The sequence below is a fragment of the Mycobacterium sp. G7A2 genome (assembly GCF_041902445.1).
Classification (GTDB): Bacteria; Actinomycetota; Actinomycetes; order Mycobacteriales; family Mycobacteriaceae; genus Mycobacterium.
The window spans coordinates 5,237,098-5,292,622 of sequence record NZ_CP169251.1 but is presented as its reverse complement, the minus strand read 5'-3'; the positions used below and the strand labels follow the sequence as shown (position 1 = coordinate 5,292,622).

The 55,525-nt window shown below is 70.1% G+C and carries 62 protein-coding genes and 1 pseudogene (1 of these 63 cut by a window edge); 43 read left to right on the top strand and 20 right to left on the bottom strand.

Annotated elements, in window-relative coordinates; all coding sequences use genetic code 11:
* Together ACEWX3_RS25155 and ACEWX3_RS25150 are read right to left on the bottom strand one after the other, a co-directional pair.
* On the bottom strand, positions 1 to 395 hold the 5' end (the start) of the coding sequence (locus ACEWX3_RS25155) for a class I SAM-dependent methyltransferase (RefSeq protein WP_374158023.1). Its footprint begins 406 nt before the window's first position; 395 of the gene's 801 nt are visible here — the first part of the coding sequence; it begins with the start codon at positions 393 to 395; its stop codon lies beyond the left edge, outside the window.
* A 22-nt stretch (positions 396 to 417) separates the two neighbouring features.
* Positions 418 to 927: a DUF2505 domain-containing protein gene (locus ACEWX3_RS25150; protein WP_207066817.1), complete on the bottom strand. Its 510-nt coding sequence runs from the start codon at positions 925 to 927 to the stop codon at positions 418 to 420.
* 26 nt (positions 928 to 953) lie between these two features.
* Between ACEWX3_RS25150 and ACEWX3_RS25145 the strand changes: the two genes are divergently transcribed.
* Complete coding sequence (locus ACEWX3_RS25145) at positions 954 to 2,003, top strand: UDP-N-acetylmuramate dehydrogenase (protein WP_374158022.1); 1,050 nt, start codon at positions 954 to 956, stop codon at positions 2,001 to 2,003.
* Positions 2,004 to 2,018: 15 nt separating this feature from the next.
* Positions 2,019 to 3,311, top strand: a complete 1,293-nt coding sequence (locus ACEWX3_RS25140; protein ID WP_374158021.1) for an Ig-like domain-containing protein — start codon at positions 2,019 to 2,021, stop codon at positions 3,309 to 3,311.
* Positions 3,312 to 3,389: 78 nt separating this feature from the next.
* Here the strand turns inward: ACEWX3_RS25140 and ACEWX3_RS25135 are convergent, their stop codons facing one another.
* Both ACEWX3_RS25135 and ACEWX3_RS25130 read right to left on the bottom strand, forming a co-directional pair.
* Positions 3,390 to 4,403 (bottom strand): glycerophosphodiester phosphodiesterase family protein, encoded by a 1,014-nt coding sequence (locus tag ACEWX3_RS25135; protein WP_374158020.1) that lies wholly within the window; start codon positions 4,401 to 4,403, stop codon positions 3,390 to 3,392.
* A 147-nt stretch (positions 4,404 to 4,550) separates the two neighbouring features.
* Entirely contained in the window at positions 4,551 to 5,306 is a 756-nt protein-coding gene (locus tag ACEWX3_RS25130; protein WP_207066813.1) for an SDR family oxidoreductase, read from the bottom strand.
* Positions 5,307 to 5,414: 108 nt separating this feature from the next.
* Here ACEWX3_RS25130 and mshA point away from each other — a divergent pair, with 108 nt between their 5' ends.
* The 5 genes from mshA (at position 5,415) to regX (ending at position 10,100) form a co-directional block, all read left to right on the top strand.
* Complete coding sequence (gene mshA / locus ACEWX3_RS25125) at positions 5,415 to 6,743, top strand: D-inositol-3-phosphate glycosyltransferase (protein WP_374158019.1); 1,329 nt, start codon at positions 5,415 to 5,417, stop codon at positions 6,741 to 6,743.
* Entirely contained in the window at positions 6,740 to 7,270 is a 531-nt protein-coding gene (locus ACEWX3_RS25120) for a YbjN domain-containing protein (RefSeq protein WP_207066811.1), read from the top strand. The genes mshA and ACEWX3_RS25120 overlap by 4 nt, the downstream gene beginning before the upstream one ends.
* 25 nt (positions 7,271 to 7,295) lie before the next feature.
* Positions 7,296 to 8,045, top strand: a complete 750-nt coding sequence (locus tag ACEWX3_RS25115) for a phosphoglyceromutase (protein WP_374158018.1) — start codon at positions 7,296 to 7,298, stop codon at positions 8,043 to 8,045.
* A gap of 137 nt (positions 8,046 to 8,182) precedes the next feature.
* Complete coding sequence (locus ACEWX3_RS25110; RefSeq protein WP_374158017.1) at positions 8,183 to 9,406, top strand: sensor histidine kinase; 1,224 nt, start codon at positions 8,183 to 8,185, stop codon at positions 9,404 to 9,406.
* A 7-nt stretch (positions 9,407 to 9,413) separates the two neighbouring features.
* A complete protein-coding gene (gene regX, locus ACEWX3_RS25105; RefSeq protein WP_152515372.1) occupies positions 9,414 to 10,100 on the top strand; it encodes a two-component sensory transduction protein RegX in 687 nt (228 codons plus the stop codon).
* Positions 10,101 to 10,127: 27 nt separating this feature from the next.
* Here regX and ACEWX3_RS25100 read toward each other — a convergent pair whose 3' ends face one another.
* Complete coding sequence (locus ACEWX3_RS25100; RefSeq protein WP_374158016.1) at positions 10,128 to 10,421, bottom strand: YciI family protein; 294 nt, start codon at positions 10,419 to 10,421, stop codon at positions 10,128 to 10,130.
* Complete coding sequence (locus ACEWX3_RS25095; RefSeq protein ID WP_221350923.1) at positions 10,418 to 11,185, bottom strand: hypothetical protein; 768 nt, start codon at positions 11,183 to 11,185, stop codon at positions 10,418 to 10,420. The genes ACEWX3_RS25100 and ACEWX3_RS25095 overlap by 4 nt, the downstream gene beginning before the upstream one ends.
* 106 nt (positions 11,186 to 11,291) lie before the next feature.
* Between ACEWX3_RS25095 and ACEWX3_RS25090 the strand changes: the two genes are divergently transcribed.
* The 9 genes from ACEWX3_RS25090 to ACEWX3_RS25050 all read left to right on the top strand — a co-directional run bounded on the left by ACEWX3_RS25090 (position 11,292) and on the right by ACEWX3_RS25050 (position 19,155).
* Positions 11,292 to 12,317, top strand: a complete 1,026-nt coding sequence (locus ACEWX3_RS25090; protein ID WP_207066806.1) for a Ppx/GppA phosphatase family protein — start codon at positions 11,292 to 11,294, stop codon at positions 12,315 to 12,317.
* A gap of 27 nt (positions 12,318 to 12,344) precedes the next feature.
* Positions 12,345 to 13,628: a hypothetical protein gene (locus tag ACEWX3_RS25085; protein ID WP_374158015.1), complete on the top strand. Its 1,284-nt coding sequence runs from the start codon at positions 12,345 to 12,347 to the stop codon at positions 13,626 to 13,628.
* Positions 13,629 to 13,642: 14 nt separating this feature from the next.
* Positions 13,643 to 14,488 carry a sugar phosphate isomerase/epimerase family protein gene (locus ACEWX3_RS25080; protein WP_374158014.1) on the top strand — a complete coding sequence of 282 codons (846 nt, stop codon included), beginning with the start codon at positions 13,643 to 13,645 and terminating at the stop codon, positions 14,486 to 14,488.
* Between the two features lie 16 nt (positions 14,489 to 14,504).
* On the top strand, positions 14,505 to 15,329 hold the full coding sequence (locus ACEWX3_RS25075) for a thioesterase family protein (protein ID WP_207066803.1): 825 nt from the start codon (positions 14,505 to 14,507) through the stop codon (positions 15,327 to 15,329).
* A gap of 25 nt (positions 15,330 to 15,354) precedes the next feature.
* On the top strand, positions 15,355 to 16,227 hold the full coding sequence (gene proC, locus ACEWX3_RS25070; RefSeq protein ID WP_207066802.1) for a pyrroline-5-carboxylate reductase: 873 nt from the start codon (positions 15,355 to 15,357) through the stop codon (positions 16,225 to 16,227).
* A 139-nt stretch (positions 16,228 to 16,366) separates the two neighbouring features.
* Positions 16,367 to 16,627, top strand: coding sequence for a helix-turn-helix domain-containing protein (locus ACEWX3_RS25065; protein ID WP_207066801.1), 261 nt, complete (start codon positions 16,367 to 16,369; stop codon positions 16,625 to 16,627).
* 166 nt (positions 16,628 to 16,793) lie between these two features.
* Positions 16,794 to 16,895: a 30S ribosomal protein bS22 gene (locus ACEWX3_RS25060; RefSeq protein ID WP_003402602.1), complete on the top strand. Its 102-nt coding sequence runs from the start codon at positions 16,794 to 16,796 to the stop codon at positions 16,893 to 16,895.
* Between the two features lie 29 nt (positions 16,896 to 16,924).
* Positions 16,925 to 18,034 (top strand): SDR family oxidoreductase, encoded by a 1,110-nt coding sequence (locus ACEWX3_RS25055; RefSeq protein ID WP_207066800.1) that lies wholly within the window; start codon positions 16,925 to 16,927, stop codon positions 18,032 to 18,034.
* A 50-nt stretch (positions 18,035 to 18,084) separates the two neighbouring features.
* Entirely contained in the window at positions 18,085 to 19,155 is a 1,071-nt protein-coding gene (locus tag ACEWX3_RS25050; protein ID WP_221349941.1) for a lysophospholipid acyltransferase family protein, read from the top strand.
* 6 nt (positions 19,156 to 19,161) lie between these two features.
* Here the strand turns inward: ACEWX3_RS25050 and ACEWX3_RS25045 are convergent, their stop codons facing one another.
* Positions 19,162 to 19,692 (bottom strand): MaoC family dehydratase N-terminal domain-containing protein, encoded by a 531-nt coding sequence (locus ACEWX3_RS25045; RefSeq protein WP_152515383.1) that lies wholly within the window; start codon positions 19,690 to 19,692, stop codon positions 19,162 to 19,164.
* Positions 19,693 to 19,822: 130 nt separating this feature from the next.
* Positions 19,823 to 20,713 carry an HAD family phosphatase gene (locus ACEWX3_RS25040; RefSeq protein WP_152515384.1) on the bottom strand — a complete coding sequence of 297 codons (891 nt, stop codon included), beginning with the start codon at positions 20,711 to 20,713 and terminating at the stop codon, positions 19,823 to 19,825.
* A gap of 39 nt (positions 20,714 to 20,752) precedes the next feature.
* Between ACEWX3_RS25040 and ACEWX3_RS25035 the strand changes: the two genes are divergently transcribed.
* The 14 genes from ACEWX3_RS25035 (at position 20,753) to ACEWX3_RS24970 (ending at position 31,503) form a co-directional block, all read left to right on the top strand.
* On the top strand, positions 20,753 to 21,007 hold the full coding sequence (locus ACEWX3_RS25035) for a glutaredoxin family protein (protein ID WP_152515385.1): 255 nt from the start codon (positions 20,753 to 20,755) through the stop codon (positions 21,005 to 21,007).
* Positions 21,008 to 21,093: 86 nt separating this feature from the next.
* Positions 21,094 to 22,437: a glutamyl-tRNA reductase gene (locus tag ACEWX3_RS25030; protein ID WP_221349939.1), complete on the top strand. Its 1,344-nt coding sequence runs from the start codon at positions 21,094 to 21,096 to the stop codon at positions 22,435 to 22,437.
* A gap of 37 nt (positions 22,438 to 22,474) precedes the next feature.
* The gene (gene hemC, locus ACEWX3_RS25025; RefSeq protein ID WP_374158013.1) at positions 22,475 to 23,410 is read left to right on the top strand and encodes a hydroxymethylbilane synthase; all 936 of its coding nucleotides are present in this window, start codon (positions 22,475 to 22,477) and stop codon (positions 23,408 to 23,410) included.
* A gap of 8 nt (positions 23,411 to 23,418) precedes the next feature.
* Entirely contained in the window at positions 23,419 to 25,098 is a 1,680-nt protein-coding gene (locus ACEWX3_RS25020; RefSeq protein WP_207066822.1) for a bifunctional uroporphyrinogen-III C-methyltransferase/uroporphyrinogen-III synthase, read from the top strand.
* Between the two features lie 17 nt (positions 25,099 to 25,115).
* Positions 25,116 to 26,096, top strand: a complete 981-nt coding sequence (hemB, locus tag ACEWX3_RS25015; RefSeq protein ID WP_207066795.1) for a porphobilinogen synthase — start codon at positions 25,116 to 25,118, stop codon at positions 26,094 to 26,096.
* Entirely contained in the window at positions 26,084 to 26,506 is a 423-nt protein-coding gene (locus ACEWX3_RS25010; RefSeq protein ID WP_207066794.1) for a hypothetical protein, read from the top strand. The genes hemB and ACEWX3_RS25010 overlap by 13 nt, the downstream gene beginning before the upstream one ends.
* Before the next feature lie 20 nt (positions 26,507 to 26,526).
* Positions 26,527 to 26,976 (top strand): hypothetical protein, encoded by a 450-nt coding sequence (locus ACEWX3_RS25005; RefSeq protein WP_374158012.1) that lies wholly within the window; start codon positions 26,527 to 26,529, stop codon positions 26,974 to 26,976.
* Positions 26,973 to 27,461, top strand: coding sequence for a DUF3093 domain-containing protein (locus tag ACEWX3_RS25000; protein ID WP_207066792.1), 489 nt, complete (start codon positions 26,973 to 26,975; stop codon positions 27,459 to 27,461). Before ACEWX3_RS25005 ends, ACEWX3_RS25000 begins: the two co-directional genes overlap by 4 nt.
* Positions 27,458 to 27,688, top strand: a complete 231-nt coding sequence (locus ACEWX3_RS24995) for a hypothetical protein (protein ID WP_374158011.1) — start codon at positions 27,458 to 27,460, stop codon at positions 27,686 to 27,688. Before ACEWX3_RS25000 ends, ACEWX3_RS24995 begins: the two co-directional genes overlap by 4 nt.
* 158 nt (positions 27,689 to 27,846) lie before the next feature.
* On the top strand, positions 27,847 to 28,728 hold the full coding sequence (locus ACEWX3_RS24990) for an oxygenase MpaB family protein (protein ID WP_374158010.1): 882 nt from the start codon (positions 27,847 to 27,849) through the stop codon (positions 28,726 to 28,728).
* Entirely contained in the window at positions 28,715 to 29,308 is a 594-nt protein-coding gene (locus tag ACEWX3_RS24985) for a TetR/AcrR family transcriptional regulator (protein ID WP_221349927.1), read from the top strand. Before ACEWX3_RS24990 ends, ACEWX3_RS24985 begins: the two co-directional genes overlap by 14 nt.
* A 41-nt stretch (positions 29,309 to 29,349) precedes the next feature.
* Entirely contained in the window at positions 29,350 to 29,616 is a 267-nt protein-coding gene (locus ACEWX3_RS24980; protein WP_283613314.1) for a hypothetical protein, read from the top strand.
* 44 nt (positions 29,617 to 29,660) lie between these two features.
* A complete protein-coding gene (locus ACEWX3_RS24975) occupies positions 29,661 to 30,161 on the top strand; it encodes a pyridoxamine 5'-phosphate oxidase family protein (RefSeq protein ID WP_221349923.1) in 501 nt (166 codons plus the stop codon).
* Positions 30,145 to 31,503 carry a cytochrome P450 gene (locus tag ACEWX3_RS24970; RefSeq protein WP_374158009.1) on the top strand — a complete coding sequence of 453 codons (1,359 nt, stop codon included), beginning with the start codon at positions 30,145 to 30,147 and terminating at the stop codon, positions 31,501 to 31,503. The genes ACEWX3_RS24975 and ACEWX3_RS24970 overlap by 17 nt, the downstream gene beginning before the upstream one ends.
* Before the next feature lie 37 nt (positions 31,504 to 31,540).
* On the opposite strand, the gene ACEWX3_RS24965 is transcribed toward ACEWX3_RS24970, so the two are convergent.
* Entirely contained in the window at positions 31,541 to 34,159 is a 2,619-nt protein-coding gene (locus tag ACEWX3_RS24965; RefSeq protein ID WP_374158008.1) for a DUF1254 domain-containing protein, read from the bottom strand.
* Between the two features lie 171 nt (positions 34,160 to 34,330).
* Between ACEWX3_RS24965 and ACEWX3_RS24960 the strand changes: the two genes are divergently transcribed.
* Positions 34,331 to 34,999, top strand: coding sequence for a TetR/AcrR family transcriptional regulator (locus ACEWX3_RS24960; protein WP_374158007.1), 669 nt, complete (start codon positions 34,331 to 34,333; stop codon positions 34,997 to 34,999).
* A gap of 8 nt (positions 35,000 to 35,007) precedes the next feature.
* Here ACEWX3_RS24960 and ACEWX3_RS24955 read toward each other — a convergent pair whose 3' ends face one another.
* Positions 35,008 to 35,142, bottom strand: coding sequence for a hypothetical protein (locus ACEWX3_RS24955; RefSeq protein ID WP_348727937.1), 135 nt, complete (start codon positions 35,140 to 35,142; stop codon positions 35,008 to 35,010).
* Positions 35,139 to 35,522: a nitroreductase family deazaflavin-dependent oxidoreductase gene (locus ACEWX3_RS24950; protein WP_374159951.1), complete on the bottom strand. Its 384-nt coding sequence runs from the start codon at positions 35,520 to 35,522 to the stop codon at positions 35,139 to 35,141. The genes ACEWX3_RS24955 and ACEWX3_RS24950 overlap by 4 nt, the downstream gene beginning before the upstream one ends.
* Before the next feature lie 22 nt (positions 35,523 to 35,544).
* Between ACEWX3_RS24950 and ACEWX3_RS24945 the strand changes: the two genes are divergently transcribed.
* From ACEWX3_RS24945 to ACEWX3_RS24910, 8 genes are all read left to right on the top strand, one after another.
* Positions 35,545 to 35,928 carry a nitroreductase/quinone reductase family protein gene (locus ACEWX3_RS24945; protein ID WP_374159950.1) on the top strand — a complete coding sequence of 128 codons (384 nt, stop codon included), beginning with the start codon at positions 35,545 to 35,547 and terminating at the stop codon, positions 35,926 to 35,928.
* A 58-nt stretch (positions 35,929 to 35,986) separates the two neighbouring features.
* Positions 35,987 to 37,291 (top strand): glutamate-1-semialdehyde 2,1-aminomutase, encoded by a 1,305-nt coding sequence (gene hemL, locus ACEWX3_RS24940; protein ID WP_207066071.1) that lies wholly within the window; start codon positions 35,987 to 35,989, stop codon positions 37,289 to 37,291.
* Positions 37,288 to 37,896, top strand: coding sequence for a histidine phosphatase family protein (locus ACEWX3_RS24935; RefSeq protein ID WP_221349911.1), 609 nt, complete (start codon positions 37,288 to 37,290; stop codon positions 37,894 to 37,896). The genes hemL and ACEWX3_RS24935 overlap by 4 nt, the downstream gene beginning before the upstream one ends.
* A gap of 53 nt (positions 37,897 to 37,949) precedes the next feature.
* The gene (locus ACEWX3_RS24930) at positions 37,950 to 38,507 is read left to right on the top strand and encodes a TlpA disulfide reductase family protein (RefSeq protein ID WP_207066089.1); all 558 of its coding nucleotides are present in this window, start codon (positions 37,950 to 37,952) and stop codon (positions 38,505 to 38,507) included.
* Positions 38,504 to 39,295 (top strand): cytochrome c biogenesis CcdA family protein, encoded by a 792-nt coding sequence (locus tag ACEWX3_RS24925; protein ID WP_374158006.1) that lies wholly within the window; start codon positions 38,504 to 38,506, stop codon positions 39,293 to 39,295. Before ACEWX3_RS24930 ends, ACEWX3_RS24925 begins: the two co-directional genes overlap by 4 nt.
* On the top strand, positions 39,295 to 41,019 hold the full coding sequence (locus tag ACEWX3_RS24920) for a cytochrome c biogenesis protein ResB (RefSeq protein ID WP_374158005.1): 1,725 nt from the start codon (positions 39,295 to 39,297) through the stop codon (positions 41,017 to 41,019). The genes ACEWX3_RS24925 and ACEWX3_RS24920 overlap by 1 nt, the downstream gene beginning before the upstream one ends.
* A complete protein-coding gene (ccsB, locus tag ACEWX3_RS24915; protein ID WP_374158004.1) occupies positions 41,016 to 41,996 on the top strand; it encodes a c-type cytochrome biogenesis protein CcsB in 981 nt (326 codons plus the stop codon). Before ACEWX3_RS24920 ends, ccsB begins: the two co-directional genes overlap by 4 nt.
* Positions 41,997 to 42,100: 104 nt before the next feature.
* Positions 42,101 to 43,174 carry a MinD/ParA family protein gene (locus tag ACEWX3_RS24910; protein ID WP_374159949.1) on the top strand — a complete coding sequence of 358 codons (1,074 nt, stop codon included), beginning with the start codon at positions 42,101 to 42,103 and terminating at the stop codon, positions 43,172 to 43,174.
* 33 nt (positions 43,175 to 43,207) lie between these two features.
* Here ACEWX3_RS24910 and ACEWX3_RS24905 read toward each other — a convergent pair whose 3' ends face one another.
* A complete protein-coding gene (locus tag ACEWX3_RS24905) occupies positions 43,208 to 43,372 on the bottom strand; it encodes a hypothetical protein (protein ID WP_207066066.1) in 165 nt (54 codons plus the stop codon).
* 48 nt (positions 43,373 to 43,420) lie between these two features.
* Here ACEWX3_RS24905 and ACEWX3_RS24900 point away from each other — a divergent pair.
* Together ACEWX3_RS24900 and ACEWX3_RS24895 are read left to right on the top strand one after the other, a co-directional pair.
* Positions 43,421 to 43,723: pseudogene (locus tag ACEWX3_RS24900) on the top strand (DUF4229 domain-containing protein); the annotation flags it as partial.
* A gap of 252 nt (positions 43,724 to 43,975) precedes the next feature.
* Complete coding sequence (locus ACEWX3_RS24895; RefSeq protein ID WP_374158003.1) at positions 43,976 to 44,353, top strand: ester cyclase; 378 nt, start codon at positions 43,976 to 43,978, stop codon at positions 44,351 to 44,353.
* Here the strand turns inward: ACEWX3_RS24895 and ACEWX3_RS24890 are convergent.
* From ACEWX3_RS24890 to ACEWX3_RS24855, 8 genes are all read right to left on the bottom strand, one after another.
* A complete protein-coding gene (locus ACEWX3_RS24890) occupies positions 44,350 to 45,072 on the bottom strand; it encodes a hypothetical protein (protein ID WP_374158002.1) in 723 nt (240 codons plus the stop codon). The two genes, ACEWX3_RS24895 and ACEWX3_RS24890, sit on opposite strands and share 4 nt — an antisense overlap.
* 7 nt (positions 45,073 to 45,079) lie before the next feature.
* Positions 45,080 to 45,988, bottom strand: coding sequence for a VWA domain-containing protein (locus ACEWX3_RS24885; RefSeq protein WP_374158001.1), 909 nt, complete (start codon positions 45,986 to 45,988; stop codon positions 45,080 to 45,082).
* Positions 45,985 to 46,950: a hypothetical protein gene (locus ACEWX3_RS24880; RefSeq protein WP_374158000.1), complete on the bottom strand. Its 966-nt coding sequence runs from the start codon at positions 46,948 to 46,950 to the stop codon at positions 45,985 to 45,987. The genes ACEWX3_RS24885 and ACEWX3_RS24880 overlap by 4 nt, the downstream gene beginning before the upstream one ends.
* Positions 46,941 to 47,414: a hypothetical protein gene (locus ACEWX3_RS24875; protein WP_374157999.1), complete on the bottom strand. Its 474-nt coding sequence runs from the start codon at positions 47,412 to 47,414 to the stop codon at positions 46,941 to 46,943. The genes ACEWX3_RS24880 and ACEWX3_RS24875 overlap by 10 nt, the downstream gene beginning before the upstream one ends.
* On the bottom strand, positions 47,404 to 48,270 hold the full coding sequence (locus ACEWX3_RS24870) for a DUF58 domain-containing protein (RefSeq protein ID WP_374157998.1): 867 nt from the start codon (positions 48,268 to 48,270) through the stop codon (positions 47,404 to 47,406). The genes ACEWX3_RS24875 and ACEWX3_RS24870 overlap by 11 nt, the downstream gene beginning before the upstream one ends.
* A gap of 12 nt (positions 48,271 to 48,282) precedes the next feature.
* Positions 48,283 to 49,296, bottom strand: coding sequence for an AAA family ATPase (locus tag ACEWX3_RS24865; protein ID WP_374157997.1), 1,014 nt, complete (start codon positions 49,294 to 49,296; stop codon positions 48,283 to 48,285).
* Positions 49,297 to 49,363: 67 nt separating this feature from the next.
* Positions 49,364 to 50,233, bottom strand: a complete 870-nt coding sequence (locus tag ACEWX3_RS24860; RefSeq protein WP_374157996.1) for a 1,4-dihydroxy-2-naphthoate polyprenyltransferase — start codon at positions 50,231 to 50,233, stop codon at positions 49,364 to 49,366.
* Between the two features lie 13 nt (positions 50,234 to 50,246).
* Positions 50,247 to 53,015, bottom strand: coding sequence for an arabinosyltransferase domain-containing protein (locus ACEWX3_RS24855; RefSeq protein WP_374157995.1), 2,769 nt, complete (start codon positions 53,013 to 53,015; stop codon positions 50,247 to 50,249).
* Between the two features lie 229 nt (positions 53,016 to 53,244).
* Here ACEWX3_RS24855 and ACEWX3_RS24850 point away from each other — a divergent pair, with 229 nt between their 5' ends.
* Both ACEWX3_RS24850 and ACEWX3_RS24845 read left to right on the top strand, forming a co-directional pair.
* Positions 53,245 to 54,021 carry an S-methyl-5'-thioadenosine phosphorylase gene (locus ACEWX3_RS24850; RefSeq protein WP_374157994.1) on the top strand — a complete coding sequence of 259 codons (777 nt, stop codon included), beginning with the start codon at positions 53,245 to 53,247 and terminating at the stop codon, positions 54,019 to 54,021.
* Positions 54,018 to 55,058, top strand: a complete 1,041-nt coding sequence (locus ACEWX3_RS24845) for an NAD-dependent epimerase/dehydratase family protein (protein ID WP_374157993.1) — start codon at positions 54,018 to 54,020, stop codon at positions 55,056 to 55,058. The genes ACEWX3_RS24850 and ACEWX3_RS24845 overlap by 4 nt, the downstream gene beginning before the upstream one ends.
* The last annotated feature ends 467 nt before the right edge of the window (positions 55,059 to 55,525 follow it).

The following is a 55,525-nucleotide window of genomic DNA, read 5'->3' as shown; positions in this document are numbered from 1 at the left end:
GCCCACGCGTCGGGCACCGCCTCCACCGGATACTGCCGCAGCACGTTGAACGCACGGACCAGCACCGGACGCCGGCCGGCCAGTTCGAAGCCGCCGAGGGCGAATTCGACCCCCGGCGACGTATCTCCCCGGACGGCGGCCTGACCGGTGCGGACCCGCTCGGGGTCGATCTCGAGGCCGACCACGCGGACGTCGGTGCGCACCTCGCGCAGCCGGTTCGCCAGCTCCAGCGTGGTCACCGGCAGCGCCCCGTATCCGAGGTCGACGACCAACGGGTCGGCGGCGGTCTGCAGCACATGGCGGACCCGCGGATCGTGCACCAGCCAGCGGTCGCTGCGACGCAACCTGTTGTGCCCGGTGGTGCCTCGCGTGATGGCGCCGAGCGGCTGCGGCATAGGGGCGATTCTATGGACCGACTCAGCCGTTCTCGGTGATCCACACCGTGGTGAACCGCTGCTCGGCGATCAGCAACTCCACGAGCTGGTTGCCGATGAAGCCTTCGATCTTGCCGCCCACGAGCGGAATGCGGACCTCGACGGCCGCCTGCACCGCCAACCGCGAGCCGTGCGCCGTCGTCGGGCTCAGTGACAGGTCACCGGTCAGGCCCACCGGCGCCCCGGGGATCGAGCCGGTCACCACGGCGCTGGCCTGACCGCCGCGCACCGGCGTCCAGCTCTCCTCGCGGACGAAGCTGAGGTCACCGCGATGGAACTGGGTGACCACCGCAGGCAGCCGATCCGACCGCAGCGTCTGTGTGGTGCGCACCCGGATACCGCCGTCGGTGCCGACGACCATCTCGTCCAGGCTGGCCTCGTCGGCGCCGGAATCCTGCAGCCGCACCAGCCAGTACTGCTCGTCGCTGAACGCCCGATGGACCTGTTCGACGGTGCCCTCGTACTCGGCGGCCATGTCGAATGAACGCGGCATGGCAAACCACGCTACCGTTACCGCCCGTGGTCACTTCGTCTATCGCGGGCGTGGCGGTCGCCGAGAACGTCCCGGTGGCACCGCTGACCACGCTGCGGGTCGGGCCCGTGGCCCGCCGGTTGCTCACCTGTACGAGCACCGAGCAGGTGATCGCCGCGGTCGCGGCCACCGGACCGGATGCGCTGATCCTCGCCGGAGGGTCGAACGTCGTGCTGGCCGACGACCTGCCTGATCTGACCGTCGTGCGGCTCGCCAACACCGGCATCACCGTCGACGGCGCCGTGCTGCGCGCCGAGGCCGGTGCGGTCTGGGACGACGTCGTCGCGACGTCCCTGCGGCACGGGCTCGGCGGGCTGGAGTGTCTGTCCGGCATTCCCGGCTCGACCGGCGCGACTCCCGTGCAGAACGTGGGCGCCTACGGCGCAGAGGTCGCCGACACCATCCGCCGGGTCAGGCTCCTGGACCGGCACACCGGCGAAGACCGGTGGGCAGCCCCGGGCGAGCTCGGATTCGGTTACCGCACAAGCATTCTCAAGAACACAGCTGATCTGGTGGTGCTCGAGGTGGAGTTCGCGCTCGACGCGGACGGCCGCAGCGCGCCGATCCGCTACGGCGAGCTGGCCACCGCGCTGGGCGTCACCGCCGGCGAACGGGCCGACCCGGGGGCGGTGCGGGCCGCGGTGTTGGCTCTGCGTGGCCGCAAGGGCATGGTGCTCGACGAGCCCGACCACGACACCTGGAGCGTCGGGTCGTTCTTCACCAACCCGGTCGTCACGCGTGCCGAGTTCGAGCGGCTCAGTGCGACCGTGACCGGTCCCGTCCCGAACTACCCCGCCGACGGCGCGGTGAAGCTGGCCGCCGGCTGGCTGGTCGAGAACGCCGGATTCGGCAAGGGGTTTCCCGGGCCGAGTGCCGCTGCGCGGTTGTCCACCAAGCACGCCCTGGCGTTGACCAACCGCGGCGGCGCCACCACTTCGGACATCCTCGCGCTGGCCAGGACCGTTCGCGACGGGGTGCGGGCGGCGTTCGGGATCGAACTCACACCCGAGCCGGTACTGGTGGGGTGCGCGATCTAGGTACTCTGGGAACACGTGAGCCCTGCAGATCCGGTGCCGTACCTGAACCGTCGGCGCGCCCTGGCCGCGTTGGCGGTCGGTGTCGTCGCGCCCGGTGTGCTGGCGGCATGCAGCCGATCGGGTGAGAGCGCGTCGCCCGAGGAGCGCGACGAGCCGGCGAAGCCGCAACTGAAGTACCAGCCGGCCCATTCCGCTGTCGACGTCTCGCCCACCGCCCCCGTCGGCGTCGACGTCACCGACGGCTGGTTCCAGAAGGTGAGCTTGACCAACACCGACGGCAAGCTCGTCGCCGGGGAGCTCAATCGGGACCGCACGTCGTTCACCGTCACCGAACCCCTCGGGTACGGCGCGTCCTACACCTGGGGCGGCACGGTGGTCGGCCAGGACGGCAAGTCGGTGCCGGTCACCGGATCGTTCACCACGATCAACCCGGACACCCAGGTCAACGGCCAGTTCCAGCTGGCCGACGGGCAGACGGTCGGCGTCGCCGCGCCCATCATCCTGCAGTTCGATGCCGCGATCGCCGACGAGGACCGTCCCGCGGTCGAGAAGGCGCTGAGTGTGACCACGACACCGCCGGTCGAGGGCGGCTGGGCGTGGCTGCCCGACGAGGTCGGCGGCTCACGCGTGCACTGGCGCACCCGCGACTACTTCCCGGCGGACACCACCGTGCACGTCGACGCCAAGCTGTACGGCGTGCCGTTCGGTGCCGGCGCCTACGGAGCGGCCGACTCGACGCTGGACTTCACCGTCGGCCGTCGCCAGGTGGTCCGGGCCGAGGCCTCCACCCACCGCATCCAGGTGCTCGACGGGGCGGGCGCGGTGCTCATGGACTTCCCGTGCAGCTACGGCGAAGGGGATCTGGACCGCAACGTCACCCGCAGCGGCATCCACGTCGTCACCGAGAAGTACGAAGACTTCTACATGACCAACCCGGCCGCCGGTTACGCCAACGTGCGGGAGCGCTTCGCGGTCCGGATCTCCAACAACGGGGAGTTCATCCACGCCAACCCGGCCAGCCTCGGCTCGCAGGGCAACAGCAACGTCACCAACGGGTGCATCAACCTGTCCCTCGAGGACGCCGAGCAGTACTTCAACACCGCCATGTACGGCGACCCGGTCGAGGTCACCGGCACCCGCATCCCGCTGTCCTACGCCGACGGAGACATCTGGGACTGGTCGGTGCCGTGGGAGGAGTGGGTCGCGATGTCCGCGCTGACCGACGAGCGGGCCAGCGAGATCCCCGACACCGCACCCGCCACCCCGTCGGGTGCCCCGCAGCCGGTGGACAGCCGCCCCGGCCGGTAGGGCGTTTGTGCGTTCAGACTGCGCTGACGGCGACGAAGTTCGAGTAGACCCCGCGCTGGCTGCAGTCTGAACGGGTTTTCAGCGGTGGTAGGACGGCGGCAGCGGCATCCCGAGCTCAGCCATCACCGCGCGCAGTCGGGTCGGGTAGTCGGTGATGATGCCGTCGGCGCCCGCGGCGATCTGGGCACGCATCGCGCCGGCGTCGTTGATCGTCCACGGCACCACCGTCATGCCGGCGCCGTGAGCGCGGGCGACGAAGTCGGCGTCGGCGACCAGCCGGAAGTCCGGGTCGTCCGGGGTCAGGCCGTAGGGCACCGAATAGCCCGGCGACAAGACGGTGGCCCCGACCTGTTGCGCCCCGGCGATCGGATCGGCCACGTCGGCCGGATCCACCCCGGCCAGCCACGGCGAACCCGGCACCCAGGTGGTGTCGTCCCACAGCGCGACGCGCGGGACGCCGGGTGCCTGCGCGGCGACCAGCGGCAGCGTGCGCCAGTCGAAGCTCTGGATGTCGACCTTGTCGAGTTTGCCGGCAGCCCGGGTGGTCGCCAGGATGACGTCGACGAACTGCTCCGGACTGGCCGACATGGCCGGGTTGTCCGCCTCGATCTTGGTCTCGATGTTGTAGCGCACGCCCGCCCGGTACTCGTCGGCGAGCGCGAACACCTCGGGCAGCGTGGCGATGGTGTTGCCCGCCACCACCTCCGCGTCCGGGTGGTCGGGCAGCAGCTTGCCGCAGTCCAGGGTGCGGATCTGGGGCAGCGTCAGGTCGTGCACGAGCTTGCCGACATAGGGAAACTGCGGGTCGTCCGGTGTGGCGGGCGCGGTGTCGGCGCACTTGGCCGCCTCGATGCGGGGGTCGTGCCAGACCAGCGGCTGGTTGTCGCGGGTGAGCACGATGTCCAGCTCGAGCGTGCTGACGCCCAGCTCCAGCGACTTCGCGAACGCCCGCAGTGATTCCTCGGTGGTTTCCCCACGGCCCCCGCGGTGCGACTGCAGGTCGAAGGCTCCGGGATCGGCCGCGGCGGGCGGAGCGGCGAGCACCGCCCCGGCGACGAGGGACGAGGTGAGCAAGCTGATGGCCCGGCGCATGCCGGCACGATAGCCATCCGCGGCGAACGCCACGCGACGACCAGACGACCACGAGGCGTTGAGACTGCGCTGGCGTCGGAAAAGTGCGAGTGGCACCCGCACTGGATGCAGTCTCAACGTCAGGACAGGTGCGGTCTCGACGTCCGGTCAGGTGCGGTTGAAGCGGGATCCCGCGGCGCCGCTGACCTGGTCCCGCGGCCGGACCACGATCAGATCCAGGTCGACGTGCGCGGGCCGGGAGGCGACGAACCCGATCACCTCGGCGATGTCCTCGGCCACCAGCGGCGTGACCCCCTGGTAGACCTTCTCGGCCCGCTCGGCGTCCCCTTCGAAGCGGTTCAGCGAGAACTCGGTCTGCACCATGCCGGGGGCCACCTCGGTGAGCCGCACCGGCTGGCCCAGCAGCTCGCTGCGCAGCGTGCGGTGCAACACCCCCTGGGCGTGCTTGGCGGTCGTGTAGCCCGCCCCGTTGTCGTAGATCTCCACGGCCGCGATCGAGGTCACGGTCACGATCAGCCCGTCTCCGGAGGCGATCAACTTGGGCAGCAGGGCCTTGGTGACGTGCAGTGTGCCCATCACGTTGGATTCCCACATCCAGCGCCAGTGTTCGACGTCGGCGTCGGCGACCGGTTCGAGCCCACGCGCACCACCGGCATTGTTGACGAGCACGTCCACCCGGTCCAGCCGACCCGCCATGGCGGCCACGGCTTCGGGGTCGGTCACGTCGGCCATGATCGCGGTGCCGTCCAGCTCTGCTGCCAGCGCCGTGATCGGCCCTTCCCGGCGAGCCACACACACCACGTGAAAACCTTGTGCCGCAAGTGTTCTCGCCGTCGCCTCACCGATGCCGGCGCTGGCTCCGGTGACCACCGCGACGCGGCGGGAATCCGATGGCGTGGTCATACCCGACACCTTAGACCCCGCGACGGCCGCCACCGGGGCGCACCGACGGTCGGCGGCCAACCGGGAGTGCAAGGGGTCACCCCGGGTCAGCGGTGTAGACATGACAGTGTGTGTCCCGCCTCCGAACCCACCGGTGCGCCGTCCGCTCTGCCGGCTCCCCGCCGGGTGGCGGTGCTGTCCGTGCACACCTCCCCGCTCGCGCAGCCGGGCACCGGCGACGCCGGCGGGATGAACGTCTACGTCCTGCAGACCGCGCTGGAGCTCGCGCGCCGCGGCGTCGACGTGGAGATCTTCACCCGCGCCACCTCCTCGAGCGACGACCCGGTGGTCCGTGTCGCTCCGGGGGTGCTGGTGCGCAACGTCGTCGCCGGGCCGTTCGAGGGCCTGGACAAGAACGACCTCCCCACGCAGCTGTGTGCGTTCACCGCCGGGGTGCTGCGCGCCGAGGCGACCCACGAACCCGGCTACTACGACGTCGTGCACTCCCACTACTGGCTGTCCGGACAGGTCGGCTGGCTGGCCGCCGACCGGTGGGCGGTACCTCTGGTGCACACCGCCCACACGCTGGCCGCGGTCAAGAACGCCGCGCTTGCCGAGGGGGACTCCCCGGAACCGCCGATGCGGGCGATCGGTGAGCAACAGGTCGTCGACGAGGCCGACCGCCTGGTCGTCAACACCGAGCACGAGGCCCAGCAGTTGGTGTCGCTGCACGACGCCGACCCCGACCGCATCGACGTGGTGCACCCCGGTGTCGATCTGCAGACCTTCACCCCGGGTGACCGGCGGCAGGCCCGTGCGGCGCTGGGCCTGGCGCCTGACGTGCCCACCGTGGCGTTCGTCGGCCGCATCCAGCCGCTGAAGGCCCCGGACGTGCTGCTGCGGGCGGCGGCGCGGCTGCCCGGCGTGCACGTCGTCATCGCCGGCGGGCCCTCGGGGTCCGGGCTGGCCGCCCCGGACCTGATGGTTCACCTGGCCGACGAGCTGGGTATCGCTGACCGTGTGACGTTTCTTCCGCCCCAGTCGCGCGCCGACCTGGTCCGGGTGTACCGGGCCGCCGACATCGTGGCCGTGCCCAGTTACTCCGAGTCGTTCGGGCTGGTCGCGGTCGAAGCGCAGGCGTGCGGCACCCCGGTGGTCGCCGCCGCGGTCGGCGGGCTGCCGGTGGCGGTCCGCGACGGTGTCAGCGGCTCACTCGTGCAGGGACACGACATCGACGACTGGGCCCGGACGCTGGGTGAGGTGTTCGCCCGCGGGCCGGCGTCGATGGGTTCGGCGGCCGTCGAGCACGCCGCCACGTTTTCCTGGGCGCACACCGTCGACGGCCTGATCGACAGCTACGGCCGGGCCATGATCGACCATCAGGCGCGGCATCAGCGCCAGCTGCCCGGGCCGCGCAGCGGACGCCGCTTCTCGAGGCGTCGGGGGGTGCGCGCATGAGCAGCGAGGGCATCGATCCCGGCGAAGTCGCCGCCCTGATCGAGAAGACGCTCAACGAGCACGACCTCGTCTACACCCGCCACGAGGGGGCCCACGGCGGACTGCCCGGGCTGATCGTCGAACTGCCGGGCGAGCGCCGCCTCAAGACCAACACGATCCTGACCGTCGGCGAGCACTCGGTACGCGTCGAGGCGTTCGTGTGCCGCAAGCCCGACGAGAACCACGAGGGCGTCTACCGCTTCCTGCTCAAGCGCAACCGCCGGCTCTACGGTGTCGCCTACACCCTCGACAACGTCGGCGACATCTACCTGGTGGGCCGGATGGCGCTGGCCTCGGTCACCGGCGCCGAGATCGACCGGGTGCTCGGGCAGGTGCTCGAAGCCGTCGACGGCGACTTCAATACGTTGCTGGAGTTGGGTTTTCGCACGTCCATCCAGAAGGAGTGGGAGTGGCGCGTCTCTCGCGGTGAATCGCTGAAGAACCTGCGCGCGTTCGAGCATCTCATCGACGATCAAGACGACGACTGAGCTCACGCGTGAGAGGATTTCCGGCATGGCAGATACCGCGACGCTGATCCTGCTCCGTCACGGCGAGAGCGAGTGGAACGCGCTGAACCTGTTCACCGGCTGGGTCGACGTCGACCTGACCGACAAGGGGCGCACCGAGGCGGCTCGTGCGGGAGAGCTGATCAAGGCCCTCGACCGGCAACCCGACGTGCTCTACACCTCGTTGCTGCGCCGCGCGATCACCACGGCCAACATCGCGCTGGACAAGGCGGACCGACACTGGATCCCGGTGCACCGCGACTGGCGGCTCAACGAACGGCACTACGGCGCGCTGCAGGGCCTCAACAAGGCCGACACGAAGGCCAAGTACGGCGAGGAGCAGTTCATGGCGTGGCGGCGCAGTTACGACACGCCGCCGCCGCAGATCGAGGCGGGCAGCGAGTTCAGCCAGGACAGCGACCCGCGGTACGCCGACATCGGCGGTGGCCCGCTGACCGAGTGCCTCAAGGACGTGGTGGAGCGGTTCGTCCCGTACTTCACCGAGGTCATCGTCCCCGACCTGAGGGCGGGCAAGACCGTGATCATCGCCGCGCACGGCAACTCCCTGCGGGCCCTGGTCAAGCACCTCGACGGGATGTCCGACGAGGAGGTGGTCGGGCTCAACATTCCCACCGGCATCCCGCTGCGCTATGACCTGGACGAGGATCTGAAGCCGACCGTGGCCGGCGGCACCTATCTCGATCCCGAAGCCGCTGCCGCCGGTGCGGCGGCCGTCGCCGCGCAGGGTGCCAAGTAGCGACGCGCACCCGTTCGGCGAACGATGGGTGAACACTGGAAAACGCCGGTCGAAACATCCGTCTTTGCATCTGTGACTTGTCCCGAATTGGCCGCACGCTGCTGGGATGACGTTCACCGAGTTTGTACGCTCGTCGCGTGAGCGTCGTATCGGCGCTGCTGCTGGCAGCGATCGTGGCACTGCTCGCGTTGTCGATCGGTGTCGCGGTCGGGGCGTGGGTGGGACCCCGCCTTCGCGATCAGCGGCAGAGGCGTTTCGCCGAGGAGTCCGGCATCACGGTGTCGCAGATGCTCGTGCACGTGGTGGCTCAGTCCCCGGTCGGGATCGTGGTCGTCGACACCTACCGTGACGTCGTCTACACCAACGAACGCGCGACCGAACTCGGTCTGGTGCGCGAACGGCTGCTGCACGACCGCGCGTGGGCGGCTGCCCAGCGCACCCTGGCCACCGGCGAGGACAGCGAGTTCTCGATCTCCGCGGGCCGACGCAGCAGCCGCCACGCCCGCGCGGGCCTCTCGGTGCGCGGCCACGTCCGCCTGCTCACCGAGGAAGACCGGCGGTTCGCCGTCGTCTACGTCGACGACCAGTCCGAGCACGCCCGGATGGAGGCGACCCGTAGGGACTTCGTCGCCAACGTCAGCCATGAGCTGAAGACGCCGGTCGGGGCGATGGGGGTACTCGCCGAGGCGATCCTGTCCTCGGCCGACGACGAGGACACGGTCCGCCACTTCGCCGAGAAGATGGTGACCGAGTCCACCCGCCTGGCCAACATGGTCGGCGAACTCATCGAACTGTCCCGCCTGCAGGGCGCCGAACGGCTGCCCGACATGGAGGCCGTCGACGTGGACACCGTCGTCGCCGAGGCCCTGTCGCGGTACAAGGTCGCCGCCGACAACGCCGACATCTCGATCACCACCGATGCGCCGACCGGATTCCGCGTGCTGGGCGACCAGACACTGCTGGTGACCGCGATCGCGAACCTGGTTTCGAACGCGATCGCGTACTCGCCGCACGGGTCGTCGGTGTCGATCAGCCGGCGTCGGCGCGGCGACAACATCGAGATCGCCGTCACCGACCGCGGCATCGGCATCGCGCCCGCGGATCAGGAGCGGGTGTTCGAACGGTTCTTCCGCGTCGACAAGGCGCGATCCCGGGCCACCGGCGGCACCGGCCTGGGACTGGCGATCGTCAAGCACGTCGCCGCCAATCACAACGGCTCGATCCGGCTGTGGAGTCAGCCGGGAACGGGGTCGACGTTCACGTTGTCGATCCCGGCCTATCTGCGCCACGCAGATCCCGCTGACGATGACGACGCCGAGATCCACGACATCCCGGACATGGACAACGAACGAGAGGACTAGAACGACGATGACCAGTGTGCTGATCGTGGAGGACGAGGAGTCCTTGGCTGATCCCCTGGCGTTTCTCCTCCGCAAAGAGGGCTTCGAGGCGACCGTGGTGACCGACGGGCCGGCCGCGTTGGCCGAGTTCGACCGCACCGGCGCCGACATCGTGCTGCTCGACCTGATGCTGCCGGGCATGAGTGGCACCGATGTCTGCAAACAGCTGCGGTCGCGTTCCAGTGTGCCGGTGATCATGGTGACCGCCCGCGACAGCGAGATCGACAAGGTGGTCGGACTCGAGCTCGGCGCGGACGACTACGTCACCAAGCCCTACTCCGCGCGGGAGCTGATCGCCCGCATCCGGGCGGTGCTACGGCGCGGCGCCGACGCCGACGACACCGGCATCGGTGACGGTGTGCTGGAGGCCGGGCCGGTCCGGATGGACGTCGAACGGCATGTGGTGAGCGTGAACGGCAGCCCGGTCACGTTGCCGCTCAAGGAGTTCGACCTGCTGGAGTACCTGATGCGCAACAGCGGGAGGGTGCTCACCCGCGGTCAGTTGATCGACCGGGTGTGGGGCGCGGACTACGTCGGGGACACCAAGACCCTCGACGTCCACGTCAAGCGCCTGCGCAGCAAGATCGAGGCCGACCCGGCCAATCCGGTGCACCTGGTGACCGTGCGCGGGTTGGGTTACAAACTCGAAGGCTGACCCGGGTGGGCGACGCTCGTCGCGTCCTCAGCCGGTGACGCCGCCCATGATCTCGGCCACCTCGACGGTGTTGACGCCGGCTTCGACCGACGGGTCGGCCTCGGCGAGGGCCAGCGCCTCGGCCCGGTCGCTGCAGCGCAGCACGCCCAGACCCCAGACGCCTTCCGGATCGGCCACCGGGCCGTAGACCACCACATGGCCGCCGTTGCGCAGCTGCTCCCAGTACGTGACGTGCAGATCCATCGTGTGCTGTTCCTCGTCGGTCAGGGTCTGCGCGAAATCGGCCCGCGGCGGGATCAACCGGACGAGGAAGAGGTTCACTCCGCGGCCCGGGTGGCGGGATGCACGGCGACCAGCCCGAGGCTGCTGCGCCGCTTGCACATCGCCGCGAGCTCGGCATAGGCCTTCTCGCCGAGCAACTCGGTCAGCTCCGGCGCGTAGGACTGCCACACCGGCTTCTTGCCGACGTGCGCCGCCGGGTCACCGGTGCAGTACCAGTGCAGGTCGTGTCCGCCCTCGCCCCAGCCGCGCCGGTCGTACTCGGTGATCGTCGATTTCAGGATCTCCGAGCCGTCCGGGCGGGTGACCCATTCCTGCGTGCGCCGGATCGGCAGCTGCCAGCAGACCTCGGGCTTGAGGGTCAGCGGTTCCACCCCGATCTTGAGCGCCTTGGTGTGCAGAGCGCACCCGATGCCGCCCGGCCAGCCGGGACGGTTCAGGAATATGCAGGCGCCCTTGTACTTTCGGGTGCGCCAGTTGGGCTTGTCGTCGTATTCGTCCATCTCGAGATAGCCCTTTTTGCCCAGGCCCTTGTCCCGGAACTGCCAGTCCTCGTCGGTGAGCAACTTCACCGCGTCGTCGAGTTGGGCGCGGTCGTCGTCGTCGGACAGAAACGCCCCGTGGGAACAGCAGCCGTCGTCGGGGCGGCCTTCGACGGTGCCCTGGCAGGCCGGGGTCCCGAACACGCACGTCCACCGCGACAACAGCCACGTCATGTCGGCGGCGATCAGATGTTCGGGATTGTCGGGGTCGTAGAACTCCACCCATTCGCGGGCGAAATCCATTTCGACCTCTCTGGGGTTCATCGTCTGCTCTTCGCGCAAGCGCTCATCGCAATTCTCCGCTCTTCGCGCAAGCGCTCATCGCCGAACCGGTCACGGTTTCCCACGGTAGACCCATTAAGTTGGACGAGTGCGATTAGGCGTGCTCGACGTGGGCAGCAATACCGTTCATCTGCTGGTGGTCGATGCCCGCCGCGGCGGGCACCCGACCCCGATGAGCTCCACCAAGGCCTCGCTGCGGCTCGCCGAGGCGATCGACCAGTCCGGCAGACTCACCCGTCGCGGCGCCGACAGGCTGATCGGCACGATCGACGAATTCGCCAAGATCGCAACCAGTTCGGGGTGCGCCGAGCTGATGGCATTCGCGACCTCGGCGGTGCGCGACGCGAAGAACTCCGAAGACGTGCTCGCCCGGGTCAAAGGCGAAACCGGGGTGACGTTGCAGGTCCTCAGCGGCGTCGACGAATCGCGGCTGACGTTCCTGGCGGTGCGCCGCTGGTACGGCTGGAGCGCCGGGCGCATCATCAACATCGACATCGGCGGCGGATCGCTGGAACTGTCCAGCGGTGTCGACGAGGAGCCCGACGTCGCGCTGTCGCTGCCCTTGGGTGCGGGGCGGCTGACCCGGGAGTGGCTGCCTGACGATCCGCCGGGCCGCCGGCGGGTCAACATGCTGCGCGACTGGTTGGCCAAGGAGCTGTCCGAGCCCGCCGCCGAGATCGCCGAGGCCGGCGGGCCCGATCTGGCGGTGGCCACCTCGAAAACGTTCCGCTCGCTGGCCCGGCTCACCGGGGCGGCACCGTCGGGGGCCGGGCCGAGGGTGAAGCGGACACTGACCGCGGCGGGGTTGCGGCAGCTGATCGCATTCATCTCTAGGATGACCGCGTCCGACCGTGCCGAGCTGGAGGGAGTGAGCGCCGACCGGGCGCCGCAGATCGTCGCCGGGGCGCTGGTGGCCGAAGCGTCGATGAAGGCGCTAGGTATCGAAAGTGTTGACATCTGTCCATGGGCGTTGCGGGAGGGTCTGATTCTGCGGAAACTCGACAGCGAAGCCGACGGCACTGCACTCGTCGGTGGAGCCGACCCAGCTCGCGGTAATGGTGGTGCAGGTAAATCCACCTCACGGCAGATGTCGGTACGCAATGCTGGACGGTAAGCAGCGAGGCTCAAAGGCAAACAGGCGATGACTGGATCAGATGACCACAGCAGTACCCGGCCGATCTCGGTGGCCGAGCTGCTGGCCAAGAACGGCACGATCGGCGCTCCGCCGGTCGGCGGCAGGCGCCGCCGTCGACGGGGTAACGCCGATGCCGTCACCGTCGCCGAACTGACCGGCGAGATCCCGATCATCCGGCCCGACGAGCCGGAACCGGCCGCGACGGCGGTCGACGAGTCGCCTGTCGCCGCGACCGACACCGTTGCGGACTCCGAGACCGCGCCGGCGTCCAACGGCGAGGTCGGCACGGCCGACACCGAGGTCGAGGCCGCCCCCGACGCCGAGCCGCAAGCCCAGGTCGAGGCCGAACCGGAACCCGAGGCCGAACCGGAACCCGAGGCCGAGCCGGAACCCGAGGCCGAAGCGGAATCGGTCGTCGAGGAGGAACCCGAGGCCGTCCCCGACTCGGACGTCGAACCGTCCACCGGTGAAGACGCCGTGGATGTCGATCTCGAGGACGATTCCGAAGTCGACCTCGAAGACGACTCCGAGGACGACTCCGAGGACGACTACGCCGATGCGGTCGCCGAGTACAGCGCCCGCCTCGAGCACCGCGACGACGAGCCCGCCGAGACGCCCGCGCCGCGCCGATTCGGCTTCGGGCGGCTCAAGCGGTCCCCGGCGCCCGACGTCGATGCCGAGCAGATGAGTCCGGACCCGCTCGACGACACCGCAGCCGAGGTGGACGCCGACACGCTGCTCGAGGGCGCCGACGAAGCCGAAACCGCCGAGGTCGACGACCTGGACAGCGCGGCCGCCGAAGCCGACGTCGACGCCGACCGCGAGGCCGACAGTGCCGTGCGCGACGACACGGCCGACGCCGACGATTCGGGGCTGCCGTCGTACCTGCGCTCCTCGTCCGAGCCGTTGTTCGGCGGCCAGACCGTCGCCGACGACCTGGCCCGACGTGCCGGCTCGTCCCGCGACGACGACGTGGACGGGGACGGTGTGGACATGCTCGAGGAGGACCCGACCCGGGCCCGGCCGATGTCCTCGGTCGCCCACGGGGCCTGGATCGTCGGGCAGAGTGTGCTCGCGGTGGTCTTCGGCGCGGGCCTGTTCGTCGCGTTCGACCAGCTGTGGAAGTGGAACAACATCGTCGCACTGGTGCTGTCGGTGCTCGTGATCCTGGGATTGGTGATCGGCGTGCGGGTGGTGCGCAAGACCGAGGACATCGGCAGCACGCTGATCGCGGTGGCGGTGGGGGCGCTGGTGACCCTCGGCCCGCTCGCGCTGCTGCAATCGGGCTGACGGCCCGCCACATCGTGCGCCCTGCCATCAAGGTCGGTCTGTCGACGGCCTCGGTCTATCCATTGAAGACCGAGGCCGCCTTCGAGTACGCGGCCAAACTGGGCTACGACGGGGTCGAGCTGATGGTGTGGGCCGAATCGGTCAGTCAGGACATCGACGCGGTGGCGGCGATGTCGGAGCGCTACCAGGTGCCGGTGCTGTCCGTGCATGCGCCCTGCCTGCTGATCTCCCAGCGGGTGTGGGGCGCCAACCCGATCACGAAGCTGGAACGCAGCGTGCGTGCCGCTGAGCAGCTCGGCGCCCAGACCGTGGTGGTGCATCCTCCGTTCCGCTGGCAGCGCCGCTACGCCGAGGGATTCGCCGACCAGGTCGCCGAGCTCGAGGACAGCAGCGACGTGATGGTCGCGGTGGAGAACATGTTCCCGTTCCGGGCGGACCGCTTCTTCGGCTCCGGCCAGACCTCGATCGAGCGGATGCGCAAGCGCGGTGGCCTGCCGGGCCCCGGCATCTCGGCGTTCGCGCCGTCCTACGACCCGCTCGACGGCGGCCACGCGCACTACACGCTGGACCTGTCGCACACCGCGACGGCCGGCACCGACGCGCTGGACATGGCCGCCCGGATGGGCGAGGGGCTGGTGCACCTGCATTTGTGTGACGGCAGCGGGGCGTCGACCGACGAGCACCTGGTACCCGGGCGCGGTACCCAACCGACGGTCGAGGTGTGCGAGATGCTGGCCGCGGGCGATTTCGCGGGCCATGTCATCCTCGAGGTGACGACGTCGGGCGCGCGCACCGCGGCCGAACGCGAATCCCTGCTCATCGAGTCGCTGCAGTTCGCCCGCGCGCATCTGCTGCGCTGACACCGAGGACGGCACATTGACGAGCTCGACCCTGTTCACCGATGCCATGGCGCTGACTTCGGCGGGTGACGGCGCCTATGACGGGGTGCTCAACGAGCACTGGACGATCGGGCCGAAGGTGCACGGCGGGGCGATGCTGGCGCTGTGTGCCAACGCCGCGCGCACCGAATACGGCGGTCAGGCCGACGGAGTCGAACCGATCGCGGTGTCCGGCAACTTCCTGTGGGCGCCCGACCCGGGAGAGATGCGGGTGACAACCACGGTGCGCAAGCGTGGCCGCCGGATCGGGTTGATCGACGTCGAGCTGACGCAGGACGGCCGCACTGCCGTCCGTGCGGCGATCACCATGGGGGTGCCCGAGCACCATGTGCCGCCGCTGCTGTCGGACAACCCCGTGGTGCCGTTGATGACCCCGGAGCCGCCGCCGGGCCTGGAGCCGATCGGGCCGGGTCACCGGATGGCCGACATCGTGCACCTGGCCCACGGCTGTGACATCCGACCGTCGTTGACGACGTTCGAGAGGCGCTCCGACGGAGGTCCACCCCTCATCGAATACTGGGTGAAGCCGAAAGGGACCGCCCCGGACGTGTTGTTCGCACTGCTGTGCGGTGACGTCTCGGCGCCGGTGACGTTCGGGGTGAACCGGTTCGGCTGGGCGCCGACGGTGCAGCTGACCGCGTATCTGCGGGCGACGCCGGCCGACGGGTGGCTGCGGGTGCTGTGCACCACCACCCAGATCGGTCAGGACTGGTTCGACGAGGACCACATCGTCGTCGACTGCGAGGGCCGCATCATCGTCCAGACCCGCCAACTCGCGCTGGTGCCGGCCGCGCAGAGCTGAGGTCGCGCGTGCGATGCTGTGCGGCATGGCCAGAATCGCGATCATCGGCGGCGGCAGCATCGGGGAGGCGCTGTTGGCGGGGCTCCTGCGGGCCGGCCGGCAGGTCAAGGACCTGGTGGTCGCCGAGAAGAACTCCACGCGGGCGCAGTACCTGGCCGACAAGTACTCGGTGCGGGTGACGTCGGTCCGCGACGCGGTGGACACCGCGACGTACGTCGTCGTCGCCGTCAAGCCCGCCGATGTGCAGAACCTGATCGGCGACATCGCCGACACCGCGGCGCAAGCCGAGTCCGATTCGGCCGAGCAGGTCTTCGTGTCGGTCGCTGCGGGGGTGACGACCGCGTTCTACGAGAACAAGCTGCCCGCCGGGGCGCCGGTGGTGCGGGTGATGCCCAACGCGCCGATGCTGGTCGGCGGTGCGGTCAGTGCGCTGGCGCCCGGCCGGTTCGCCACCGCCGAGCACCTCAAGGAGGTCTCCGCACTGTTCGACGCCGTCGGCGGCGTGCTGACCGTCGACGAGTCCCAGCTGGACGCGGTGACCGCGGTCTCCGGCTCCGGGCCGGCGTACTTCTTCTTGATGGTCGAGGCGCTCGTCGACGCCGCCGTGGCCGCTGGGCTGCCGCGATCGGTGGCCACCGACCTGGTGACGCAGACCATGGCCGGTTCGGCGGCGATGCTGCTCGAGCAACTGGACCGGACCGAGTCCAACGGCAGCGCACAGATGGGCTCGATGATTGACACCTCTGCGGCGCAGCTGCGCGCTACTGTTACCTCACCGGGCGGCACTACCGCCGCTGGGCTGCGGGAACTGGAGCGCGGCGGTTTGCGCTCGGCGGTTGCCAGCGCTGTCGAGGCCGCGAAAACGCGCTCTGAGCAGCTCGGAATTACATCCGAGTAGTTCATGAATTTCGGACTGATTAGCCCACACCCGTCGCAGTAACCCCACCTGCCACGCTATTCTCCCAGTGGTAAGCACGGGTCGGTGCCAGCAGTGGGGAAGCTGCTGGAACTGCCCGTGCCTGATGGATTGGGTTGCGATGACGTCTATGAACGGGCCATCGGGCCGGGACTCGACCGGCGGGAAGGCGGCGCGCGACGCCGGCCAGTCCGACGGACAGCCCCGCGCTCAGTTTCTGACCGTCGCCGAGGTGGCGAGCTTGATGCGCGTCAGCAAGATGACGGTGTACCGCCTGGTGCACAACGGCGAGTTGCCTGCGGTCCGGGTCGGTCGCTCGTTCCGGGTGCACGCCAAGGCCGTCCACGACATGTTGGAGAGCTCGTACTTCGACGCCGGCTGAACACCGCTCACGCCTGGATCCGCCGTCTGCCGGTCGGCTCTCACGGAGCCGCGGCTGACGGTGGATTTCGGCGTGACGATGGTCGTTAGGTAATGTGGCCTGTCGAGGCCGGCACCGGTTCGCACGGTGTTCGAGACGTTTTCAACCAACTTAGGTAGCGGAGTTCATGGGTTCTGTCATCAAGAAGCGGCGCAAGCGCATGTCGAAGAAGAAGCACCGCAAGCTGCTTCGTCGCACGCGGGTGCAGCGCAGAAAACTGGGCAAGTAGTCCGTTCGCCCGGCCGTTAGGCTGACCGAATGGATTCCGACGGCCGTCCCGGAGGCCGGTCCGCCGACGCGGACACTCCGGACGCCCGTGACCCGGTCGACTATCCGAAGGTCGTTCTGGTCACCGGCGCGTGCCGATTCCTGGGCGGCTATCTCACCGCGCGGCTGGCGCAGAATCCGCTGATCAATCATGTGATCGCGGTCGATGCGATCGCGCCGAGCAAGGATCTGCTGCGCCGCATGGGGCGGGCCGAGTTCGTCCGGGCCGACATCCGCAATCCGTTCATCGCCAAGGTCATCCGCAACGGCGACGTCGACACCGTGGTGCACGCCGCCGCCGCGTCGTACGCCCCCCGCTCGGGAGGGCGTGCCACGCTCAAGGAACTGAACGTGATGGGCGCCATCCAGCTGTTCGCGGCCTGCCAGAAGGCGCCGTCGGTGCGCCGGGTGATCCTGAAGTCCACCTCGGAGGTGTACGGGTCCAGCGCCCGCGATCCGGTGCTGTTCGCCGAGAGCAGCAGCCGGCGCAGGCCGCCCGGCGAGGGCTTCGCCCGCGACAGCATCGACATCGAGGGCTACGCGCGGGGGCTGGGCCGGCGCCGATCCGACATCGCGGTGACCATCCTGCGGCTGGCCAACATGATCGGTCCGGCGATGGACACGGCGCTGTCGCGCTACCTGGCCGGTCCCGTGGTGCCGACCGTCATCGGTCACGACGCCCGGATTCAGCTGCTGCACGAACAGGACGCGCTGGGCGCGCTGGAGCGGGCCACGATGGCGGGCAGGGCCGGCACCTTCAACGTCGGCGCGTCCGGCATCATCATGATGAGCCAGGCAATCCGCCGGGCTGGGCGCCTGGCGCTGCCCGTGCCGAGGTCGGCGCTGGTCGCCGTCGATTCGCTGTGGCGCGCCACCCGCAACACCGAACTGGACCGCGAGCAGCTCGACTACCTCAGCTACGGCCGGGTGATGGACACCAGCCGCATGCGCACCGAGTTGGGCTACACCACCAAGTGGACGACGGTGGAGGCGTTCGACGACTACGTGCGGGGCCGCGGGCTCAAACCCATCGTCGACCCGCTCTGGGTGCGCTCGGTGGAGGAACGCGCCGTGGCGGCGGCGCAGCGCTGGGGACGCTAGACTCTTAGGCCAATGCGGGTCCGGGGGGACTCTGGGAGAGGGTAACGACGGTGGCGGGTGAGCCGAAGGCGAAAGTTATTCCGCTGCACTCGAATTCGGGTCGAGGTGCGGCGCAGCGTCGTGCCGCGGCGCAGCGCGCTGATGCCGCGCGGCGTCACCCGTCGCTGTTGACCGACCCGACCGGACGCGCGTCGGCCGAAGAGATCGCCGCGGTGGTCCGCGAGATCGACCAGCACCGGCCCGGATCCCCGGGCGCGCCCGAGGGGGACGCCACACCCACCGAGCTGGCCAAGCGCATCGCTGCGGCCGCCGACTTCCTCCGCAAGCGGATGATGGGTGACTACACCGTCGACGAGTTCGGCTTTGATCCGCACCTCAACGACGCAATCTTTCTTCCTTTGCTGAGAGTCTTCTTCAACAACTGGTTCCGGGTCGAGGTCAGCGGCGTCGAGAACCTGCCGGAGACCGGTGCGGCGCTGGTCGTCGCCAACCACGCGGGTGTGCTTCCGTTCGACGGTCTGATGACGCAGGTCGCGGTGCGGGACAAGCACCCCGCCCACCGCGATCTGCGACTGCTGGCCGCCGACATGGTCTTCGACATGCCGATGGTGGGCCAGGCCGCCCGCAAGGCCGGACACACGATGGCCTGCACCGACGACGCGCACCGGCTCCTGGCCGCCGGCGAGCTCACCGCAGTGTTCCCCGAGGGCTACAAGGGGCTCGGCAAGCACTTCAAGGACCGCTACAAGCTGCAGCGATTCGGGCGGGGCGGCTTCGTCTCGGCGGCGCTGCGCAGCCGGGCGCCGATCGTGCCGTGTTCGATCGTCGGCTCCGAGGAGATCTACCCGATGGTCGCCGACGTCAAGTTGCTGGCGCGGCTGCTGGGACTGCCGTACTTCCCGGTGACCCCGTTGTTCCCGCTGGCCGGCCCGCTGGGCGTGGTGCCGCTGCCGTCGAAGTGGCACATCCAGTTCGGCGAGCCCATCGACACCGCCGACTACGACGAGTCCGCCGCCGAGGACCCGATGGTCACCTTCGAGCTGACCGACCAGGTGCGCGAGACCATCCAGCAGACGCTGTACCAGCTGCTGGCCAACCGCCGCAACATGTTCTTCGGCTGACGCCGGCTACTTTTGCCCAGCAACGAATTTCGACAGCGCGGCGGTGTCCCGCCCGGCCGCGATCTTCGCGGTCAGCTCGTCGGCCTCGGTGTCGGACTCGGCCTCACCCATGACGGTGACGATGCTGGTGATCACCGGCTCGCCGTTGTCGTCGGTGACCTCGCCGCGGATCTCGGTCAGCACCGCACCATGTGACTCGGTCACCGAGTCGAGGTAGGAGTCGAACCACAGCTTGTCCCCGGCCAGGATGGGCCGGTGAAAGACCAGCTTCTGATCCCGGTGCAGCACCCGCTGCATGTTGATGGGCAGGTCGAACTGGTTGAAGATCTCCTGCTGGACCCGGCGGCCGGCCACCGCCATGAACGTCAGCGAGGCGATCAGCGCATCGTGGCCGCACTCGCGGGCCGCGTCCTCGGTGAAGTGCGCCGGATGGTCGTCCTTGACCGCGCGGGCGAACTCGCGGATCTTCTCGCGGTCGACCTCGAAGTAGTCGGGGTACCGGTAGTGGGTCCCGATGATGTTCTCAGCGATGCTCAATTCGGCGTCGTCCCGTCGTGTCGAAGTGGCGCGTCGTGTTGCCGGCCGCGTCCTTGAAGGACCCGCGTCTCTGACATAGCCGCGTCTCGAGGTGGCGCGAGCCTATCAGCGCGGGTCCGGCCGACCCCGGTCAACGTTCCTGCCTGCGCGACACCACGGCCGCGAGCGCGCCGCCGGCGGCGCCCAGGGCGAGTGCCGAGGGCACGCCGATGCGGGCCGCCTTGCGTGCGGTCCGGAAGTCGCGGATCTCCCAGCCGCGCTGGCGGGCGATGTCGCGCAGGTCGGCGTCGGGGTTGATCGCCACCGCGGTGCCGACCAGCGACAGCATCGGCACGTCGTTGAAGCTGTCCGAGTACGCGGTGCAGCGGCGCAGGTTCAGCCCTTCCCGGATCGCCAGCGAACGCACCGCGTGCGCCTTGCCGGTGCCGTGCAGGATGTCGCCCACCAGCCGACCGGTGAACACCCCGTCCACCGACTCGGCGACCGTGCCCAGCGCACCGGTCAGACCCAGCCGGCGCGCGATCGTGTCGGCCAGCTCGAACGGGGTGGCCGTGACCAACCACACCTGCTGGCCGGCGTCGAGGTGCATCTGCGCCAGCTCGCGGGTGCCGGGCCAGATCTTGTCGGCGATGATCTCGTCGTAGATCTCCTCGCCGAGCTCGACCAGCTCGGCGGTCGAGCGGCCCTCGATGAACGACAGCGCCTTGCGCCGGCCCGCGGCGACGTCCTCGCTGCTCTCCCGGCCGGTCAACTGGAACTTGGCCTGCGCGAGCGCGAAGCGGGCGAGGTCCTTGTAGGTGAAGTACTCGCGGGCGGCCAACCCGCGGGCGAAGTGCACCAGCGATGAGCCGTGCACCAGCGTGTTGTCGACGTCGAAGAACGCTGCGGCGGTCAGATCCGGCGGCGGCGGCGCGGGGGATTCGATCGGGAAGCTGTGTGTGTCGGCGGCGACGTCCGCGCTGGCCTCGCCGGCGAGCCGCTGCGCGTCGAACGCGATCTCAGGTCCACCGGTATCGGACACGGCTACAACATTAGGACACCTGGCGGCGATACTGGCGAGGTGGATCGACAGGTGCGGTTGCTGACCCGGGAAGGGTGCCCGATGTGCGCCACCGCGGCCGGCCGGCTCGACGAGCTGGCCGCCGAACTGGGGTTCTCCTGGACATCGACCGACGTCGACGCCGCCGCGGCGGCCGGCGATGCCGCGCTGCGCGCCGAATACGGCGACCGTCTGCCGGTGGTGCTGCTCGACGGTGTCGAGCACAGCTACTGGGAGGTCGACGAGCAGCGACTGCGGGCCGACCTCGCCCGGTGAGGACCCAGGAGAACGACCGAGCAAATTTGGTAGCCCAGCTGGTTAACGACTACCTTTGGACACGTGCTTAGCGTGGTGGTGAGGCCATGAGCGTGTTGCTTTTCGGCGTCTCGCACCGCAGCGCGCCGGTGTCGGTGCTGGAACGGCTGAGCACCGATGAATCCGACCAGGCCAAGATCATCGATCGGGTGCTGCAGTCGTCACTGGTCACCGAGGCGATGGTGCTGTCGACCTGCAACCGGGTCGAGGTGTATGCCGTGGTCGAGGCGTTCCACGGTGGGCTCTCGGTGATCGGCAACGTGCTGTCCGACATCTCCGGGATGTCCCTGCAGGATCTCACCAAGTACGCCTACGTCCGGTACGCCGAAGCCGCCGTCGAGCATCTGTTCGCCGTCGCCAGCGGGCTGGACTCGGCCGTCATCGGTGAGCAGCAGGTCCTGGGCCAGGTGCGCCGCTCCTATGCGGCCGCCGAGGCCAACCACACCGTCGGGCGCACACTGCACGAACTGTCTCAGCGCGCCCTGTCCGTGGGCAAGCGGGTGCATTCGGAGACCGGCATCGACTCGGCCGGGGCGTCGGTGGTGTCGGTCGCCCTGGGCATCGCCGAAGAGCGGCTGGGATCGCTGGCCGGCCGCAGCGCCGTCGTGGTGGGTGCCGGTTCGATGGGGGCGCTGGCCGCTCACCAGCTGATCCGCGCGGGCGTGGCCCGCATCCACGTGGTGAACCGCACGCTGCCCCGGGCCGACCGGCTCGCCGAGATCATCCGCGAGCACGGCGCCGACGCCGAGGCGTTCCCGTTCGACCATCTCCCGCCACTGTTGTCCGATGCCGACGTCGTGGTCAGCTGCACCGGCGCGGTCCGCCCGGTCGTCTCGCTGGCCGATGTGCACCGCGGGATGGCCCACGTGCACACCCCCAAGAAGCTGGTGATCTGCGACCTCGGGATGCCGCGTGACGTGGACCCCGCGGTGGCCGGGCTGCCCGACGTGGTCGTCGTCGACATGGACCGCATCCAACGTGAGCCGTCGGCGCGCGCCGCGGCCGCCGACGCCGACGCCGCCCGCGCCATCGTCGCCGCCGAGGTCGCCAGCTACCTGGCCGGTCAGCGGATGGCCGAGGTCACCCCGACCGTCACCGCGTTGCGCCAGCGCGCCGCCGACGTCGTGGAAGCGGAAATGCTGCGGCTGGACAACCGGCTCCCCGGGCTGGACGCCGCGCATCGCGACGAGGTGGCCAACACGGTGCGCCGCGTCGTCGACAAGTTGCTGCACGCGCCCACGGTGCGGGTCAAACAACTGGCGAGCGCGCCCGGCGGCGACAGCTACGCCGAGGCGCTGCGCGAACTGTTCGAACTCGACCAGCAGGCCGTCGACGCGGTCGCTGCTGGCGAACTACCCCTGGTGGCAACCGATCTCGACAAGACCGACTGACCCCGCCGCGCCTGCAGGGCCGGCCGAAGGACATCACGTGATCCGCATAGGCACCCGAGGCAGCCTGCTGGCCACCACCCAGGCCGGCGTCGTGCGCGACGCCCTCATGGCCAACGGGCACGACGCCGAACTGGTGATCGTGTCCACCGCCGGTGACCGCTCCAGCGCGCCGATCGCCGAGATCGGCGTCGGGGTGTTCACCGCGGCGCTGCGCGAGGCCATCGCCGACAACACCGTCGACATGGCGGTGCACTCCTACAAAGATTTGCCCACCGCGCAGGATCCGCGTTTCGTGATTCCGGCGATCCCGGTGCGCGAGGACGCCCGTGACGCGTTGGTGGCCCGGGACGGACTGGTGCTCGGGGAGTTGCCGGCCGGCTCGGTGATCGGCACCTCGTCCCCGCGGCGGGCGGCACAGCTTAAAGCACTGGGTCTCGGTTTGGAAATCCGCCCCCTACGAGGCAACCTAGATACCAGGTTGAACAGGGTAAGCAGCGGTGATCTCGACGCCGTCGTCGTGGCCCGGGCGGGTTTGGCTCGCATCGGACGTCTCGACGCGGTCACCGAGGCGCTGGAGCCGGTACAGATGTTGCCGGCGCCGGCCCAAGGTGCGCTCGCGGTCGAGTGCCGTGCCGGCGACACCGAGCTCGCGGAACTGTTGGCGGAACTAGACGACGCCGACACCCGCGCAGCGGTCACCGCCGAGCGAACCTTGCTTGCCGAACTGGAGGCGGGTTGCTCCGCACCGGTGGGCGCGATTGCCGAGGTGGTCGAGTCGATCGATGAGGACGGCCACGTCTTCGAAGAGCTGTCGCTGCGCGGCTGCGTGGCGACGCTAGACGGATCCGATGTGATCCGCGCGTCCGGAATCGGCGAACCCGGGCGGGCACGAGAGCTGGGGCTCTCGGTGGCCGCGGAGTTGTTCGAGTTGGGCGCGCGCGATCTGTTGGACGAACGCGGGAGAGACAGATGACTCGCCAGATGAGCATGCGGGGGCGTAAGGGCAAGCCCGGCCGCATCACTTTCGTCGGCTCCGGACCCGGGGACCCGGGTCTGTTGACCGCCCGTGCCCGCACCGTGCTGGCTCACGCCGCCCTGGTGTTCACCGATCCCGACGTGCCCGAGGCGGTGCTGGGCCTCGTCGGCGCCGAACTGCCGCCGCCGTCGGGTCCGCTGCCGGAGACGGCCACCAAGAGTGACAAGTCGGGCGGCACCGACCCGAGCGGCGCCGAGCAGACCGCCGATGCGGTCATCCCGGGTGGGCCCGACGTGCGCCCCGCCCTCGGCGACCCCGCCGAGGTCGCCAAGACACTGGCCGCCGAGGCCAAGGCAGGCGCCGACGTCGTCCGCCTGGTCGCCGGCGATCCGCTGTCGGTGGACTCGGTGATCACCGAGGTCAACGCGGTGGCCAAGACGCAACTGGTCTTCGAGATCGTGCCGGGCCTGCCCGACACCACAGCGGTGCCCACCTACGCGGGCCTGCCGCTGGGTTCGGCGCACACGGTGGCCGACGTCCGCGGCGACGTGGACTGGGCGGCGCTCGCTGCTGCTCCCGGGCCGTTGATCCTGCACGCCACCGCCTCGCATCTGCCCGAGGCCGCGCGCACCCTGATCGAGTACGGGCTGGCTGACACCACGCCCACCGTGGTCACCGCCCACGGCACCACCTGTCAGCAGCGCTCGCTGGAGACGACGCTGGCCGGGCTGCTGGACAAGAACACGCTCGCTGCCGCGGCGACCGACACCCCGCCCGCCGGCCCGCTGGCCGGGCCGCTGGTCGTCACGATCGGCCGCACCGTCACCAACCGGGCCAAGCTGAACTGGTGGGAGAGCCGTTCGCTGTACGGCTGGACGGTGCTGGTGCCCCGCACCAAGGACCAGGCCGGCGAGATGAGCGAGCGCCTGGTCGGCCACGGTGCGCTGCCCATCGAGGTGCCCACCATCGCGGTCGAGCCACCCCGCAGCCCTGCCCAGATGGAAAGGGCCGTCAAGGGTTTGGTCGACGGACGCTTCCAATGGGTGGTGTTCACCTCCACCAACGCGGTGCGCGCGGTGTGGGAGAAGTTCAACGAATTCGGACTGGACGCGCGGGCGTTCTCCGGGGTCAAGATCGCCTGTGTCGGCCAGGCCACCGCCGATCGGGTGCGCGCCTTCGGTATCAACCCCGAGCTGGTGCCCACCGGCGAGCAGTCCTCGCTGGGCCTCCTCGATGAATTCCCGCCCTACGACGACATTTTCGATCCGGTGAACCGGGTGCTGTTGCCACGCGCCGACATCGCCACCGAGACGCTGGCCGAGGGGCTGCGCGAACGCGGTTGGGAGATCGAGGACGTCACCGCCTACCGGACCGTGCGCGCGGCGCCGCCACCGGCGCACACCCGCGAGATGATCAAGACCGGCGGCTTCGACGCGGTGTGCTTCACCTCGAGCTCGACGGTGCGCAACCTGGTCGGGATCGCCGGGAAGCCGCACGCCCGCACGATCGTGGCGTGCATCGGCCCCAAGACCGCCGAGACCGCAGCCGAATTCGGGTTGCGCGTCGACGTGCAGCCGGAGGTCGCCGCGGTGGGACCGCTGGTGGAGGCGCTCGCCGAGCACGCCGCGCGGCTGCGGGCCGAGGGGGCGTTGCCGCCGCCGCGGAAGAAGAGCCGCCGCCGCTGATCGTAGGAGCTGGCGCCATGTCCTTCCCACGTCACCGTCCCCGGCGGCTGCGCTCCACACCGGCCATGCGGCGGTTGGTCGCCCAGACCTCTTTGGAGCCGCGGCATCTGGTGCTGCCGATGTTCGTCGCCGACGGAGTATCGGAACCCCGGCCGATCGCCTCCATGCCGGGCGTGGTGCAGCACACCCGGGACTCGCTGCGCCGAGCTGCCGTCGACGCCGTGCAGGCCGGAGTCGGCGGACTCATGTTGTTCGGTGTGCCCTGTGACGAGCACAAGGACCCTGTGGGTTCGGCCGGCACCGATCCGGATGGAATTCTCAACGTCGCGCTGCGCGACCTGCGCACCGATGTCGGCGACGCCACCGTGTTGATGGCCGACACCTGCCTCGACGAGTTCACCGACCACGGCCACTGCGGCGTCGTCGACGCGTCGGGCCGGGTGGACAATGACGCGACGAATGACCGCTACGTCGAACTCGCTGTGGCACAAGCAGAATCGGGTGCGCATGTAGTAAGCCCGAGCGGCATGATGGACGGTCAGGTGGCCGCCATCCGTGACGGTCTGGACGCTGCCGGGTTCACCGACACCGCAATCCTGGCCTACGCGGCGAAGTTCGCGTCCGGTTTCTACGGGCCGTTCCGCGAGGCCGTGGCCTCCAGCCTGGAGGGTGACCGGCGCACCTATCAGCAGGAACCGGGCAACGCGCGCGAAGCGGTGCACGAGGTGGACCTCGACATCGAGGAGGGGGCCGACCTGGTGATGGTCAAGCCCGCGATGGCCTACCTCGACATCGTGCGGGCCGCGGCCGACATCTCACCGGTTCCCGTTGCCGCATACCAGGTTTCCGGCGAGTACGCGATGATCAGTGCCGCCGCGGCCAACGGCTGGATCGACCTGCGCACCGTGGCGCTGGAGTCGCTGACCGGCATCCGCCGCGCCGGCGCGGACATCGTGCTGACCTACTGGGCCGCCGAGGCGGCCCGATGGCTGTCGTGACCGAGCCGAGCGCACCCCCGGCGCGTCCGGTCGACGTCGACACCGCGTTCTGGCTGTGGGTGGTGGCGCTGCCGCTGATGGTGGCCGGCTACGTCATCGACCTGGTGGCCGCCGACTCGCGCCCGGACGGACTGGTGATCGCGATATCGCTGGTGTTCGTCGCGGTGCTGGCCGCCGTGGTCGCGACGTTTCTGTTCTTGTTGCGGCAGGGTTATCGGTGGGCGCGCACCCTGCTGACCGGTGGGGCGCTCGCGTCGGTGGTGTACTCGACGATGAACCTGTTCACCGGACAGCGGGCGATGCCGGTCGAGATCGGCTATTCCGCAGCGGCGATCTTCGGTTCGGTGCTCCTCGCCGGTGGGGTGTACCTGCTGCACCGCAAGGATGCCCACGAGTTCTTCAACCGGTGATTGGTTAGGCTGACCCGACCATGACCCCATCGCCAGCGTCGTCGAACCGGCCCCGCGTCGTCGACATCGCGTTCTGGCTCTTCATCGGTGGGGCGACGATCATGATCGCCGGTGGGCTGATGGCGGTCTCGGCCACCTATGACGCGGCGCGCTCGGCGCTTCCCGACACCATCACCGACTCCGATGTGCGCAACTACCTGACGATCTATCGGATCAGCGGGGTCGGTGTCGCGATCGCCGCAGCGGTGTTGGCATTCCTCGCCGGCCGGGCCCGGCGTGGGGACGCGCGGTTCCGGCGGGCCGTCTTCGGCCTCGTGTTCGCGATTTTGGTGGTGGTGCTGCTGTTGGCAGTCGGCGTCGGGGTGGCACAGCCGCTGGTGCTGCTGGCGCTGTTGCCGATGCTCGTCGGGGTGGCTCTGGCCGCTGGGCCGTCGGCGCGCGCCTGGTACGCCGAGGGCGGGCCGAAATGAGCGCGCCCGCCTCGTCAGAGGTGCTGTTCTACGAGCAGGGCGCCAGCTGGCTGTGGGTGCTGGCGGGCCCGCTGGCCGGGTTCGCGATGGCGATGATCCAGCTGTCGGCCGGCTACGGCATCCAGTGGGTGGTCCCGGGAGTCTTCTTCGTGCTCGTCACGGTGTTCCTGGCCATCCAGGTCAAAGCTGCGCGCATCCACACCTCGGTCGAGCTGACGGTCGACGAGTTGCGGCAGGGCACCGAGATCACCCGCACCGACGAGATCGTGCGGATCTACCCGGAAGCCACCGGAGCCGAGACACCCAAATGGCAGTACGCGCGGGCGCTCGGCGAGCTGACCGGGGTGCCGCGGGGGCGTACCGGCATCGGGCTGCGGCTGACCAACGACCGGACTGCGCAGGCCTGGGCGCGCAAGCACCACCAGCTGCGGGCCGCGCTGACCAACCTGCTCGAGGAACGCATCCCGCCGGAGCCGTCGGCGTGAGGCGCCGTGCCGTGCTGGGGCTGCTCGTCGCCGTGCTGGCCGCCGTCGGCTGCGTGTGGAGCTGGTTGGCGGCCGGCCGTGAGGTCGTCGTCGCGCCGGTGCTCGACGGCGAGCCGTCGACGATGTCGACGGTGTACTACGCCCCGCTGCTGACGCTGTCGATGCTGCTGGCCGCCGCGGCGGGTGTGCTGGCCGTCGTCTCTGTCGCCGCGCTGCGCCGCCGCTGACCCCGTCTCTCCGGGCGCGACCCCCTCTCCGGGCGCGACCCCCTCTCCGGGCGCGAACGTGCACAAGCGGTAGTTCCATCACGCTCCGAGCTACCGGGAATGCACGTTCGCGCACCTGGCGGTTGGAACAAAGTGCGAAATCTGTAACACTGTGTCCCATGACGGAGTTGGCGCACGACCGCCCGAACGCTGAGCCCGCCCCCGACGCCCTGCCGCTCGGGCCGGAGTCGCTGGTCTGGCGCTGGTTCGGGGACAACCGGATGTACCTGATCGGCCCCCGGCCCGCAGTGCTGCAGAACATGCTGGCCGATCTCGGCCAAGGGGTCTACGACCACTCGACGTTCTTCGCCGACACCGCCGAGCGGCTGCGGCGCACCATCCCGCCGATCTTCAACACCGTCTACGGCTCCGAGGACGAGAACGCCGGCACCCAGGTCCGCGACTTCCATCACCACGTCAAAGGTGATCTGCCCGGGCCCACGGGCGAGGTGGTCGGCCGCTACCACGCCCTCGACCCGGACACCTATTTCTGGGCCCACGCCACCTTCGTCGAGCAGGTGCTGTACTTCGCCGACACGTTCGTCAAGCGGCTGACCGAGTCCGAGAAGGAGCAGATCTACCTGGAGTCGAAGACCTGGTACCGCCGCTACGGCGTCAGCGACCGCCCGATGCCCGCCACCTACGCCGAGTTCGAGCAGTACTGGGATCGCATGTTGGAGCAGGTCCTGGTGGCCCACCCCAGCGCGAAGTACGGCGTCGGATATGTCACCAAGGGCTTCCCGAAGCCCAAGGCGGTGCATCCGCTGGTGTGGCGGCTGGTGGCGCCGGTGTTCAACCCGCTGGCCGCGTTCCTGACCACCGGCGGTCTGCCGCCGCGGGCGCGCCAGTTGCTGCAGCTGCCGTGGACCGACCGCCAAGAGCGTCGCTACCAGCGGTTCGCCGCCTTCTGGCGGTCCGCTCCGGTGAACTGGCTCTGGGATCGGCTCCCGATGCGGGTCCGCTACAGCGGCTATGCGGTCAAGGGCTATGCCCGGTCCTGACACGTCCACCGAACTGATCCTCGACGCCGCCGTCGTCGAGTTCGAACGGCACGGCTTCCGCCGCGTCGCCCTCGACGACGTCGCGCGCCGGGCCGGGGTCAGCCGCACCACCATCTACCGCCGGTTCGCCAACAAGGACGAACTGGTCGGCGCGGTCATCGAACGGGAGAACGTCCGGCTCTTCGCCGACATCGCTGCGGAACTCACGAGAGCTGCACCGCAATCGAACTACTACGTCGAGGCGTTCACGCTGTCGATCCTGAAGTTCCGCAGCCACCGGGTGTTGCACCAGATGATCACCGATGAGCCCGGCGTTGTTCTGCAGCTGGCGGGTCGCTACCACCGCAAGGCCATCGAGAGGATGGCCGACGCCCTGCGGGTCATCTTCCCTCCCGGGTTCGCCGAACGTATCGGAGCCACAGCAGTCGACGAACTGGCCGATTGCATCCTGCGCTACGCCGCGATGGTGTTGCTGCTGCCCAGCGCGCAGCCGCTCGAGACCGCCGACGACGTCCGCGCATTCGCGCGGCAGCACTTCCTGCCCAGCCTGCCCGCCGCATTGCGTTCGGTCGGGGTGTGAACCGTGTTTTGCAGATCACAGTTTCGGGCAGTCCGCATCGCATGGACGCTAACGAGACCTCCGATCAGCAACTCACCGAGAAGCCTGAAGTCACCGACGAGCATCGAGAGAAGGCCAAGAAGGTCGCCGAGGCCAACCCCGACAATCAACCGACGACCACGCTCCCGGGCACCGGGGGGACGGTCGCCGGAACAGCTGTCAGCGACTGGGTCGACGAGGAGGACAAGGGCAAGATCGAAACCAGCGCTGAAGAGGGCAAGGTCGAGTACCGCAACACCGAGGAGTTCCGCAAGAAACTCGACGAGTGAGGCACTCTCGCGGGTCGCCGCCGATCCACCTAGGCTGGCTCGACGTGAATGCCCTTGATCGGGTCGCGCCCGCGTTCGTCGACATGGCCCACTGCATCGTCTGGGCGTCGGTGGCGACGGTGGACTCCGACGGCAAACCGCGCACCCGCATCCTGCACCCGATCTGGGAGTGGGACGGCACCGACCTGTTCGGGTGGATCGCCACGGTGCCGACCCAGCTCAAACGCGACCATCTGGCCGCCCACCCGTGGGTGTCGGTGAGTTACTGGACCACCAGCCACGACACGTGCGCCGCGGACTGCCTGGTCGAGTGGTACACCGACGACGACACCTGTTCGGCGGTGTGGCAGAAGTTCGCCTCCGCCCCGCAGCCCGTGGGTTATGACCCGGCGATCATCCCGCAGTGGAAGGACGGCCCCACTGGCGAGCAGTTCGCCGTCCTGCGACTGACCCCCTACCGGCTGCGCGTGATGCCCGGCAGCATGCTGACCGCCGGCCACGGCGAGATCTTGACCTGGAACGACAGCAGTGGTCGCCGGGACTGACACCGCCGGCCTGACGCTGGCGCCGAAGAACCCGCTGCCGTATCGGCAGCTGGTGCGTCTGGTCCGGGCGCTGGACACCGGTCAGCTGGCCATCCGGGGCGCCGGCGGGCCCGTCACCCGGATCCAGGTGGCGCCGAAGTGGCTGTTCCCGCCGTTCGTGGCGGCCTTCTCGCCCGAGGCGATCCGTGACGTACTCGGCCGCAACGACGCGTTCGCGGAACGGTGCATCGTGCACGAGGAAGTGCGCGACATGGCCGGTGACAGCCTGTTCGTGCTCCCCAACGAGCCGTGGCGACCGCGAAAGCGGGCTTTGCAGCCGGTGTTCACCAAACACAACGTGCGTGCGTTCGGCGGCCACATGTCACGGGCCGCCGAGCAGTTCACCGAAGCATGGTCGGGCGGCGGCGAGGTGGACCTCGACCACGAGTGCCGGCGGCTGACCATGCAATCGCTGGGCCGCTCGGTGCTCGGCGTCGACCTCAACGACAACGCCGACACCATCGCCGAGCACATGCATGTCGCATCGTCGTACACCGCGGACCGGGCGCTGCGCCCGATCAGGGCCCCGCGCTGGCTGCCGACGCCGGCGCGCCGGCGCGCCGCCGCCGCCGTGCAGTCGATGCTCCAGATCGCCGTGGACATGCTGCAGGCCTGCCGTGCCGACCCGAGCCTGGACGCGCCGCTGGTGCGGGCGTTGATGGACGCCACCGATCCGGACACCGGGCGGGGCCTGTCCGACGAGGACATCTGCAACGATCTGCTGATCTTCATGCTCGCCGGGCACGACACCACGGCGACCGCCCTGACCTATGCGTTGTGGGTGCTCGGACACCATCCCGAGGTGCAGGACCGGGTGGCGGCCGAGGCGGCGGCGCTGGGCGACCGCCGCCTGGAACCCGCCGACGTGCCGCACCTGACATACACCACCCAGGTGTTCCACGAAGCGCTGCGGCTGTGCCCGCCCGCCGCCGGAGTGGGGCGGATGGCGGTGCGCGACATCGAGGTCGCCGGCCACCGCGTGGAGGCCGGCACGCTGATAGCGGTCGGAATCTATGCGCTGCACCGCGATCCGGCGATCTGGCCCGATCCGGACCGGTTCGACCCGGACCGGTTCAGTCCGCAGAACGTCAAAGCCCGCGACCGCTGGCATTATCTGCCCTTCGCCGGCGGTTCACGCTCGTGCATCGGTGAGCACTTCGCCCGGCTGGAGACCACGCTGGCGCTGGCGACGATCGTGCGAAGCCTGCGCGTGTCCTCGCGCGCCCCCGAGTTCCCGGTCGATGTGCCGTTCACCACGGTGGCGCACGGGCCGATCCCGGCCCATGTCACCCCGCGGCGCTGAGCCCGGTCGTCACGGTCTCATCCCGACGCCACGGCGGCTAGATCCGCTCGATGCCCGGCGCCACCCAGTCGCCCTCGAGTACCGCGTCCTGCGGGACATAGACGCGTAGGTAGACGCGGAATGCGCCGTCCGGCACCGGGATCCAGTTGACTGTCGGGTCCTGCGGATCCTCTTGGGAGAAGACGATGTCGATCGAGCCGTCTTCCTGGTAGACCAGGTCGCCCGAGCCCGTGCTGCTGACGGCGTAGATCTCCTGCTCGTTGGGCACCAGGAACCCGTCGGAGTCGTAGACGGTGATGGACCAGAACGCGTCGGCCGGTGGCTCCTGGCCGGGTTCGAAATGCAGCTGGTAGGAGTGACGGCCGTTCAGTCGACGCAGATTCTCGTCGAGGAACGCCGTGGCGTAATACGCCTCCTCGGGAGTGTTGGCACCCAGCCCGATCTTGGCCACGCCGGCCCGCAGCAGGTAATCGGTTCCGTAGTCGCCGATCGCGGGATCCGGTGAGGCCCACCCGTCGTTGCGTGCCGCCATGGCGTACTGAGCCACGCTCACCAGCGGACCCAGTAGCGCCGAGATCGTCCGGACGGCCGCCTGCGCGGCCCACTCCGACGCCGGGCTGAGATCGGCGTCGGAAACCTCCAGTCCCGGCCCGACTCCGACCCGGGCCAGCTCGGCGAGCTTGTCGGCATCGCCGGCCGGGGGCGGGCTGGCGACCATCGCCGCGCTGATCGCGTCGAGCGCGGCGATCCCGGTCGGCAGCGGCGCTGAGGTGCTGGTGTCGAAGTCCTCGATCGGATAGGTCGGCGGCTCGCCGGGCGGGGCGAGGGAGTACTGACGCATCAGCGCCACGGCTTCCTGCTGGTCGGCCTCGTCGCCGGCGGCGGTTCTGCCCAGCAGCCAGATGTCGGCGTAGGGCACGACGATGACCTCCGTGTCGGGCGGGATCTCTCCCTGCGGGCCGTCCTCCCAGACGATCGCGTAACTCGCCGCCTCGGATCCGGTTGTCCGCGAGCCGATGTAGCCGACCACGTTGGTGTACGGGTCCATCAGTTGGAAACCGAAATAGCGGTCGCCCATGTCGGGGTGCGACAGCACCACCGGTCCTTCGCTGAGGTCGAGGTAGGCCAGCGTGTAGAGGGTGTCCACGTTGGGTGCGACGACGAGGCGCTGCTCGGGGTCGACGTAGCTGGTCAATGCGATCAAGGTGTTGGTGGCCGGGGCTTCGTCCTGCAGGCGCTCGGTTTCCAGCAGCGGGTAGCCGTAGAGGTAGGCCTGGGCGGCCAGCATCGCCGCCTCGAGAGGCCTGGGTGGCGGGGCGATGCTCACGTCACCGAGTGAGGTCACGGTGACGTGGACCGTCACAGTCGGGGCCTTGAGAACTCCGGCCAGGCCGAGCAGCCCGTAGTAGTGCGCCGGGTTGCCCACGGTGTCGTCGATCGTGACGGTGAACTGGTCGATCACCGCAGATCCGTCCGGGACGTCGGGGACGTAGGTGAAGTTGCCGTTCTCGTCGACGACGACGGTGCCGTGGGTGGGGGCGCCGGTGACCGTATAGGTCAGCGGGTCGCCCTCGAAGTCGGTCGCATTCAGCTCACCGATGACTGCGCCGTCGGGATTCAGGGTGGTCGCGGCGGTGGGGTCGGCGGCGGGCCGCTGGTTGTTCCACTTGTACTGCGACTCGCGCACCACCAGCCACGCCGAGGCCAACACGCGAGGCAGCGGCAACCCCGGCCCGGGCAGGTCGGTCGCCCATCGTCCCAGCCCCACCCAGGCCATGATGTCGGCGACGACGCTCTTGTAGGTCACCGGAGGCGGGCTCGACGCGGCGAGGGTCGCCGCCGGTGCGATCTCTGCTGACAGCGCTGCCGTGGTTGCCGGGTTCTGTTCGTCGACAGTGCTTTTCGACGACACCAGCTCACGCAGTGTCTGCGGTGCGGACTCCTCGGACGCGTTCAGCGCCGATCCCTGCGTGTCGAGTGCGGCGTCCGAGTCGATCGTGTCGGCGGCGCTGGTCCTATCGCCTGTCCCGTCTGAGACTTCTGCCGTGCGCGTCACGGACCGTCGTTCGGACCCGCTGCGCTGCTCGCGCTCTGCAGAGGCCTTCTCGTCGCCGGCCAAGCGGGCGCCCCGCCGGTCGGAGTCGTCAGCGGATTCGGGCGGCAGATCGGGCTCCACCGGCGCGGTCGCGTCGAACCCCGTACCGTCGGTGTCGTCCTGGTGGTCGTCCTCGGCCGCGGCTGCGTCCTGATCCTCGGCCACGTCTGTGTCCTCGGCTGCGGCTTCTTCCTGATCGTCGGCCTCGTCCTGAAGTTCGGTCTCGGCTGCGTCCTGATCCCCGGAGAGAGTGTCCTCCGCGGCGCGCTCTCGTCGATTCGGCCGGGACCCCGACTGCTCGGAATCGCTCGACGATGGTCCGTCAGCGGCGCGGGGCCCGCGGGACCGGGTGGGCGCGGCATCGCTGGTGGACGGACGCGAGACCGAGCTCGTGGCACCCTCGGCGTCCCCGTCGGGGGCGGCCCAGGCGGTCCCTTGGCCGCCGATCAGCGCGCACGCCATGCCCGTGGCAACCGTCATCGCGGGCAGCCAGCGTGGCGCATCGCCGGTGCGGGGTGTGACCGTCCTCTGCGCCGCAGCGGCGCCGTTCTCGGGTTTCACTGTGGCATGCCTTCCTCTTTACGGGGCGCCTCGATGCGGCGTGCTCGAATACGTGAGACGAGATGTGACGGCTGGCCGCCGGCTGACGAAAGGAATTAGACATGCATACGTGTCTAAACGCAACCATGGCGACAACCTGCCTCGCTGTCAGGCCGCTGAGCAGGGGGAAACGTGCCCGAGTCTGAGCCGGGAGCGCAGCCGTTGCCACGCGGACGGCACAAGCTCAGCAAGTCCGAGGTCCTCGAATCCCAGCGGCAGCGCCTGCTCGTCGCGATGGAGGAACTGGTCAACGAGAACGGATATGCCGGCGCGAGCGTGCCCAAGGTGGCCAAGCGGGCGCGGGTCACCGACCGGGCCTTCTATGCGTTGTTCGAGGACAAGGCGGCGTGCTTCATCGCCACCTGTGAACGTCACGGGGATCAGCTCCGCGATCTCCTCGAGGCGTCCGTGCAACAGATGGAAGCCGCCGAGGACCCCATGGCGGCCTTCGACGCCGGGCTGCACATGTATCTGCAGTGGTGGATGGATCGGCCCGCCGGTGCCCGCGCCTTCTTCGTCGACATCCTCGTCGTCGGCGACCGGGCGTTCGCCTCACGTGATCGGCGCGCGAGCATGTTCGCCGATGCGCTGCGGCGGATCGCGGTGGTCCTGCGTCGCCGGGTCGGGATCACCGGAGAACCGCAGGACATCGACGCGGTGGCCGCGGCCGCGCTGTCCAGCGAGCTCGTCGCGCGCTACGTACGGGCCGGTCGCGTCGCCGAACTACCGCAGCTGCATCCGGATCTACGGCGGGTGCTGCTGCTGCTGCTGTTGGCGCCTGCTCCCGACGCCGCCACCTGAGGCGGGTCTCAGCCTCGGCGGGCGATCCACCACGCGACGACGCCGAGGAGGACCACCACTGCGGCCGCGACGATCCAGGCGGTGACGCCGCCGAAGCCCGCGCCGACGCCGGCCACCCCACCGGGCTCCGCAAGGATGATCACGAGCCCCGCCGCATCAGCACCGCCGACTCGAACGGCAGGCGGGTGAACACCGGGCGCATCACGCCGGTCACCGCGGCGGACGCCTCGTCCCTGCTCATCACCTGAGGGTCGGTCACCGGGAAGCTTCGGCCGTGGCGGCGCATCGTGCCCCCGCCGGCGGCGGTGATGTTCTTCAGCCAGTCCCGGTCCGGGCCGTAGGTCAGCAGCACAGCCACCCCGTCCCGGGTGCTGAACACCGTCAGCGGGGTGCGGTAGGGCCGCCCGGAGCGCCGCCCGACGTGGGTGAGGATGCCCATCGTCGGCGCCCACCCCGCCCACATCCGCTGGATGGGGTTCGTCACGTGCCGATTGAACCGCGCCAGCCATTGCGGCAGTTGCATGCCATCCATCAAACTCCTCGGTGTGGCCTACCTCAAGCCGCCGTGGTTCACGGCCCGGGTGTTCAACCGGGTCGCGATGGCGACGGGGTTGAGCGGCACCCAGACGTTGACGGTCACCCGCCGCAGCGGAGGCCCCCAGCGCATCCCCGTCGTCGTCCCCGAGGTCGACGGGGTCAGATATCTGGTCTCCACACGCGGCGAGTCGGACTGGGTGAAGAATGTTCGCGCCCACCCGAACGTCGAGGTCAACGGCGTTCGCTACGTCGCCAACGAGGTCCCGGTCGAACACCGCGGCCGCATCCTGGCCGCCTACCGGCCGCTGGCCGGCAAGGTGGTCGAGGGGTACTGGCGCAAATTGCCGGACGACGCCGACCACCCGGTCTTCGCGCTCACCCCGACCGTGTGAGCGCACACCCACTACACCCTGTAGTGGACGAATTGGCGGTGGCTGGGACACTGGTGCCATGAGCAGTACCGACATGTCGGCCAAGTTGTTCGCCGAGGCCTGTGACGTCATCCCGGGCGGGGTGAACTCGCCGGTGCGGGCCTTCGCCTCGGTGGGCGGCACCCCCCGGTTCATCACCTCGGCCAAGGGCTGCTGGCTGACCGACGCCGACGACAACCGCTACGTCGACCTGGTGTGCTCGTGGGGGCCGATGATCCTGGGTCACGCGCACCCGGCCGTCGTCGAGGCGGTGCAGCGGGTCGCCGTCGACGGGTTGTCGTTCGGCGCACCGACACCCTCGGAGTCCGAACTGGCCCGCGAGATCGTCGACCGGGTCGGTCCGGTCGAGAAGCTGAGGCTGGTCAACTCCGGCACCGAAGCCACGATGAGCGCGATCCGGCTGGCCCGCGGGTACACCGGCCGGGCCAAGATCGTGAAGTTCGCCGGGTGCTACCACGGTCACAGCGACGCGTTGCTGGCCGACGCCGGCTCGGGGGTGGCCACGTTGGGGCTGCCCTCCTCGCCGGGGGTGACCGGCGCCGCAGCCGCCGACACCATCGTGGTGCCCTACAACAACGTGGCCGCCGTCGAGGACGTCTTCGAGCGGTTCGGCGACGAGATCGCCTGCCTGATCACCGAGGCCAGCCCGGGCAACATGGGCGCGGTGCCGCCGCTGCCCGGCTTCAACGACGCGCTGCGCCGCATCACCGCCGCGCACGGGGCCCTGCTGGTCGTCGACGAGGTGATGACCGGGTTCCGGGTCAGCCGCTCGGGGTGGTACGGCCTGGAACCGGTCGAGGCCGATCTGTTCACGTTCGGCAAGGTCATGAGCGGCGGGCTGCCGGCGGCCGCATTCGGCGGCCGCGCCGAGGTGATGGGGCGCCTGGCACCACTGGGCCCGGTGTACCAGGCGGGCACGCTGTCCGGGAATCCGGTGGCGATGGCCGCCGGGCTGGCCACGCTGCGCGCCGCCGATGCCGACGTGTACGCCAAGCTCGACGCCAACGCCGACCGGCTCACCGGACTCATCACCGAGGCGCTCAGCGCCGCCGGTGTCGCTCACCGCATTTCGCGCGCAGGCAACATGTTCAGCGTGTTCTTCTCCGACGAGCCGGTCGTCGACTTCGCCTCCGCGCGCTCCACCGACACCTGGCGCTTCCCGGCGTTCTTCCACGGCCTGCTCGACGCGGGCGTCTACGCCCCGCCGAGCGCCTTCGAGGCGTGGTTCGTGTCGGCGGCGCTGGACGACGACGCGTTCGACCACATCGCCGCGGCGCTGCCGGGCGCCGCACGCGCCGCAGCACTGGCCACGGAGCCGGCATGACCGAACAGACAGTGGTGCACGTGATGCGCCACGGCGAGGTGCACAACCCGGACAAGATCCTCTACGGCCGCCTGCCCGACTACCACCTCTCCGAGCGGGGTCGCGCCCAGGCGCAGGCCGTCGCCGGCTGGCTGGCTGCCCGCGACATCACCCACGTGGTGGCCTCACCGCTCGAACGCGCCCAGGAGACGGCGGCGCCGATCGCGCAGCGGCACGGGCTGGTGGTCGGCACCGATGACGAACTGATCGAGTCCACGAACGTCTTCCAGGGGCAGAAGGTCTCGCCGGGCGACGGAGCGTTGCGCGACCCCCGCAACTGGTGGCATCTGCGCAACCCGCGGACCCCGTCCTGGGGTGAACCCTACCGTCAGATCGCCGCGCGGATGACGCGCGCGGTGCTGCGGGCCCGGGCCGACGCCGCCGGGCACGAGGCCGTGTGTGTCAGCCACCAGCTGCCGGTCGAGACGCTGCGACGGGCCATGACCGGCGCTGCGCTGCACCACTTCCCGACCAAACGGATGTGCAACCTGGCCTCGGTGACGTCGTTCTACTTCCACGACGACGCCTGCGTGGGGTGGGGGTACGCGGAGTTGTCCGGGCAGTGAGGTCGCCGGCGCCCCGCGGGCGCACGCTGGTGACGGCGTGCGTGGCTGTGGTGATGGCCGTGGCCGCGTTGACCGGCTGCTCCACCGGCAGCGACGCGGTCGCCCAAGGTGGCACGTTCGAGTTCGTCGCCCCCGGCGGACAGACCGACATCTTCTACGACCCGCCGGAGGATCGGGGCCGGCCCGGCCCACTGTCGGGACCGGATCTGATGGACACCGACCGCACCATCTCGCTCGACGACTTCGCCGGCCAGGTCGTCGTCATCAACGTGTGGGGCCAGTGGTGTGCCCCCTGCCGCACCGAGATCTCGCAACTGCAGCAGGTCTACGAGGCGACCCGCGACCAGGGCGTCGCGTTCCTCGGGATCGACGTGCGCGACAACAACATCGACGCGCCGCGTGACTTCGTCGTCGATCGCGGCGTGACGTTTCCGTCCATCTACGACCCGGCGATGCGCACAATGATCGCGTTCGGGGGGCGCTATCCCACGACGGTGATCCCGTCCACCGTGGTGCTCGACCGCCAGCACCGGGTCGCGGCGGTGTTCCTGCGGGAACTGCTCGCTGAGGACCTGCAGCCCGTCGTCGAACGCCTGGCGGCCGAACAGTGAACCCCGATCAGCTCGACCAACTGACCACGGGCGGTCCGCTGCTGCTGGCCGCGCTGGTCAGTGTGCTGGCCGGGCTGGTGTCGTTCGCGTCGCCGTGCGTGGTTCCGCTGGTGCCCGGGTACCTGTCCTATCTCGCGGCGGTGGTCGGGGTGGACGGGTCGGCCGCCGCGCCGGCCGACAGCCGGGTGGCGGTGCGCGGAGCGCGGCTGCGGGTGGCCGGGGCGGCGGCGCTGTTCGTGGCGGGCTTCACCGCGGTGTTCGTCCTCGGCACCGTCGCGGTGCTCGGCATGACGACCACCTTGATCACCAATCAGCTTCTGCTGCAACGTATCGGCGGTGTGATCACGATCTTCATGGGTCTGGTGTTCATCGGGCTGGTGCCCGCACTGCAGCGCGACACCCGGTTCGCGCCGCGTCAGATCTCCACACTGGGCGGGGCGCCACTGCTCGGTGCGGTGTTCGCACTGGGCTGGACGCCGTGCCTGGGCCCCACGCTGACCGGCGTGATCGCGGTGGCCTCGGCCACCGAGGGCAGCAACGTCGCCCGCGGGGTGGCGCTGGTGCTGGCCTACTGCCTGGGGCTGGGCATCCCGTTCGTGCTGCTGGCCTTCGGTTCGGCGCGCGCGGTGTCCGGGCTGGGCTGGCTGCGCCGCCACACCCGCGTGATCCAGGTCTTCGGCGGGGTGCTGCTGATCCTGGTCGGCGCCGCCCTGGTGAGCGGCCTGTGGAACGAGTTCGTGTCCTGGGTGCGCGACGCGTTCGTCTCAGACGTCAGGCTCCCGATCTGATGGCCCGCCCCGTCGCGCTGCTGCGCAGCACCTGGCGCACCCTGACCTCGATGGGCACGGCGCTGGTGCTGCTGTTCCTGTTGGCGCTGGCCGCCATTCCCGGGGCGTTGCTGCCGCAACGCAACCTCAACGAGGCCAAGGTCGCCGAGTACATCGCCGAGCACCCCACGCTCGGACCGTGGCTGGACCGGGTGCAGGCCTTCGACGTGTTCTCGAGCTTCTGGTTCACCGCCATCTACGTGCTGCTGTTCATCTCGCTGGTGGGATGCCTGACCCCGCGGATGGTCGAGCACGTCCGCAGCCTGCGTGCCACACCGGTGCCCGCACCGCGCAACCTGGGCAGGCTGCCCAAGCACCACACCGGCGAGGTCGCCGGCGATGCCGACGACATCCCGGCGCTGGTCGTGGCCGCCGAGGGTGAGCTGCGGGGCTGGCGCAAGGTCACCCGCCGCGAGGGCTCACTGGCCGCAGCCGCCCCGGCGACATCCGGCACAGAGATCTCCGCGGCGGCGACATCCGGCACCGGAGCCGCCCCGGCGGCGACATCCGGCACCGGAGCCGCCCCGGCGGCGACATCCGGTACAGAGATCTCCGCCGAGAAGGGGTATCTGCGCGAGTTCGGCAACATCGTCTTCCACTTCTCGCTGCTGGGTCTGCTGGTCGCCATCGCCGCGGGCAAGATGTTCAGCTACGAGGGCAACGTCATCGTCGTCGCCGACGGCGGGCCAGGGTTCTGCTCGGCGTCACCGGCGGCGTTCGACTCGTTCCGTGCGGGCAACACCGTCGACGGCACGTCGCTGTATCCGATGTGCGTGCGGGTCAACGACTTCCAGGCCACCTATCTTGATTCCGGGCAGGCCGTGTCCTATCAGGCCGACATCGAGTACCAGGCCGGCGACGATCTCGCCTCCGGCGGTTGGCGGTCGTACCTGCTGAAGGTCAACGAGCCGCTCCGGGTCGGCGGGGATCGCGTCTATCTGCAGGGACACGGGTACGCACCGACGTTCACCGTGACGTTCCCCGACGGCCAGACCCGCACGCAGACGCTGCAGTGGCGCCCCGAGGATCAGATCACGATGCTGTCGTCGGGGGCGATGCGGTTCGACCCGCCGGGCGGCACCTACTCCGACGAGTGGCAGCGTCGGCAGAACCAGATCGCCATCCAGGGCCTGTTCGCACCGACCGAGCAGCTCGACGGCACGCTGTTGTCTTCCAGCTTTCCCGCGATGAACGATCCGGCCGTGGCCGTGGACATCTACCGCGGTGACACCGGGCTGGACACGGGCCGGCCCCAGTCGCTGTTCTCGCTCGATCCCCGGATGATCGACCAGGGTCGGCTGACCAAGGTGGCCCGGGTCAACCTGCGCGAAGGTCAGGACACCCGCCTCGACGACGGGACCGTGGTGCGCTTCGACGGCGCGACGCCGTTCGTGAACCTGCAGGTGTCCCACGATCCGGCCCAGATCTGGGTGCTGGTGTTCGCGATGACCATGATGGGCGGGCTGCTGGTGTCGCTCATCGTGCGACGTCGACGCGTCTGGTTGCGGCTGGTGCCAGGCCCGGAAGGTACGGTGAACGTCGAGTTCGGTGGTCTGGCCCGGACCGACAACTCCGGCTGGGGCGACGAGTTCGAGCGGCTGACGGAGCGTGTGCTGTCCACCATGCAGTCGGCGGAGCGGGCCCGGCGTCCGGAACGGCAACAGAAGAAGGCAGAGCATTCATGAGCACCACCATCGACCTCGGATTGGCCCGATACTCCGACTGGGCGTTCACGTCGTCGGTGCTGGTCCTCGTCGGTGCGCTGCTGTTGTTGGCGGTCGAACTGGCCTACAGCCGCAGCCGCCGCGCCGAGTCCCGCGAACTCGTCACCGCCGGGTCCGGCGCGGTCACCCCGGACAGCGTCACCCCTGGTGTCGTGACCGACGCCCCGCGGCGTCCCTTCGACGAACGGATCGGGACGTCCGGGGTGGCCCTGGTCTACGTCGGGATCGCGCTGCTGCTGGGCTGCATCGTCCTGCGCGGCCTGTCCACCTCGCGGGTGCCGTGGGGCAACATGTACGAGTTCATCAACCTGACCTGCTTCTGCGGTCTGGTGGCGGCCGCGGTGGTGCTGCGCAAGCCGCAGTACCGCTCGCTGTGGGTGTTCGTGCTGGTGCCGGTGCTGATCCTGCTGACGGTGTCGGGTCGCTGGCTGTACTCGCACGCGGCGCCGGTGATGCCGGCGCTGCAGTCGTACTGGTTGCCGATCCACGTCTCGGTGGTCAGCCTGGGTTCGGGGGTGTTCCTGGTGGCGGGCGTGGCCAGCATCCTGTTCCTGGTGAAGATGTCCCGGCTGGGGCAGCCCGGACGCACCGACCTCGCCGGCCGCATCGTGTCCAAGCTGCCGGATGCCCAGACGCTGGACCGGATCGCCTACCGGACAACGATCTTCGCGTTCCCGGTGTTCGGGTTCGGCGTGATCTTCGGCGCGATCTGGGCTGAGGAGGCCTGGGGGCGGTACTGGGGCTGGGACCCCAAGGAGACGGTCTCGTTCATCGCGTGGGTCGTGTACGCGGCCTACCTGCATGCGCGTTCCACAGCCGGATGGCGGGACCGCAAGGCGGCCTGGATCAACATCGTCGGCTTCGTCGCGATGGTGTTCAACCTGTTCTTCATCAATCTGGTCACCGTCGGTCTGCACTCCTATGCCGGGGTGGGCTGATCGACCGCACGAGGAGGCCGGGCGTGTCCGAGTTTCCAGCGTCTGGGCCGTCGGGCTCCGAGCTGTCCGGGGGGTTCCGCGCCCAGCAACGGTTCACCGATCCGATGGCTCCGGTCCCCGCCGAGTGGACGGCCCCCACCCCGCCGCAGGGTGTGCCGGCGCCGTCCGCGCCGGCACCTGACCTGCCGGAGACCGGTGCGGACCCGGCACCGTTTCTGGACCTGTCGACCGTGGCGCTGCTCGGCAAGGGCAAGCGGGGCCCGTCGGCGGGCTGGCGGAAATGGCTCTACGTGGCGTCCGGGCGGCTGATCGATCCCGGGGAGAGCCCCAAGGTGCTTCGCCACGACACCTTGCTGGCCCAGGCGCAGACCCCGCTGCGCGACTGCTACCGGATCGCGGTGCTGTCGCAGAAGGGCGGGGTGGGCAAGACGACGATCACCGCATCGCTGGGCGCCACGTTCGCCGAGGCCCGGGGCGACCGGGTGATCGCGGTGGATGCCAACCCCGACCGCGGGACGCTCAACCAGAAGGTGCCGCTGCAGACGCCGGCCACGGTCCGGCACCTGCTGCGCGACGCCGAGGGCATTCACGCCTACAGCGACGTGCGGCGCTACACCTCCCAGGGGCCCAGCCGACTGGAGGTCCTCGCCTCCGAGAGCGACCCGGCGGTGTCGGAGGCATTCAGCTCCCAGGACTACCACGACACGCTGGAGGTCCTGGAGCGGTTCTACAGTCTGGTGCTCACCGATTGCGGCACCGGCATGCTGCACTCGGCGATGACGGCGGTGCTCGACCGCGCCGACGTGCTGCTGGTGATCAGTTCCGGGTCGGTCGACGGGGCCCGCAGCGCCTCGGCGACGCTGGACTGGCTCGACGCGCACGGCCGTGAAGATCTGGTGCGCAACGCGATCGCGGTGGTCAACGGGGTACGCGGGCGGCCGGGCCGGCGCGGCGGGAAAGTCGATCTGGACAAGGTGGTGGACCACTTCACCCGACGCTGCCGCTCGGTGCGTCAGGTGCCCTTCGACGCGCACCTCGAAGAGGGCGCCGAGATCAGCCTCGACCGGTTGAAGCCGGACACCCGCGACGCCCTGCTGGACTTGGCCGCGACCGTGGCACAAGGCTTTCCAGGAGCAGGGTTTCCGGGGGCTCGACGCCCCCACGACACGGCGGGTTGAGGGCCGCCGCGCGTTGTGCGCGGTCGCGTTCCGTCAGGACCGGGGTTGGTCGTCCCGCGGATTGATGCGCCGCAGAAAGTCCGGATCGTCGTCAGGTCCGATCACCCGGGTCCGCGGGCGGTTCGCCGCCGTCCGGGTGATCCGCCAGCCGACATACACCAGTACGGCCAGGACGAGAATCAGGAGTAGATACGCCACTAAAAACCTCCTTCCTGTCAATATACGCGTCCTCGGTAGGCTCGGATCGTGTCTGACCGACAGCCTGGATCACGCCTGTTCATCGACGTTTTCACCTACGCCGCAGCGCGGCTGGCACTGGTGGCTGCCGTCACGGCGGTGATCGTGGGTCTCGGCTATCTGATCGGAGTCGCCGTCCCGGTCGTGGTGGCCCTGTTGTTCGCGATCGTCATCGCGCTCCCGTTGGGCATGTGGGTGTTCACCCCGTTGCGGCGGCGGGCCACCGCCAGCATCGCCGCGGTGGACGAGCGCCGCCGCCGCGACCGTGAGCAGCTTCGCGCGCGGCTGAGGGGTGAGACCCCCGCGGATCAGGACTGGGACGGCGGTGCCGGCGATCGGGCTGGGGACGGCGGTGCCGCGGATCAGGACTGGGGCGGCGGTGCCGTCGATCGGGCTGGGGACGGCGGTGACGCCGGGGGTGACGTCACGCCGCGCGGCTGAGCGCCGTCGGGCGTGCGGGCCGATCACCAGTAACGACGCCTGCCACAGCGATGCGGTTGCCGAGCAGCGGTCGGACCGCCGGTGACCTGCATACCGGAAATGTGATGTGGGTAACCCTCGGTGATGGACAGCCAACAGGTCATGACGCGGGGGACGGCCGAGCGTAGCGCCGTCCGGTTGTACCGACGCTGGATCGACGAACTGTGGGCCGGGGAGCCGGTGGCCCACGAACTCGTCTCCGACGATTTCGTGGGGCACTGGCCGACCCGCGACGTGCACGGCCCGGCCGAACTGCAGTCGATGGTGGACGAGACACGCGCGATGTTTCGCGAGTTGGAGTTCTACGTCGACGTCGATCCGTTCGCCAACGGCGACATGCTCGCGGCCCGGTGGATCGGCACGGGCGCCCGCGAACGTGGGCCGGTGCTGTTCGCCGGCAACGACATCCTGCGCGTTCGAGACGGGCGGATCGTCGAGTACTGGGCCTGTTCATCGAGTTAACCGGCGGCGTCGCGCAGCAGTCTGCGCAGCACCTCCATCGGGTCGCCTTCGGTGGGATCGAGTTGACGTGGTTCGGCCGGATCGTCGGTGCCGGGCGCGGCCACCGGTGGTGGCGCAGCGGGAAGCGCTGCCGCCGCCGGCGGTGGGGAAACCGGTGGCGGCGGCGCGGCGGTGCCGAGGTTGCGCAGCTTGGCCTCGATCCGCGCGGCCGTCTCCGCGCGGATCGCGCGCCGTGGCGGGTCGGCGTCCTGGTTTCCGGCGAAGCACCCGGCGGGCGCGTCGGCCAGCACCTCCAGCGCGCTGAGGTACTGCGTGCGTGCGCTGTCGAGCCTCGCTTCCCAGGCGTCGATGTCCGCGCGGCGCTCCCGGACCAGCACGAGGTTGACGCGGGCGGGGCAGCTGTGCGGTTGTTCGGTGCGTGCCAGCGCCTCGGAGAACTGGGCGTCGGCGACCTCGAGGCGGTCGTCGAGCACGGCCAGCGCACCCGCGGCGAACGCAGCGTTGGCGGGTTCGATGACGTCGAACACCTGCAGGATGGCGACATCGTCGTCGAGCGCGCCGATGTCGCCGGAGTCGTAATGGCGTTGCGCGGCGTTGCCGGCCACGACCACGGAGATGAGCTTCGCGGCGACCAGCAGCATGATCAGCGCCGGCGCGGCCGACAGGACGAGCAGGCGCCGCCGCAGCCTCAGCCGGGCGGGTTTCGGGGCGGGTGTCATCACGCGGTCACCGTCCCGCCCGGTCGCTCAGCCGGGTGCGGCGCAGATCCCGCACCGTCAAGCCGATCTCGATCAGCAGCAGCGCCGAGGCCAGCGATGTCAGCACCCAGTAGTACTCGGTGCGCGGTGTCGACTCGGTGAAGGTCGCGGCGTCCGCCGACCCGGTCTCAGCGGCCCGCACCGGATCCCCGGCGGCGCGGTCGACGTAGGGCACGCCGAGCTGGGCGGAGATGGCCCGCAGCCGCGCGGCACCGTCACCTCCGTCGTAGCCGAACACCGCGCCTCCGTCGACCGCTTCGGCGGCGAACACGCTCTGCGGCGAGGTGGATTGTGCTGCCCCGGAACCGAAGTAGTACACCAATTCCTCGGCCTGCGGATAGCGCTGGCGGGCGGCGATCAGCTGGTAGCGCAGGACATTGGCGGCCGCCGCCGCGTTGGCCTGGTCGGCGGCCGCGGCCGGGCCGGCCGCCGGGGAGAGGGTGTCGACGAGGGGTCGCAGGCTCCAGGCGTCACCGGACAGCGGCCAGGCCACCGCGGGTCGCGAGGTGAAGGTGATGACGCCGAAGCGGGCACCCTCGTGCGCGGCCGTCAACGCATCGATGTCCTCGCGGATGGCCGACATCCGGGTGGCCCCTCCGATGTCCGCGATCGCGGAGTCCGCCGACACGTCGACGACGAAGAACACGTTCGCCCCGGCCGCCCCGGCATGGTCTGCGGTGCGCTCGGCCGCGGCGTCGACCCCCGGGCGGGCTGCGGCCAGCACCACCAGCATCAGCGCGCCGGTCGTCGCGGCCCAGCGCAGCACGCCCCACCGGCCGGACCGCGTCGCCGGGCGCAGCACCACGGCGCGCAGCGCGAGGATCACCGCCGCAACCGCGGCCAGCGCGACGGGGGGAAGCACCGGGTCGAACGTCACCGCCGCACCGCCAGCAACGAAATCCCGAGCAGAGCGGTCAGCATGAGCGCGGCGATCAGCACGACGACCGGGGCATCCGTGCGCTGTTCCTCCGTGCCGCGGGCTTGCTGCGCGGCGCGGATCTGGTCGAGTTGACCGGTGACCGCGGCCGGGTCGTACCGCAGGAACAACCCGCCGGTCTGCTCGGCCGCGGCGGCCAGTGCGCCGGTCGGACGTCCGGCGGTGGCGAGGGCGTCGATGCGTACCCCGGCGTCGCGTGCCATGTCGGCGACCTGCGCGTCGGTGAACAGCGACGGACGATCGTCGCCCGGGTCCCGCAGTTCGCCCGGTCCGAGATACAGCACCGACCTGTCGGTGTCGCCGGAGGCGAGGAATCCCGGAAAGCCGTTGAGGCACAGAGCGAGGACATCAGCCACCGTCGGCGCGTAGTCGGTGTACTCGACGGGGGCGCTCAGCGGCTGCGCCGGAGGTGGCGCCGAGGGGTTCTGCGATATCTGCGCGTAGTCGCCGAATTGTTCGGCGGCGAACTGGTAGTCACGGGTCAACGGGACCACCCGGCGGTTGGGGGAGGTCAGACCGATCCCTGTGACGCTGTAGTTGCCGGCCTGACGCGCGAAGTAGCTCAGCAACCGGCCGGTGGCCTCGCTGGTCGCGGGTTCGGCGACGCAGAGCATGATGTCCTCGCGCGAGTCGGCGTCCCGGTCGGTGGTGGTGCTGGGGCGTGCGCTGGCCACCAGCGTGGCGCCGAACAGCACCAGCAGGACCGCCAGCACCATCGCCGTGGAGCGGGTCCGCGCGGCCAGCACCGCGCGGTACTCGGGCAGCCGGGACAACCGGCTGGTGTTGGCCAGCGCCAGCCCGTCGCCGGGGGAGCGTCGCGTCGGGATCAGGACGGCCAGCGCGACCGTGCCGAGCAGGCACAGCACCCCGAGAATCGCGACCGGCCACCACATCAGGGCCATGAGCGGATCAATTCTTCGGTCTGCACACCGAGTCGGTCGAGATCGGTGGTCGAGGCGCGGTTGAACTGCGCGTCACCGAGCGCGCTGAGCACCGGTGCCGCCGCGGCCAGCTCACCGTCGGCGACGGTGCGCAGCTGCATGTACTGGGCGCGCCGGCCGGTGGCCTGGTGCAGAAAGCTGCGAAGCGTGCGAGCAAGGGCGGCGCCGGCCTCTCTGTCGGACAGCTCGCCGCGCCGGTGCGAGTCGGTGATCCGGCGCACCGAGCGCAGGAAGCGGTGCCGCAACACCCGGGCGTGCACGTGCCGCACGGCCGGGATGGCCCTCAGCCGGTGCGAGGGCAGGGTTGCCACGAAAACCACGGCGTACCAGATGATCACCGCAAGGACCAGGGCCAGCCCCAGCCACAACCACACCGGCGAGTAGCCGGGCGGTCCGCTGACGAACTCCAGCAGGTCATCCGGCACGCGACCACACCCCGGTCATGTCCACGATCGCCCGGCGCAGATCCGCGCTGCCGGTGAGCGTGGCGTGCGCGATGGACCGTGCCGTCAGGAACTCGGTGAGGCGTTGCGCGCGAGCCTGTTCGGCGCGGCGATACGCGGCGATGACCCGCCGGTCGCCCGCGGCCAGCGCGTGGACGGGCCGTCCGGTGGCGATGTCGAAGCCGCTGCCGTCTCCGGCGGCGGTCGCGGGCATGTCGGCGACCATCGCCCACATCAGGTCGTGGCGGGAAACTAGCCTGGCGGTCAGCTCGTCGAGGCGGGTGTCGGGTTCGGGCTCGTCGGAGACCACGACTACCAGCATCCGATGCCGGTAATGCGTTGCCACATAATCCAGTTGGCAGCCGATGTCACTGGGGCCGCGGGCAGCCACAGCGTGGTCGTGGTAGTGGGTGAGGATGCGCTCGACCTGGGTCTCGCCCCGGCTGAGCCCGATGTTGAGGCTGCCGCGGCCGTCGCCGTAGACCATGGCGAGCTGATCGCTGCGGCCCAGGGCGATCAGCCCGATCGCGCCCAGCACGTTTCCCGCGACCGTGCTCTTGCGTTCTCCCCCCGGGGCCAGCGCCGCCATGTTCTGCCCGGCATCGGCGACGAGCAGGATCTTGTGGTGTTTCTCGGTGACGAAGCGCTTGATCAGCACCGAACCCGACCGGGCTGAGGCCTTCCAGTCGATGTCGCGGACATCGTCACCGGGCACGTAGGGTCGCAGCTCGTCGAATTCCATGCTGCGCGTGTGCAGCAGCGCGTAGCGGCCACCGTCGAGCAGGCCGCGGGTGTCGGTGCCGAAGCGGCGCTTGACCGCGTTGAGGTGCTTACCCACCGGGGCCGCCGATCAGGGCACCCGCACCGCGTCCAGCGCGGCGTCGATCACCACGGCCGGAGTGAGACCGGCGCCGGCGGCCTCGAAGCCGAGGATGAGCCGGTGTTGCAGTACCCGATGGGCGAGGTCGGCGATGTCACCGGGAATCACGTGCGCGCGCCCGGACAGCAGTGCCAGCGCGCGTGCCGCGGTGCACAGCGCGATGGTGGCGCGCGGGCTGGCGCCGTACTCCACCAGCCGCGCCACCTGCGCGGGCAGGTATTTGGCCGGTTCCCGGGTGACCGCGACGAGGTGGCTGGCGTAGAGCATCAGCTCGCGGCTGAGGTAGACGTCGGCGACGACGCGCTGCACCCGGCGGACGTCATCGAGGGTGGCGACCGGCCGTGCGCGGTGTCCTTTGTCGTAGAGACCGGCGTCGCGGCGGCTGAGGACCTCGACCTCCTGTTCCGGGGACGGGTAGCCGACGATGTCCTTGAGCAGGAAGCGGTCGGTCTGTGCCTCCGAGAGCGGGTAGGTGCCCTCCTGGTCGACCGGGTTCTGGGTGGCGATGACGAGAAACGGTTCCGGGATGGGGTAGACGGTGCCCGCGACCGTGGTCTGGCGTTCCTCCATCGCCTCGAGCATGGCGCTCTGAGTCTTGGCACTGGACCGGTTGATTTCGTCGAGCAGCACGATGTTGGCGTGCACCGGTCCGAGCTGGGTGACGAACGACGCCCGCGCGGCGTCATAGATCTGGGTGCCGACGATGTCGCTGGGCAGCAGGTCCGGAGTGCACTGGATGCGTCGGAACTCGCCGTCGATGGCGTCGGCGATCACCCGCGCGGCGGTCGTCTTCGCCAGTCCGGGCACGCTCTCGATGAGGATGTGGCCGCCGCTGAGCAATCCGATCAACAGCGATTCGCGCAGGTGCTCCTGCCCCACGACCTTGGCGGAGAACGCCGCGCTCAACGCCGCGACGGTGCGCTGAGCAGCACGGACGTCATCGTCGGACACCCCGGACGGGCGGGGGAGCGGCGCTGCGGTCATCCGCGCTAAGTACCACGCCGGTCGGGGGCGCAAACCGGGCGCAGCGTCGTGCGGCGCGTCTTTCGGGTCAGGCCAGTACGAGGGGTATCGCCACCGCGACCGCCCACACCAGCATCGTCAGCCCGGTGTCACGCAGCACCGGGATCAGCTCCCGGCCGCCCGATCCCCGCCGCACCGGTGTGGCCGCGCGCACCGCCAGCGGCAGCGCGACGAGCCCGGCCGCGCACCAGGGGGTGGCGAACATCAGCACCAGCGTCAGCGCGAAGGGCAGCACCATCAGCGCCTGGAACAGCAGCCGGGTGCGGGGATCCCCGAGCCGGACCGCCAGCGTGATCTTGCCGGTCTGGGCGTCGGTGGGGATGTCGCGCAGATTGTTGGCCACCAGCACCGCCGAGGACAGACATCCGGTGGCGACTGCCAGCGTCACACCGACCCAGTCGACGCGCAGCGCCTGCGTGTACTGGGTGCCCAGCACCGCGACCAGACCGAAGAAGACGAACACTGCGATCTCGCCGAAGCCCAGATAGCCGTAGGGCCGGGAGCCGCCGGTGTAGAGCCAGGCGCCGGCGATGCACACCGCGCCGACCGCGATCAGCCACGGCGCCGACACCCACGCCAGCGCCACCCCGGCCACGGCGCCCACGGCCAGTGCCAGGACCGCGGCCACCAGTACCGACCGCGGCGCCGCGAGCCGTGAGCCGACCAGGCGCAGCGGGCCGGACCGCACGTCGTCGGTCCCGCGGATACCGTCGGAGTAGTCGTTGGCGTAGTTGACGCCGACGATCATGCCGACCGCGACCAGCATGGCCAGCAGAGCTTTCCACCACGACGCGGCCTCCAGCCAGGCCGCGGCGCCGGTTCCGGCGATCACCGGGGCGATCGCGTTCGGCAGCGTGCGGGGACGTGCTCCTTCGACCCACTGGGCAATGCTGGCCACGCGGCTCAGTCTGTCACGGCCGGTGAAAGCCCCATCGGACGTCGCGGGTGGTGGTCAGGTCGTAGGCGTCGCGCGAGGTGGCCGGATCGGCGACGAGCACTGTGCCCCAGTCGACGTCGGGGTGACCGCGCAGCCTGCCGGACACCTCCCGCAGGTCTCCGTAGAGGGCCAGCCCGGCGAAGGTCCCGCCGATGGCCTGGGCGCGGTCTTCGAGGAAGAACGGCCGCGGTGATTCGATGACGGCGCCCGGAGTCTGCGCCACCCCGGCGGCCACCCGCGGGATGTCCCGGATACACGGGAACAGGAAGCCCTGCGGCCAGCTGAGCAGCACCGGCGAGCGTCCGGCCAGGAAGTCGTTGAGCGCGACCGCCGACCGCAGCCTCGGCCCGGTGAACGCCAGCCAGCCCCACGCGTCGGTCCGGTCGTCGAGCGCGGCGATGCGCACCCGGTCCGCACCGGCGGGGATCGCTTCGGCGTCCACCCCGATCGACCGCCACAGCGGGTGGGCCGGATCCTCGCCGGGCGCCGGGCGGTCCACCGGGGCGCGGGTGCCCAGGACGGCAGCGTCGGCGCCGCCGAATTCGAAGGCCAGCGCGTTGCCGTCGTCGGTGCGGCCGGCCACCGACACCGCCAGGCCTTGGCCCTCGGTCAGCGGGGGCAGGGTGAACCACCTGGTCAGTACCGTCGCAGCACCATCGGTGCCAGCCTCGGCGTCGTCGTCGGTGTCCTGATAGGTGCCCCACACGTAGGACGCGCTCGCCGTGCCGGGCGGATCCGGGGGCGGCGCGGCGGGCGGGAAACCGCCCGGAACGTGCGAGCGGCCGTCGAGCGGGTCGAGGACCGCACCGTCGAGCAGCACCTCCACGTCGTCGGCGAGCCCACACACCCGCTCGCCGGTGAGCCGGTGCAGATTGGCCAGCGCCAGAGACCCCTCGGCGCGGCGCAACGGCGCGGCGACGAAGGATCCGAGCAGCACCGCCACCGACGTCAGCGCGGCGGTGAGGATCATCAGTGCGGGCGCCCGGCGTCGGGCGAGCAGCGCCACGACAACGGCGACGGCCAGCCACACCAGCGGGTTGTCCAGCGGCACCCCGGCGGGCCGGATGGGCCCGGAGGCCCACGGCACGTCGTACACCGTGGACTGCCACCACGCGTTGGGCCCGGTGAACGCCCACGCGGCCGCGGCGGTCGGCAGCGCCACGGCGGCCAGCGCGCCGCGCCGCCCCGGCGGCTGTCGGCTGATCAGCACCACCGCGACGGTCAGGAACGCCGCCAGCACACCGGCGGCGGCACCCAGGTGGTACGACCACTTCGACGGCACCACCGCGTAGGCGGCGGCGAGCAGCAGCACCACCACAGCCAGCCGCCGCGCCGAGCGCTGCACCACCGTGCGGCCCGACCACGCCAGGCCGGCCACGACGGGCAGCAGCGCCACCGCCAGCAGCGGAGCCACCCGCTTGGCGGCGCTGCCCTGCTGGTCGCCGCTGAGCAGGTTGGCCCAGCGTTCGGGTTCGGCGTACCAGGGCAGGTTCGGGCCGAAGTCGCGGTGCCAGTCGGTCGCTGTCACCAGCGCCGACCACGTCTGGTCGGCGAAGATCAGCGTCACGCTCAGCGCCGCCACGCAGCACAGCAGCAGCACATCGGCGCTCAGCGCCGCGCGCGACGCCGCGGCCCGGCGCAGTACCGACCACATCCTCGGCGCGAACACCGCCAGCGGCGCGGCGAGCAGCGCGGCGGTCGGGCTGATCGGCACCGTCACCGCGGCCACCAGCACGGTGACGGCGACCCCGGCGCGGGTGCGGGCCCGCCACGCCAGCGCCAGCACCGCGCACAGACCGAGCGCGATGTAGCTCTCCGGGCGGACCCCGAGGTTGAACGGCAGCCAGGACGCCAGCAGCAGTACCGCGGCGGTGCCACGCACCCACGGCAGGCGGGCCGCCCCGGGCAGCGCGGCGGCCAGCACACCCCGGGTCAGCACGAACCAGGTGGCCACCGCGAGCGCCGTGCTCGGCAGCCGCAGCCACAGCGGAGCCAGGCTGATCTCGGTGAGCGGAGCCAGCAGCTGCTGGCTCAACGCGAACGGCACCTCCGGCGCGTTCCACCACCGGTAGTAGTTGCCGGCCTCCCCGGTGGCGGCCAGGTTGCGCGCGATCGTCGTCGCCCAGCCGTCATCGACCGCCAGCGGCCCGATCACCGCCCACCCGGCCAGCACGCCCACCACGGCCGCGTCGATCCACCAGAGCCTGCCGGGCCGGGGCCGGCGCGGTCTGCGCAGGCGGCACCCGAGCAGCCACAGCGCAGTCAGCACCGCAACCACCTGCAGCGCGACCAGCACCAGCTTGACCGCGGTCGGGCTCGTCGCGAACGGGGTGCCGACCCGCACGGTGACGCTCAACCCGCCCGCGGTGGGCAGCTCGGTGCGGAAGCCGAACACCTGCGGCACGGGGCCGCCGGCGCGGACCGTGATGCCGTCACCGCCGGTCACCGCCCAGCCGGCCGGCCCGGCGTGCAGGACCGCGGTGCACTGCGGGCCCGGTCCGCCCGCGATCGGCAGTTTGATGTCGTCGGCGCGCAGCAGCGCACCGCCGGGGCCTGCGGTGACCGTCATGCCGTCGTCGGTGGGCCCGGTCGCCAGCACGGTGCGCGGTTCGCCCGCCGCGAGCGCCGAGCAGGGGATCTGGGCGGTCAGCTCGGCCGGGCGGTAGGGCACCACCAGGGCCGTCGTCGAACGTGCCGGCTGCCCGGCGGCCGGCCAGGACAGCGTGACGCTCTCGCTGAACACAGGGGCCGCCGGCAGCACGAGTGCGGCGAGGACGCCGCACGCGCCGACGAGCAGCGCGAGCCAGACGGGCGGGCGGGGACGCAGGAGGAAACCTCTCGGATGGGCACAGACGGGCCGCGTGCAGCCTCTCAGCGATCGCCGGGGCAATCCAGTGTCGCGCGCTGCTGTCACAACACCGTCATGCGTGGCGCCTGCACCCCGCCGGTGGGCGATGAACCACAATGGGCGGATGCTGGGAGTGATCGGTGGTAGCGGTTTCTACACGTTCTTCGGTGCTGATGCCCGCGCCGTCAGCCTCGACACCCCCTACGGGCCGCCGAGCGCGCCGATCACCGTCGGCACCGTCGGGGACCACGAGGTGGCGTTCCTGCCGAGGCACGGCTCCAGCCACGAATTCTCGCCGCACACCGTGCCGTACCGCGCCAACATGTGGGCGCTGCGCGCGCTGGGCGTGCGACGCATCTTCGGCCCGTGCGCAGTGGGCAGTCTCGATCCCGTACTCGGTCCCGGCGCGATGGTGGTGCCGGATCAACTGGTCGACCGCACCTCGGGACGGTCGGACACGTACTTCGATTCCGGCGGCATCCACGTCGGGTTCGCCGACCCGTACTGCCCGACGCTGCGCAGTGCCGTCACCGGCTTGCCCGACGTCGTGGACGGCGGTGCGATGGTGGTGATCCAGGGGCCGCGGTTCTCCACCCGCGCGGAAAGCCGCTGGTTCGCCGACCAGGGTTTCCGTCTGATCAACATGACCGGCTACCCGGAGGCGGTGCTGGCCCGAGAGCTCGAGATGTGTTACGCGGCCATCGCTTTGGTCACCGATCTGGACGCCGGCATCGAATCGGGTACGGGGGTGCGTGCGGTGGACGTGTTCGCCGAGTTCGAACGCAACCTCGGGCCGTTCAAGCAGCTGGTGCACGAGGCCATCGACGGTGTGCCCGCCGAGCGGGACTGCGAGCACTGCCTTGCCCATCAGGGCGTCGAGCTTCCGTTCGATCTGCCGTGAGGGTGTTGCTGACCGGCGCGGCCGGTTTCATCGGAACCCGCATCGGCGCACAACTTTCCGCCGCCGGACACGAGGTCGTCGGGGTCGACGTGATGCTGCCCGCCGCCCACGGTGACGGCGCCCAGCCTCCGCCGGACGTCCGGCTGCTCGACGTTCGCGACGCGGATGCCGTCGCCGAAGCGCTCCACGGCGTCGACGTCGTCTGTCACCAGGCTGCCGTGGTGGGGGCCGGCGTCAACGCCGCCGACGCACCGTCCTACGGGTCGCACAACGACTTCGCGACGACGGTGCTGCTGGCCGAGATGTACGCCGCGGGGTGCAGACGGCTGGTGCTGGCGTCGTCGATGGTGGTCTACGGGCAGGGCCGATACGCCTGCCCGCAGCACGGAATCGTCGATCCGGTGCCTCGTCGGCGCGCCGACCTCGATGCCGGGGTGTTCGACCACCGCTGCCCGGTCGGCGACGAGCCGGTCGACTGGGTGCTGGTCGACGAGGACGCCCCGCTGCGCCCGCGCAGCCTGTATGCGGCCAGCAAGGTCGCCCAGGAGCATTACGCGCTGGCGTGGGCGGAGTCGACGGGCGGGTCGGTCGTCGCGCTGCGCTACCACAACGTCTACGGGCCGGGTATGCCACGCGACACCCCGTACTCGGGGGTGGCCGCCATCTTCCGGTCTTCACTGGAAAAAGGCGACGCACCAAAGGTTTTCGAGGACGGCGGCCAGATGCGCGACTTCGTCCACGTCGACGACATCGCCGCGGCCAACGTCGCGGCCGCCGAGGCTACCGGGGCCGGCGCCGCCGGGTTCGACGCCTACAACGTGTGCTCGGGCAGGCCTGTGTCGATCCTCGACGTCGCGACCGCCCTGTGCGACGCGCGCGGCGGCATCAGCCCGGTCGTCACCGGTCAGTACCGCAGCGGCGACGTCCGCCACATCGTCGCAGATCCGGCGAAAGCGGCGCAGCAGCTGGGCTTCCGGGCGGCTGTTGACCCGGGTGCCGGGTTGCGCGAGTTCGCCGACGCCCCGCTGCGAGGGTGAGGCGAGCCCCGGCTGCGATGATCCGGCGCGGAAGCGGTTCGAATCCTGTTGGACCGCGGCGCCACCAGCCGCGTGTCCCGCCCGTCACCCTGATGAATTGTGGGTGCCATGAACTCGTCGCCTCGTCGCCTCGTCGCCTCGTCGCCTCGTCGACAGGGCGTATCGGATCGTTCGGACCCTGCCCGAAAACGGATTCGGGCAGCCGAATCTTTCAGATAGCTGAGCCAAAAGTATTGGCGCAGAACCATATTGATCTTTGCAGGGTTGCGTGCCCGAGTTCGGGCGCATATAGTCGGTGCAGCGAAGGGGAGTAGCCCCCAATCGATTCATCGACATGCTGGCCGCCGATCGTCTTGCGGCCCGGTGATTCGGACCGGTTCTGATGCCGGTGGGCGAGACCTTCGACCGCATGAGCCAATGGGCTGTCGGTCGGAGGAATTCCCGTTCTTCTGTGGCAGCCAGCGATA

Coding starts and splice junctions, on each gene's coding strand:
- ACEWX3_RS25095 (WP_221350923.1), bottom strand. CDS start 11,185: ATGAACCCCAGAGAGGTCGAAATGGATTTCGCCCGCGAATGGGTGGAG.
- ACEWX3_RS25130 (WP_207066813.1), bottom strand. CDS start 5,306: ATGACCACGCCATCGGATTCCCGCCGCGTCGCGGTGGTCACCGGAGCC.
- ACEWX3_RS25060 (WP_003402602.1), top strand. CDS start 16,794: ATGGGTTCTGTCATCAAGAAGCGGCGCAAGCGCATGTCGAAGAAGAAG.
- ACEWX3_RS24920 (WP_374158005.1), top strand. CDS start 39,295: ATGGCCCGCCCCGTCGCGCTGCTGCGCAGCACCTGGCGCACCCTGACC.
- ACEWX3_RS25055 (WP_207066800.1), top strand. CDS start 16,925: ATGGATTCCGACGGCCGTCCCGGAGGCCGGTCCGCCGACGCGGACACT.
- ACEWX3_RS24895 (WP_374158003.1), top strand. CDS start 43,976: ATGGACAGCCAACAGGTCATGACGCGGGGGACGGCCGAGCGTAGCGCC.
- ACEWX3_RS24850 (WP_374157994.1), top strand. CDS start 53,245: ATGCTGGGAGTGATCGGTGGTAGCGGTTTCTACACGTTCTTCGGTGCT.
- ACEWX3_RS24950 (WP_374159951.1), bottom strand. CDS start 35,522: ATGCAACTGCCGCAATGGCTGGCGCGGTTCAATCGGCACGTGACGAAC.
- ACEWX3_RS25085 (WP_374158015.1), top strand. CDS start 12,345: ATGACTGGATCAGATGACCACAGCAGTACCCGGCCGATCTCGGTGGCC.
- regX (WP_152515372.1), top strand. CDS start 9,414: ATGACCAGTGTGCTGATCGTGGAGGACGAGGAGTCCTTGGCTGATCCC.
- ACEWX3_RS25150 (WP_207066817.1), bottom strand. CDS start 927: ATGCCGCGTTCATTCGACATGGCCGCCGAGTACGAGGGCACCGTCGAA.
- ACEWX3_RS25020 (WP_207066822.1), top strand. CDS start 23,419: ATGAGCATGCGGGGGCGTAAGGGCAAGCCCGGCCGCATCACTTTCGTC.
- proC (WP_207066802.1), top strand. CDS start 15,355: ATGGCCAGAATCGCGATCATCGGCGGCGGCAGCATCGGGGAGGCGCTG.
- ACEWX3_RS25000 (WP_207066792.1), top strand. CDS start 26,973: ATGAGCGCGCCCGCCTCGTCAGAGGTGCTGTTCTACGAGCAGGGCGCC.
- ACEWX3_RS24990 (WP_374158010.1), top strand. CDS start 27,847: ATGACGGAGTTGGCGCACGACCGCCCGAACGCTGAGCCCGCCCCCGAC.
- ACEWX3_RS24985 (WP_221349927.1), top strand. CDS start 28,715: ATGCCCGGTCCTGACACGTCCACCGAACTGATCCTCGACGCCGCCGTC.
- hemB (WP_207066795.1), top strand. CDS start 25,116: ATGTCCTTCCCACGTCACCGTCCCCGGCGGCTGCGCTCCACACCGGCC.
- ACEWX3_RS25010 (WP_207066794.1), top strand. CDS start 26,084: ATGGCTGTCGTGACCGAGCCGAGCGCACCCCCGGCGCGTCCGGTCGAC.
- ACEWX3_RS24980 (WP_283613314.1), top strand. CDS start 29,350: ATGGACGCTAACGAGACCTCCGATCAGCAACTCACCGAGAAGCCTGAA.
- ACEWX3_RS25135 (WP_374158020.1), bottom strand. CDS start 4,403: ATGCGCCGGGCCATCAGCTTGCTCACCTCGTCCCTCGTCGCCGGGGCG.
- ACEWX3_RS24890 (WP_374158002.1), bottom strand. CDS start 45,072: ATGACACCCGCCCCGAAACCCGCCCGGCTGAGGCTGCGGCGGCGCCTG.
- ACEWX3_RS25115 (WP_374158018.1), top strand. CDS start 7,296: ATGGCAGATACCGCGACGCTGATCCTGCTCCGTCACGGCGAGAGCGAG.
- ACEWX3_RS24935 (WP_221349911.1), top strand. CDS start 37,288: ATGACCGAACAGACAGTGGTGCACGTGATGCGCCACGGCGAGGTGCAC.
- ACEWX3_RS24910 (WP_374159949.1), top strand. CDS start 42,101: ATGGCTCCGGTCCCCGCCGAGTGGACGGCCCCCACCCCGCCGCAGGGT.
- ACEWX3_RS25005 (WP_374158012.1), top strand. CDS start 26,527: ATGACCCCATCGCCAGCGTCGTCGAACCGGCCCCGCGTCGTCGACATC.
- ACEWX3_RS25065 (WP_207066801.1), top strand. CDS start 16,367: ATGACGTCTATGAACGGGCCATCGGGCCGGGACTCGACCGGCGGGAAG.
- ACEWX3_RS25030 (WP_221349939.1), top strand. CDS start 21,094: ATGAGCGTGTTGCTTTTCGGCGTCTCGCACCGCAGCGCGCCGGTGTCG.
- ACEWX3_RS25120 (WP_207066811.1), top strand. CDS start 6,740: ATGAGCAGCGAGGGCATCGATCCCGGCGAAGTCGCCGCCCTGATCGAG.
- ACEWX3_RS24865 (WP_374157997.1), bottom strand. CDS start 49,296: ATGACCGCAGCGCCGCTCCCCCGCCCGTCCGGGGTGTCCGACGATGAC.
- ccsB (WP_374158004.1), top strand. CDS start 41,016: ATGAGCACCACCATCGACCTCGGATTGGCCCGATACTCCGACTGGGCG.
- ACEWX3_RS24880 (WP_374158000.1), bottom strand. CDS start 46,950: ATGGCCCTGATGTGGTGGCCGGTCGCGATTCTCGGGGTGCTGTGCCTG.
- ACEWX3_RS24930 (WP_207066089.1), top strand. CDS start 37,950: ATGGCCGTGGCCGCGTTGACCGGCTGCTCCACCGGCAGCGACGCGGTC.
- hemL (WP_207066071.1), top strand. CDS start 35,987: ATGAGCAGTACCGACATGTCGGCCAAGTTGTTCGCCGAGGCCTGTGAC.